Consider the following 48,085-nt stretch of genomic DNA (forward strand, 5'->3'; position numbering starts at 1 on the left):
CACCCGACCAGTGCTTGACCCGACATACCGAGCCAGCGGCCACGCCGTTGCCGGTGACGTGTTTGTCCACCTGTTCGAGTGGAAGTGGACCGACGTGGCACGCGAATGCGAGACCCAGCTGGCCCCCGCCGGCTACAAGGCGGTGCAGATCTCCCCGCCGCAGGAAGATATCCAGGGTACCGCCTGGTGGACCCGCTACCAGCCGGTCAGCTACAGCATTGCGCTCAGCCGCTCGGGTACCCAGGCAGAGTTCGTCGACATGGTCAACCGCTGCAAGGCCGTCGGTGTAGGCATCTATGCCGACGCCGTCATCAACCACATGACGGCCGGCAGCGGCACCGGTCGCAATGGCACCGTCTACAGCAAGTACAACTACCCTGGACTCTACGCCCAGAGCGACTTCCACAGCACCTGCAGCGTCAGCAACTACCAGGATGCTACCAATGTGCAAGACTGCGAGCTCTCTGGCCTGGCCGACCTCAATACCGGCTCGGCTACCGTGCAACAGAAGCTGGCGGACTATCTGCTGAGCCTCGCTCGGCTCGGCGTGGCCGGTTTCCGGCTGGATGCCGCCAAGCATATCCAGCCGGTAGAGTTGAACGCCATCCTCGCCAAGGTCAACCAGACGCTGACCAGCGAGGGCAGGGCACTGCCTTACTATTTCGCCGAGGTGATCGATCCGGGTACCGAGGCGGTCAAGGCGCGCGACTACTTCGGCCTGGGCTATGCCAGCGGTGGGGCGACCGATATCACCGAATTCAAGTACCGCGGCGTGGGCGACAAATTCCTGGGGGCCGGCGGCCAGAAGCTGGCCCAGCTCAACCCGACCGGCGCTACCGGCAGCCAGTTCTCAGAAGCTGCCTGGAACATCATGCCCAGCGACAAGGCGGTGGTTTTTCTCGAAAACCACGATACCCAGCGCCAAAGCGGTATTTCCTACCGCGACGGCATGAGCTACCGGCTGGCCAACGTCTGGATGCTGGCCACGCCCTATGGTTACCCCTCGGTCATGTCGAGCTATGCCTTTGACCGTAGCACCCAGCTAGGGCGGGATATGGGGCCGCCGCTGACCACCACCGGCTGCGCGGTGAATCTGGAGACCGCCAATGTGGGCCAATGGGTGTGCGAGCACCGCGATCCCTATATCGCCAGCATGGTAGCCTTCCGCCGCGAGGTGGCGGCTACCCCGGTGGCCAACTGGTGGGACAACGGTGGCAATGCCATCGCCTTCTCGCGCGGCAATCTGGGCTTTGTGGCGATCAACCGCGAAGTGACCGACGTGAACCGCAGCTTTGCCACCGGCCTGCCGGCGGGCGACTACTGCGACATCCTGACCGGCGGCAAGGTCGGCCCCGGTCTGTGTGGTGGGCGCCTGGTAAAGGTGGACGGCGCAGGTCAGGCCAGCCTGAGCCTGACCGGTAACAGTGCCGTGGCGCTGCGCGCCTCGGTCAAGCTATAGGGGGGTGTCTGCGGCCGCGCCGGTCATGGCGTAGCGTCGCAGCGCTTCCAGTTCCGCTTCTTCAAAGCCCGCCTTCAGGCGGGCTTCGACATTCAGTTCGCCAATATTACGGGGCGCGTCAAAGGCGTGCAGATACTGGCGGAAGGTGCTGACCGGCTCCAGGCCGCGCTGCGTGCACAGCCAGCGGAACCAGCGGTTGCCCACGGCCACATGGCCCACCTCGTCGCGGAAGATGATATCCAGTATGGCTACCGCTGCCGGGTCGCCAGCGGCCTGCAATCTGGCCTGCATGCCGGGCGTCACGTCCAGTCCGCGCGCCTCCAAGAGACGCGGTACCAAGGCCATACGGACCAAGACATCACCGGCGGTCTTCTCGGCCATGGCCCAGAGGCCGTTATGGGCCAGAAAGTCACCGTATTGGTAGCCCAGCGTGGCCAGATGGTCGGCCAACAGGCGGTAGTGGCCGGCCTCTTCGGCCGCCACACGCAGCCAGTCGGCGTAGTAGTCGTGCGGCATGCCGGCAAAGCGCCCTGCCGCATCCAGTGCCAGGTTGATGGCATTGAACTCGATATGGGCAATCGCATGGATCATGGCCGCGCGGCCCTCCAGGCTGCCCAGCTTGCGGTGCGGCACCTCGCTCGGCTGTACCAGCCGGGGCGAGGCTGGGCGGCCTGCTTGCAGGGCAGGGCCGTCGGCCGTGCCGGTGGGGGCCAGCTCGTCAGCCTGCCAGGCCTGCCACAGCGCGCGGGCGGCCTCGACCTTGGCGTCCGGCTCGCTCAAGGCCAGGGCTGCCTGCACGGCTGGGTAGAGCGGCCCCGTCATCAGCCGGCTTTCAAAGCTCGCCGTGCTGCCTTGGCAGCATTGACCATGGCTTGTGCCGCCTCACGGTCACCACGCTGGGCAGCTTCTACCGTCTCGGTACTCACCGGGCTGAAGCGCGCCTCGAACTCCTTGCGGTCGCGCACCCACAGGCCAGGCTCAAAGGGCCACAGGTGTTCGTAGATCACTACTTCGCGGTCGGTATCGGCCGACATGGCGTGCGCGACAAAGCGGTACAGGCCGCCATCCATATGGCGGTAGTGGACTTGGGACATGGGGTGATCCGAGGGTTGCGAGGGAAAGGATTTTACTTCGGCCTGGGGGCATGAAAAAAGCGGCCCGCGGGCCGCTCTTTCCCAGGCTACGTATCAGCGGGTCTGGTCGATCACCTGCAGGATCGGCAGCAGCACGCCGGCGCCAAGCTTCTTGGAGCGCTCGCCGCTCCAGCCGTACTCCTCGTCCGGCAGGTTGGCGTTGTCCTTGAACGGCATCTCGATGGTGTAGGAAAGGCAGCTGAACTGCTGGCCCACCCAGTTGGTAGCCAGGGTCAGGTTGGCCTGGCCCGGTTCGTCCTTCTCATAGCCATGTACGTCCTGGAAGTCCGGCGAGGTAGCAATCCAGGCCGCCTTGAAGGCTTCTTCCAGCTTGTGCAGGCGGTCGTTGTAGTTGGGGTTGCCTTCGCAGCCTGCCACGAAGTTATAGGGCCGTGCCTCATCGCCATGGGCGTCCAGGAAGAGGTCAACGCCGGTCTCCAGCATTTTCTGGCGGACCAGGTAGACCTCGGGGGAGCGCTCCAGCGTCGGGGTCTGCCATTCGCGGTTGAGGTTGGCGCCCGCCGCATTGGTGCGCAGATTGCCGCGGGCAGCACCGTCCGGGTTCATATTGGGCACCACGTGGAAAATGCACTTGTCGAGCAACACCCGGCTGATCGGGTCGTCGCCGTCCAGCAGGCGCTCCAGAAAGCCCTCGGCAAACCATTCCGCCATGGTTTCGCCCGGGTGCTGGCGGCCAATCAGCCAGACCTTCTTCTTGTGGCTCTCGGGCGTGGCGCTCTCCTGGTCGGTGATGCGCAGCAGGGTCATGTCGCGGCCATCCAGGGTGCTGCCCAGGTGCTCGACCTCGACCTTGTCCGATTCGCTGGCAAAGCCGATCAGGTCCAGGTGGCGCTCGTAGGAGTAGGGCTCGAAGTAGGCGAAGTAGAGGCTGTTGGTGAAGGGTGTCACCGAGGCGCTCATGACCTGGCCGTCGAATTCGGTCGGGATGCGGAACCAGTGCTGGCGGTCATAGCTCGCCACGACCCGGTAACCATTCCAGTCCGGGTAGGCGCTGCTGCCCGCGTTCAGGAAGCGGACGGTCACCGGCAGGCCGGCGGCGCCCTGCAGGCGGAAGTGGAACCACTGGGCAAACTCGCTGGCATTGTCCGGCTTGATCTTGAGCTGGATGTCGCGATGGTCGGCCAGGCTGACGACCTCGATGGAGCCGGAATCGAAGGAGGTGGAGATATGCAGTTTGGTCATGGGGGCACTCTGGGCAGGGCAGGCCACTAGAGGGCCTGCGCGGACTGTAGACCGGTCAATTCTAACCAAGCCCGCGCCTGCCTGCCGGGGAATCCATCATGGCGATGGCCTGACCGGCTTGCCGGGCAGCGTGGCGCCGCCCGGCAAGCATCTAGTCAAGCAGAGAAAAGGTCAGCGGCACCTGCACGCTGCGCGTCGAGCCCTGGCCGGCGCACTTTAGCTTGCGCAGGCTGGACAGCACGCTGCTCTCCATGGCTCGGCTGGCGTAAGCATTGCTGCTTTGGATGATATGCGGGCTGCTGATCTCGCCGGCGGCCCCCACGGTCAGCTCTGCCACCATGTCAAAACGCTGGATGCCGCGGGTGTCAAAATCCGCCCGCATCGCAATCAGGGGGAGTTTGTCTGCCAGCAGGTCACGTATCTCCAGGTAGTTGCTGCAAGCCGCACTGGCGGTCAGCGGCGTGGTCTGGGCAAGGGGAACGGCGGTGTTGCCTAGTCCTGCAGGTTCGCCGGCCGCTTCGGTCAGGTGGGGCGTTGCAGGGTCGAGAGAGGGCCTGTCGATCGGCGTATCCCTGCTGGTCGGCGTCGGTAGATCCACCGCCGGCATCGCCGGTGACTTGGTCTGTTTAGGCTCTAGCTTGGTGACCGGTGGCTCCGGGCGAGGAGGCTCCTTCACCGTGGTGACCGTCAGCGGCGGCGGGTCGGCCAGCTGGAGCTGACCGCTGTGCAGCCCATGCACGAGGCCATAGACAAGGGCGGCGTGCAGCAACACGACCAGAGCGACATTGCCGAGATGGCGCTGGGGTGCAGGGTTGGTGTTGGTGAATTCCATATCGTATTACCCTCCTGGCTTATTGCGCTTGATGCAGGCTCGGGGCGCTCGCCCCGGCCACTCGGCTGCCGGGCATGCCGCTTGCCACGGCAGTGATGTTCAAGCTAGCAAGCGACGGCGTGCTTGGCCATTGGCGGCGCATAGGGCTCTAAGTGGTCTGCCGGAGGTTTGCCACATAAGTGCGGTTAATTGACCATGCTGGCGGGCCATATGCTCACCGGCCGCTTTAAACCGGTTATAAATCGAGCTTGGCCATGTCCGCGTTGAACGACGGGCAGGCCGGAGGAGATGAATCATGGCTGCATCCTTGTCCATGGCGCTGCGTCGCGCCCTGACGGCCTGCCTGAGCTTGGCGCTCTGGCTGGGTCCACCCCTGGCCTGGGCCGACAGTGCACCGGCGCCGATCAAGTACGACCTTTCCTACGATATCTTCCACGCGGTCGAGGCCCGTCAGGGCATGGTGGTCTCGGAGCAGGCCATCGCCAGTCAGGTGGGCGTGGACATACTCAAGCGCGGTGGTAATGCGGTGGACGCGGCGGTGGCGGTCGGCTTTGCGCTGGCCGTGGTATTGCCGCAGGCCGGCAATCTGGCGGGGGGCGGCTTTATGCTGGTGCACGATGCCAGGACGGGCAAGACCGTCGCCGTGGATTTTCGCGAGATGGCGCCGCGCGCTGCCTATCGCGATATGTATCTCGATAGCCAGGGCAGGGTAGTGCCCGGCCGTTCGCTCTTCACTCACCTCGCCAGCGGCGTGCCCGGTACGGTGGCGGGTTTGGCGCAGACCCTGGATAAGTATGGCAGCCTCAAGCTCCCCGAGGTGATTGCACCGGCCATCAAACTGGCGCGCAACGGCTATATCGTCAGCCCCGAGCTCGCAGATCATTTGGCCGCGGCTTCCGAGCGGTTGGGTCGCTGGCCGGCCAGCCGTGCCGTCTTCTTCAAGGGTGATAAGCCATTGCAAGCAGGTGATCGCCTGGTGCAGAACGACCTGGCCCGTACCCTGGCGGAGCTGTCGCGGCATGGTGAGCAAGCCTTCTACAAGGGGACCATCTCCCGTCAGATCGTTGCCGAGATGGCGCGCCAAGGTGGGCTGATCACCGCTGACGACCTGGCAGGCTACAAGGTGGTGGAGCGTGAACCGGTGCATGGCAACTACCGCGGCTACGAGGTGCTGTCCATGCCGCCACCCAGCTCGGGCGGTGTGCATATCATCCAGATGCTCAATCTGCTGGAGCGCTACCCACTGCGCGAATATGGCTCAGGCAGTGCGCAGCTGCTGCATCTGGAAGCCGAGGCCATGAAGCTCGCCTATGCCGACCGCGCCGAGTACCTGGGTGACCCGGATTTCAGCAAGGTGCCGGTCCAGGGGCTCACCTCACGCGCCTACGCGGACGAACTGGCCAAGCGTATCGACCCCGACCATGCCATGCCCTCGGCGCAGATCAAGCCGGGCAAGCCCCAGCCCTACGAGAGCGAGCAGACCACCCACTACTCGGTGCTGGACAAGGACGGCAATGTGGTCAGCGTGACCTATACGCTCAATCTGCCATTCGGCAGTGGCATCGTGGTGCCGGGCACTGGCATGCTGCTCAATAACGAGATGGACGACTTCTCGGCCAAGCCCGGCGTACCGAATGCCTTTGGCCTGGTGGGTGGGGAGGCGAACGCCGTGGCGCCGCTCAAGCGGCCGCTGTCCTCCATGTCGCCTACTCTGGTGCTCAAGGATGGCAAGCCCTGGCTGGTGACCGGCAGCCCAGGCGGCAGTCGCATCATCACCACGGTCTTGCAGACCTTGATCAATACCATCGATTTCGACATGGGGCCGGCCGGCGCCGCTGCCACGCCACGCATCCATCACCAGTGGCTGCCGGACGAGCTGGGCGTCGAGCGCGGGGTGAGCCCGGACACCATCAAGCTCTTGCAACAGAAGGGGCACAAGGTGGTGGTGAAGCGCGCCTTTGGCCGCACCCAGACCATACAGGTGTTGCCGGAAGGCTTGTATGGCTATGCCGACCCACGCAACCCGGACGGGGGCGCGGCGGGTTACTGAACAGGACGGGCGGTTTGCATATCGCGCCGGTAGCGGACAAAGCCACGCTTGCGGTCACCCTGATAGCCCTGGGCGGCGAAAAAGCGGTGGGCATCGACGCGGCTGGCGTTGCTGAGCAGCATGATCTTGGAGCAATTCCGCGCCAGACAGCGCCGGTCTATCTCTTCGAACAGGTGTCTACCCAACCCCTGTCCGCGCGCCTCAGCGGCGACGACCACGTTCTCGACCAAGGCATAGGGCTGCTCGGCGTACATGGCGTCGCGGAAGAACAGCAGGTGGGCGGTGGCCAACAGCTCACCAGCCCGTTCCAGAACCAGCAGAGCATGGTCCGGGTGCGCCGCCAGCTCGGCCAGCCGTTCCGGCAGCACCCGGATAGCCGGGTCGTCCACCAGTTCGCGGTAGCGCTGCGTCAGCGAGTCCGCATCGGCCGGCAGGGCGATGCGAATGACGGTACCGATCATTCCTCGACCGCGCCATCCAGATAGACCCAGCGGCCCTTGAGCCGGACAAAGCGGCTCTTCTCGGTCAGCTTGGCGGCCTTGCCGCCGATCTTGTACTTGGCGACGAATTCCACCGTACCTTCATCATCATCAGGCCCGCCGGCCTCGTGACCCAGGATGGTCAGGCCTACCCATTTGGCCGAGTCGTCCTTGAGGTCCAGCTCGCTCGGGCGGGTATCCGGGTGCCAGCTATAGAGCAGGTAGTCCGCCTTCTTCATGACGTAGGCGGCATAGCGCGAACGCATCAGCGCCTCGGGCGTCTTGGGGTTTTCCTTCTCCATGTGCAGCATAAAGCAGCATTCTTTGTAGGGTTTGCCGCTGCCGCAGGGGCAGTCGCTGGGGAATTCATGTTTGGCCATGGTGTCTCGGGCTCGGGTAGGGCGGCGGCCTGGGCCGCTGCCATCAAGGGATCAAAGGTTACCGGGCTGCAGGTAGCCGTACTCGTAACAGATATGCAGGGCGGTCAGTACTTCGGGCGGGTATTTGCCGGGGGGCAGCTGCCGCTGGTTGGCCAACTGGCGCAGGGTAGGCCAGGCGGCGGGGTCGGCATCCAGCGTATCGCCGTTGATATAGAGCTGGCCTTCGTCGAACAGCATCACCGACTTCAGGTCCAGCATCACCCCCTCCTTGGCCACGGCGCGGCCAAAGGCGGCCTCGCTGAGCTCGTCCTCCGGGCTGTCATAGAAGACATGGGCCTTGGGTTCGCTGAAATAGCGGCCGATAAAGTCACGCACCGTTGCGTCGTCCCAACTGATGCCACGCAAGAGGCTGGCAACGCGGGCAACAAACTCATCCGGTACCCGGGCCGGGTCGCTTGCGAGCCGGAGGTCGGGGTCGGAATAGAGGCCGTCGAGCTCGATCCGGTCGCGCAGGAAGTCCAGGAAGGCGCCACCCAGCTCCTGGGCAGACGGAGCGCGGAAACCAATGGACCAGGTCTGGCCGGGCTCCAGTGCCACGCCCTCGTGGGCGTACTTGGGCGGCAGATAGAGCATGTCGCCATGCTCCAGCACCCATTCCTCTTCGGGTACGAAGCGCTCCAGTATCTTGAGCGGAGCATCCTCGACCAGGGCCAGATCGGTCTGCGAGGAGATGCGCCAGCGTTTTTTTCCCCCGACCTGCAACAGGAACACGTCATAGCTGTCGAAGTGGGGCCCAACGCCGCCACCGGCCGGGGCGTAGCTGATCATCAGGTCATCGAGCCGCACATGCGGGATAAAGTCGAAGCGGTACAGCAACTGGGCTGCAAAGGGGATGTGGTGGTTGACGTTCTGCACCAGCACGGTCCAGTCTCCTTCTGCCAGGCGCTTGAAGCGACTGGGGCGGAAGGGGCCGGATTCGCAGGACCAGTGGCCGTCCTGCAGTTCGATCAGGCGGGATTCGACGTCTTCCTGCTGGGCCAGCGCCTGCAGGTCGGCCAGTTGCGGCAACCAGTCGAATTGGGTGACGGCCTGACGGATCAGCAGTGGTTTTTTCTGCCAATATTCGGCTAGAAACTGCTCAGCGGTCAGATTCCCGAGTGGCGGATTAGGCATGTGAGCTATATAGGGAAAAAGTGTGTTGGGGCGGATTATCTCATCCAGCGCCCGGCCACGCAGCAGGAGGTGTTTCGCAGGAGGTGTTTCTATGCTGGATACCGGCGTGCCCGCGCCCGATTTCGAGCTGCCCGACGCCGCCATGGATATGGTGCGGCTTTCGGATTTCCGCGGCGAAAAACAGGTGGTGCTGTACTTCTATCATCGCGACGATGATCCCGGCTGCACGATAGAAGCAATCGAATTTTCCGACCTGGCGGAGCGCTTTGCCCGCCTGGGTGCTGTGGTATTGGGCGTCAGCCTGGACGATCCGCTCTGCCATGAGGCCTTCCGCGACAAGCATGGCCTTCTGGTCAGGTTGCTGTCGGACAGCGAGACGGAAGTTTCACGCAGTTACCATACTCTGCGGGAATCCGAGCGCAATGGCGTGGTAAAATTCGGCACCATCCGGTCGACTTTCATCGTCGACCGCACCGGCACCTTGCGCCACGCCCTGTACAACGTTGCACCGCGGGGCCATGCCGCGCAGGTGCTACAACTTATCCAGCAACTCGACGCCTAGGCGTCTCCCCCCAAGGAAATCCCTCATGGAAATCACCAAGAACTCGGTAGTCGCACTGCAGTACGAAATGTTCGATGCCGCTGGCGAACTGCTTGATCAGACCCAGGCCGATGAGCCCATGGTCTACCTGCATGGTGGCTATGATGGCATCTTCCCCGTGGTTGAAGAGGCACTGCACGGTAAGAAGGTGGGCGACAAGATCGATGTCACCATGGAGCCGGACGACGCTTTCGGCGAGTACGACGCCGAACTGGTGCGCATCGAGCCGCAGGATGTGTTCCCCGAGGAAATCGAAGTCGGCATGATGTTCGAGGCCGATGATCCGGAAAGCGGCGATGTGATGTTGTTCACTGTGACCGAGATTGCTGATGGCAAGGTTGTGGTGGATGGCAACCACCCGCTGGCCGGCAAGCGCCTGCGCTTTGTTGCCACCGTGGCCGAAGTGCGCGCCGCCAGCGCCGAAGAACTGGCCCATGGCCATGTGCACGGCCCGCACGGCCACCATCACTAAGAAAGTGCTGCGAGCGCGTACGCCCGTCACCGCAACTCACCGCCCGGCATGGCCGGGCGCTTGAGGTTCCGGCAGTTCACGTTCTCCCCAGAGCGAATCCGTTCCCCCGCCCTTGCTGATGCGAATGGGCGGATTCTTTTTGAGCTTGTGTGAATTGCCGGAATGCCAGACGGCGAGCTGCGGCTCGCCGTTCTGCATTCTTGGCACTGCGCTTCTCTTGACTAAGATAAGTGCAGGGCTGGAGGAGGGCGCAGCGGCCGGGTATGGATGGAGGCTGAGTGTTTGCAATTGCGTATCGTTCTCGAATTATATCGTTGATACGCCGCAAACCCAGTGCCCAGGCGGGCTGTCGAGTAATTGCTCGATTGCCCGGCTTGCCATCTGGACGGTAAAATGCTGCGTTGCAGCAGCTTTCGACTGACTTTTATCGCCAAACAAACAATAGGCGCCCGTCAGGCGTAGGAGTTTGTTTGACGCATATCAAAGAGGGTTGCCTGCGGGGATTGCACACTCCGCGGCTGAGTCGGTCCACCGACCTATCCCTCACTAAGCCAAGACCGGCGCGGAGAGAAAAATCACGGCGACACGTTTCGCCGTGCGAGCCTCGTTTCCGGTCGAACCGGATTTTTTGAGTACTTCGGAGACTTCCATGCAAGCCAATTCTGCGCTTGAACCCCAGGGTGGGACGGAGACCTTCAACTATCGCGTGGTGCGGCAGTTCAGCGTCATGACGGTAGTGTGGGGCATCGTCGGTATGTTGATGGGGGTGATTATCGCCGCCCAGTTGGCCTGGCCCGAGCTGAACTTCGGTCCTTACTTCCACTTCGGTCGCCTGCGCCCCCTGCATACCAGTGCCGTGATCTTTGCCTTCGGCGGTTGCGCACTGTTTGCCACCTCCTACTACGTGGTTCAGCGTACCTCCGGTGTGCGCCTGTTCTCCGACAAGCTGGCCGCCTTTACCTTCTGGGGTTGGCAGCTGATCATCCTCTCGGTTGCCATCACCTATCCGCTGGGCATTACCGCCGGTAAGGAATACGCCGAGATGGAATGGCCGATCGCGCTGGCGATCGCTGTCGTCTGGGTTGCCTATGCCGTGGTGTTCTTCGGTACCTTGGCCAAGCGCAAGATCAAGCACATCTACGTGGCCAACTGGTTCTACGGTGCCTTCATCCTGGCCGTGGCCCTCTTGCACATCGTCAACCACCTCGCCGTGCCGGCCTCGCTGTGGAAGTCCTACCCAATCTACTCGGGTGCTGTGGATGCCATGGTCCAGTGGTGGTATGGCCACAACGCCGTGGGCTTCTTCCTGACCGCTGCCTTCCTTGGCATGATGTACTACTTCGTGCCCAAGCAGGCAGGTCGTCCGGTTTACTCCTACCGCCTCTCGGTAGTGCACTTCTGGGCGCTGGTCTTTACCTATATGTGGGCTGGTCCTCACCACCTGCACTACACCGCGCTGCCTGACTGGACCCAGTCGCTGGGCATGGTGTTCTCCCTTATCCTGCTGGCCCCGAGCTGGGGCGGCATGATCAACGGCATCATGACCCTGTCGGGCGCTTGGCATAAGCTGCGTACCGACCCGATCCTGAAGTTCCTGATCACCGCGCTGTCCTTCTACGGCATGTCCACCTTCGAAGGCCCGATGATGGCCATTAAGACGGTGAACGCGCTGAGCCACTACACCGACTGGACCATTGGCCACGTGCACTCCGGTGCGCTGGGTTGGGTGGCCATGATCACCATCGGTTCGATCTACTACCTGATCCCGCGTCTGTTCGGCCGCGAGAAGATGTACTCGATCCCCTTGATCGAAGCCCACTTCTGGATCGCTACCCTTGGCGTCGTGCTCTACATCGCCGCCATGTGGGTGGCCGGTGTGACCCAGGGCCTGATGTGGCGTGCTACCAATGCCGACGGCACCCTGACCTACGCCTTCATCGACTCGGTCAAAGCCACTCACCCCTACTATGTGGTTCGCCTGATCGGCGGCGCGCTGTACCTCTCGGGCATGTTCCTGATGGCTTACAACGTCATCCGCACCATCATGCAAGGCAAGGCCGTGGATGCTCCCGTGCCCGCCCTGCAGCCGGCCCACGCCTAATCAGATCCAGGAATCGTCATGGAAAAGGTCCAGAAACTGATTGAAGAGCACGTCGGCGCGCTGATCGTGTTCACCATCCTGACCATCAGTGTGGCTATGTTTGTTGAAATCCTGCCGCTGATGTTCTCCAAGTCCACCACCCAGCCCATTCCGGGGGTGAAGCCCTACAACGCCCTGCAGATGGTTGGCCGCGACATCTACGTCCGCGAAGGCTGCTACAACTGCCACTCGCAAATGATCCGCCCCTTCCGCGCAGAGACCGAGCGCTACGGTCACTACTCTGTCGCTGGCGAGTCGGTCTACGACCACCCGTTCCAGTGGGGCTCCAAGCGTACCGGTCCGGATCTGGCCCGCGTTGGTGGCCGCTACTCCGACGAATGGCACTTCGTGCACCTGATGAACCCGCGCGATGTGGTGCCCGAGTCCATCATGCCTGCCTTCCCGTGGCTGGCCGGTGCCAAGATCGACCCGGCGACCACCCAGGCCAATATGCGTGCTCAGCGCAAGGTCGGCGTGCCGTATACCGATGCCGACATTGCCGAAGCACCCAAGCTGGTGGAAGGCAAGACTGAGATGGATGCGGTGATTGCCTACCTGCAGGGCCTGGGCCTGGCGCTCAAGGGCATCCGCTGATGACTGGCCGGCAGTCTCCTGGGGCTGCCGGTGGTTGAGCGAGGATTTTCGTTATGGACATCAATTTGATTCGTATCGTCGTGACGCTGGCAGGTCTGGCCTGCTTTGTTGCGATAGCTGTATGGGCCTGGGGCAAGCCTGCCAAGGGGCGCTTCGACGAGGCAGCCATGCAGCCGATCAATGACGACGACCTGCCGCACGAGCAGGCACGGAGTGAAAAATGAGCGATTTTGTCAGCGATTTCTGGGGCTACTACATCGCCGCCTTGGTGGTGCTGTCGCTGTTCTGGCTCGGCTATGTATTGTGGACCCAGAGTCACCTGAAGCTGCCCAAGGGCGAAAAGGCCCAGGTGACCGGCCACAAGTGGGATGGTGACCTCGAGGAATACAACAATCCCTTGCCGCGTTGGTGGATGGGCCTCTTCTACATCACCATCGTGTTTGCCGTTGGCTACCTGGTGCTGTACCCCGGCATGGGTGCTTTCGCCGGGACCAAGGGCTGGACCTCGCAAGGCCAGTACCAGGAAGAATCGGCCGCCAAGGAAGCCGCGATCAAGCCGCTGTACGACAAGTACGTCGCCATCGATATCCCGACCCTGTCCAAGGATGAAGAGGCTCGTAAGTCTGGCCAGAGCCTGTTCCTGACCTACTGCATGCAGTGTCACGGTTCGGATGCACGCGGCGCCAAGGGCTTCCCGAATCTGACCGACAACGACTGGCTGTACGGCGGTTCGCCAGAGAAGATCCTTGAGACCATCAATGGTGGTCGCGGTGGCCAGATGCCGGCCTTCGGTGCCGCCTTCGGTGAAGAGAAGGTCAAGGACGTGGCCAACTACGTATTGAAGATCGCCAGCAAGAACTACGATGCAGTACGTGCCGGCCGCGGCGAAGAGACCTTCAAGCAGGTTTGCGTGGCTTGCCACCAGGCCGACGGCAAGGGTAGCCAGACCATCGGCGCACCCAATCTGACCGACAAGGTCTGGCTGTACGGCGGTAGCGAGCACACCATCATCGAGACCATCACCAACGGCCGCAAGAACCGCATGCCGGCCTGGAAGGAAGCGCTCGGCGACGGCAAGGTGCACCTCCTGGCTGCCTATGTGTACGGCCTTTCGCACAAGGAAGGCGCCGACAGCGCTGCCCAGTAAGTAGCAGGATGCGCGGGGCTTGCCCCGCGCTGCCAACAGGACTGCGACCAATGGTCGCGGCCCCGTTGGCGATGGGTCGAGGATAATTGACCCTATGAGACTGCTTCCGACAGCGCCCTCGCTGTCGAAAACCGTTTCCCCAGGCTTCCCGCCATGCCGCAATCGTTCAAGAACATCCCCATCAAGGTCGTGCCTGCCACGCCGGCTGAAACACCAGTCGAGATTGAGGAGGTGCTTCTCTACGAAAAGCACAAGAAGGTCTACCCGCGCTGGATCACCGGCCGCTTCACACAGTGGCGCTGGTTCTGGCTGGTGGCCACGCAGCTGTTCTTCTACGGCATGCCCTGGCTGGAGCTGCATGATAGACAGATGTTGCTGTTCGATCTCGTGCACCGGAAGTTCTACATCCTCGGCTTTATCTTCCTGCCGCAGGACTTCATCTACCTGACCGCACTGCTCTTGATGAGCGCCTTCGGGCTTTTTGTCTGGACCTCCATTGGTGGCCGGCTATGGTGCGGCTACTCTTGCCCGCAGACCGTCTACACCGAGATCTTCCTGTGGGTGGAAAAGTGGGTGGAGGGTGACCGTCTGGCGCGTATGAAGCTCGACAACGGTCCCATGAACCTGCGCCGGCTGCGTATCAAGTACACCAAGCATGCGATCTGGATCGTGATCGCACTCTGGACCGGCTTTACCTTCGTTGGTTATTTCACCCCCATTCGCGAGCTGAGCCAGTCGGTGCTGAACTGGCGTACCGGTCCTTGGGAAACCTTCTGGATCCTGTTCTACGCCTTCGCCACCTATGGCAATGCCGGCTGGATGCGCGAACAGGTGTGTAAGTACATGTGCCCCTACGCGCGCTTCCAGAGCGCCATGTTCGATCAGGACACGCTCTTGATCAGCTACGACGCCGAGCGCGGTGAGCCGCGCGGTAGTCGTCGCAAGGGCGAGGACTACAAGGCGGAAGGCAAGGGCGATTGCATCGATTGCAAGCTGTGTGTGCAGGTCTGCCCGGTCGGCATCGATATCCGCGACGGTCTGCAGTACGAATGCATTGCCTGCGGTGCCTGCATCGATGCCTGCGACAGCATCATGGACAAGATGGACTACCCGCGTGGTCTGGTGCGTTACACCACCGAGAACGCGCTGGCGCATAAATACCCGGAAAGCCAGATCGCCAACCACATCATCCGCCCGCGGGTGGTGCTCTATAGTGCCGTGCTGCTGATCGTGGCGGTGGCGGTGGTGCTGTCGCTGGTATTCAAGTCGCCGATCAAGGTCAATGTCTCACGCGACCGTAACACTCTGGTGCGTGAGACTGACGAAGGGCTCCTGGAAAACAGCTACCAGCTGCAGCTGCAGAACACCGACGAGGCCTCGCACCGCTTTGTGATCCGGGCCGACGGTCTGCCGGAGATGAAGGTGCTATCCGACCAGGGTGACATTGTCGAGGTGCCGGGCAATGGCGCTGCCGTGGTTGGGGTGCGGGTGCAGGTGGAACCGCAGTATGCAACCCGTGGTTCCAAGAAGATCTATTTCGAAGTCCAGGCTACCGACGACCTGACTCTCAAGGTCAGGGAGAAGTCGAGCTTTATAGGCCAGTAAAAACCGACGTCCTGGCCGCCTGGCGCGGCCGGATGGCTTTTCGCGTGGTCCCGCTACGGGCGTGCCGCGCAATGTGTGGAATCCATGAATACCCCCCTGAACAACCGCTGGTACCAGCAACCCGTCGTCTGGCTTTTCCTTACCCTGCTGGGCGTGACCGTCATCGCGTGTATTGGCCTGATGATCGTTGCCATCAAGAGTGACGATGGCCTGGTGGCCGATGACTACTACCAGCGTGGCAACGAGATCGGCAAGGACATCCTGCGCGACCGGCAGGCTGCCAAGCTGGGCCTCTCGGCCAAGCTGATGATCTCTGATGACGGCAAGACGGCCCGGCTGCTGCTGATCCCCATGCCGGCCGACCCCAATACCTTGACCCTGACTTTGTCTCATCCGACCAAGGCAGGCCCGGATCTTACGCTGCCGCTACGGGCGGGTGAGGACGGTATGTATAAGGGCAAGCTCGACGTCGGCCTGACTGGCGAACGCCTCCTCATTCGGCTTGATGATCCGCACGGCGGCTGGCGTCTGCGTGGCGAGGCCGGGTTGGGGCAGGGGGCTGCCGTGGACCTGCGCCCGGCCGGCCAGTAAGCCCGAGGCTCGCTGGGTGGCCGCCTCGCATCCATGGTGAGACAGGGGGCCTGACCGCAGTGCGCTTCCGCCTGGGGGAATAGTCGAGTAAAATGCTCGGCCTTTCCCAACGCTTCCCAAGAGCCCCTAATGTTTGCGCGCCTACGTGAAAACATTGCCGTCGTGTTCGATCGCGACCCCGCCGCCCGCTCGACTTGGGAAGTACTGACCTGTTACCCCGGCCTGCACGCCTTGACCTTCCACCAGTTGGCCAACGCCTTCTGGCGCAATGGCTTCAAGTGGCTGGGCCGCTTTACCTCGCATTGCAGCCGTTTTTTCACCGGCATCGAGATCCATCCCGGCGCCACCATAGGCCGCCGGGTGTTCATCGACCACGGCATGGGCATCGTGATCGGTGAGACCGCCGTGATCGGCGACGATTGCACGCTCTACCACGGCGTAACCCTGGGTGGTACCAGCTGGAACAAGGGCAAGCGCCACCCCACGCTGGAGCGCGGCGTCATCATCGGCGCCGGAGCCAAGGTGCTGGGGCCCATTACCCTGTTTGCCGGTGCCAAGGTCGGTTCCAATGCCGTCGTGGTCAAGGATGTGCCGCCCAATGCCACGGCGGTGGGCATTCCAGCCCGTATCGTTGCCGACGACGTCGCCCAGGCCCGCGAGGCCAATGCCGAGAAGATGGGCTTCTCCGCCTATGCCATCTCTTCCAAGATGGACGACCCGGTGGTCAAGGCCATCCATGGCCTGGTGGACCACAGCGCCAATATCGACGCACGTATCGAGCTGATCCTGGGCCGCTTGGAGAAGCTCGGCGTGGACTGCGCCGAGGAACGTGCGACGGCCGACAAGTTCGATCCCAACTATCTGAACCGAATTGTTGATTAAATTACTAAGGTATAAAACTTGACCAAAAAAGTCAGGTATTTTATCCTTGGGGCACTAACCAAGTAGGTGGGTTTATGCGTCTGACAACCAAAGGCCGCTTTGCGGTGACCGCGATGCTTGACCTGGCGCTGCGTGAGCAGAAGGGCCCGGTGACGCTGTCCGGTATTTCCGAGCGTCAGAACATTTCGCTGTCCTACCTGGAGCAGCTGTTTGGCAAGTTGCGCCGCAACAGCCTGGTGGATAGCGTGCGTGGCCCTGGCGGCGGCTACTGCCTGGCCCGTGCGGTGGCCGACATCTCGGTCGCGGACATCATCACCGCGGTGGATGAGCCGCTCGATGCCACCCAGTGCGGCGGCAAGGAAAACTGCCTGGAGGACAACAAGCGCTGCATGACGCACGACTTGTGGTCGGACCTCAATCGCACCATTTATGAATACCTGGCCTCGGTCACGCTCGCCGAGCTGATCGAGAAGCAGCGGGCCAAGTGCCCCAGTACGCAGGCCAGCAACGAGTGCAGCGTGCTGCATGACAAACGCAAGCATCCGGCCCAGCAAGTACCGGCCTGATTAGACAGAACAAAGAACAGAAGTAGACCGCGCTAGCAGCCGCTAGCCAAACAGAGGCCACGAGGCCCGCCTGATCCGTACCGGGCGTAGATGCATCGCATGGAGCGTAGTGAATGAAACTGCCGATTTACCTCGACTATTCCGCCACCACCCCGGTGGACCCACGTGTTGCCGAGCAGATGATCCCCTGGTTGACCGAGCAGTTCGGTAACCCGGCCAGCCGCTCGCACCCCTTTGGTTGGGCGGCGGAAGAGGCAGTGGAAAATGCGCGTGAGGAAGTGGCCAAGCTGGTCAACTGCGATGCCAAGGAAATCGTCTGGACCTCGGGTGCGACCGAATCGAACAACCTGGCCATCAAGGGTGCGGCCCACTTCTACAAGGATAAGGGCAAGCACCTGATCACCATGAAGACCGAGCACAAGGCTGTGCTCGACACCATGCGTGAGCTGGAGCGTGAGGGTTTCGAGGTCACCTACCTCAGCCCGCTGGAAAACGGTCTCGTAGATATGGAAGTGTTCAAGGCCTCGCTGCGCGAAGACACCATCCTTGTCTCCATCATGGCCGTGAACAACGAGATCGGCGTGGTGCAACCCATTGCCGAGATCGGCGAACTGCTGCGCGAGCGTGGCATCCTGTTCCACGTCGACGCCGCTCAGGCTACCGGCAAGATCGCCATCGACCTCGCCAGCCTCAAGGTCGACTTGATGAGCTTCTCGGCCCACAAGACCTATGGCCCCAAGGGTATCGGCGCACTGTACGTCCGCCGCAAGCCGCGTGTGCGGCTGGAAGCCCAGATGCACGGTGGCGGCCACGAGCGCGGTATGCGTTCCGGCACCCTGGCTACCCACCAGATCGTCGGTATGGGCGCCGCCTTCAAGATCGCCCGCGAAGAAATGGCTACCGAACTTGAGCGCATCCGTATGCTGCGTGACCGCCTCTGGAACGGCGTCTCCGGTATGGAGGAGGTCTACCTCAACGGCGACATGGACGCCCGTGTGCCGCACAACCTCAACGTGAGCTTCAACTACGTTGAGGGTGAGTCGCTGATCATGGCACTGAAGGACCTGGCCGTTTCGTCCGGCTCTGCCTGTACCTCGGCTTCACTGGAACCTTCCTATGTGCTGCGCGCCCTGGGCCGCAACGACGAGCTGGCTCACTCCTCGATCCGCTTCACCATCGGCCGTTTCACCACCGTGGAAGACATCGACTACGCCGTGAAGCTGATCCACGAAAAGATCGGCAAGCTGCGTGAACTGAGCCCCTTGTGGGACATGTTCAAAGAGGGCATCGACCTCAATACCGTGCAGTGGGCTGCACACTGAGCCGGCTGTAAGCCGGACCGTGCCCAGACCGGGCACCCTGAATTCAAAAGACGGAACATCTGGGGTTCCGCTAAGGAGTTAGAAAATGGCATACAGCGACAAGGTCATCGACCACTACGAAAATCCGCGTAACGTGGGTTCCTTTGAAAAAGGCGACGACACGGTAGGTACCGGTATGGTGGGTGCGCCCGCCTGCGGCGACGTGATGAAGCTGCAGATCAAGGTGGGCGCCGGCGGCGTGATCGAAGACGCCAAGTTCAAGACCTACGGCTGCGGCTCGGCCATTGCATCGAGCTCGCTGATCACTGAATGGGTCAAGGGCAAGACGCTGGACGAGGCGATGTCGATCAAGAACACCCAAATCGCCGAAGAACTGGCGCTGCCGCCGGTGAAGATCCACTGCTCCATCCTGGCCGAGGACGCCATCAAGGCGGCCGTGGCTGACTACAAGGCCAAGCACGAGGGCTGACCATGGCACTCTCTCTGTCGGAAAAAGCCGCCAAGCACGTCTCCAACTTCATTGCCAAGCGTGGCAAGGGTGTGGGCGTGCGCTTGGCGGTGCGTACCTCGGGTTGCTCGGGCATGGCCTACAAGCTGGAGTTCGTCGATGAAGTATCGACCGACGATCTGGCCTTCGAGAGCTTTGGCGTCAAGATCTTTACCGATGCCAAGAGCCTGCCCTATATCGACGGCACCGAGCTCGACTTCGTCAAGGAAGGCCTGAACGAGGGGTTCAAGTTCAACAACCCCAACGTCAAGGACGAGTGCGGTTGCGGCGAGAGCTTCAACACCTGATAGGTCGGCTGGGCTTACCTTAGCCGAAATGCGCGCCGCCCTCGTAGCGGCGCTGCTTTTTGTGGGAGTGGGCCGTCAGGCCCCGATCAAGATGGCATTCGACTTTACGCAGGACCACTTCGCGCTGTTTGGCCTGCCGCGCGCCTTCAGGCTCGATGCGGCAGCGCTGGAAAACGCCTACCGGGCCTTGCAGAGCCAGTATCATCCTGACCGCGCAGCCAGCCTGCCGGATGCCGACAAGCGTCTTGCCCTGCAGGCTGCTACCCGGGTGAATGAAGCCTTCCAGGTACTGAAATCCCCGCTGGCCAGAGCGCGCTACCTGCTGCAGCTCGCCGGGGTGGATACCCAGGAAGAAACCAATACCAGCATGCCGGCAGCCTTCCTGATGCAGCAGATGGAATGGCGCGAGGCGGTGGCGGATGCCCGGTCTGAAGGCCGCGTCGAGGCGCTCGACGCCCTGGCGGATGAGCTGCGTGCCGAGACCCGACGGCTGGAGGGCGATCTTGCCCGTGGCCTGGACGATCAGCCCGACCATGCGCTGGTGGCGCTGACGGTGCGCAAGCTGCGTTTTCTGGAAAAGCTGGACCAGGAAATCGGCGACGCGGTCGAGTTGCTGCTGGACTGAATGCCTGCCCTGGCCTCGCCGGGTGCAACAGGCAGGCCGCTGGCCTGTACGAGTAACAAGTATCGGCGGGGGAGTGCAACCCTACGCCCAGGACAAGCAAAGTCATGGCCCTATTCCAAATCGCCGAGCCCGGCCAAGCTGCAGAGCCACACAAGCACCGCCTGGCGGTGGGTATCGACCTGGGTACCACCAACTCCCTGGTCGCCACGGTCAAGAGTGGCTCTGCTACCGTGCTGGCGGACGAAGCCGGCCGCAATCTGCTGCCCTCGGTCGTCAACTACGGTACCGATGGCAAGCTGCTGGTCGGTCATGCAGCCCAGGCCAAGCAAAGCGAAGATCCGCGCAATACCATCGTCTCGGTCAAGCGATTCATGGGCCGCGGTGTCAAGGATCTGCCCGATTCGGCCGCCACGCCGTACCGCTTTGTCGATGCGCCGGGCATGCTCAAGATCAAGACCGTGGCCGGTGAGAAGAGCCCGGTGGAAGTCTCGGCCGACATCCTGCGCACCTTGCGTGACCGTGCCGAAGCCAGCCTGGGTGGTGAGCTGACCGGTGCCGTCATCACCGTGCCGGCCTATTTCGACGACGCCCAGCGCCAGGCCACCAAGGATGCGGCCCGCCTCGCCGGCCTCAATGTGCTGCGGCTCCTGAACGAGCCGACCGCAGCCGCCGTTGCCTACGGCCTCGATAATGCGGTCGAGGGTATCTACGTGGTCTATGACCTTGGTGGCGGTACCTTCGATGTCTCCATCCTCAAGCTGACTCGCGGTGTCTTCGAGGTACTGGCCACCTCGGGCGATTCCGCCCTGGGCGGCGATGATTTCGATCAGCGCATCTTCTGTTGGCTGGCCGAGCAAGCCGGCCTGTCGCTCCTGAACGACCACGACACCCGCTTGCTGCTGACCCGTGCCCGTGAGGCCAAGGAGGCCTTGACCGAGCATGCCACTACCCGTGTGACTGCGCGCCTGTCGGATGGCGAAGTCATCGATCTGGCGCTGAGCGCAGAGACTTTCCAGCAGATCACCGCCAACCTGGTGCAAAAGACCATCACCCCGGTACGCAAGGCCATGCGCGACGCCAAGCTCGGCCTGGAGGACGTGCGTGGCGTGGTCATGGTCGGTGGCGCTACCCGCATGCCGCATGTGCGCCGCGCGGTGGCCGACTACTTCGGTCGCGAGCCGCTGACCAATCTGGACCCCGACAAGGTCGTTGCCTTGGGGGCGGCCATGCAGGCCAATGCCCTGGCTGGCAACAAGGGTGACGACGAATGGCTGCTGCTCGATGTGATCCCACTTTCTCTGGGTCTGGAGACCATGGGTGGTCTGGCCGAGAAGGTCATTCCCCGCAACAGCACCATCCCCACCGCCCGCGCGCAGGATTTCACCACCTACAAGGATGGCCAGACCGCCATGGCGATCCATGTGGTGCAGGGCGAGCGTGAGCTGGTGGCAGACTGCCGCAGCCTGGCGCGCTTCGAGCTGCGCGGTATCCCGCCAATGGCGGCGGGTGCGGCGCGTATCCGCGTGACCTTCCAGGTCGATGCCGACGGCCTCTTGTCGGTATCGGCCCGAGAGCAGTCTTCCGGCATCGAGGCCAGCATTGCGGTCAAGCCATCCTATGGCCTGGGCGACGACGAGATCGCCCGCATGCTGCAGGACTCCATGGCACACGCCGGGGCCGATATGCAGGCCCGTAGCCTGGCCGAGGCGCGGGTCGAGGCTGAGGGCCTGATCCAGGCCACAGAAGTGGCGCTGGAGATCGATGGCGAACTGCTGGATGCGACTGAACGCGCTGAGGTCGTAGCGGCCGTCGCCACCTTGCGCACCGCCGTGGCCGGCGATGACGCTGCGGTGATACGCCAGACCACCGACGCGCTCAACCACGCCACCACCGAATTTGCCGGCCGGCGCATGGATGCGGCCGTGAAGCGCGGCCTGACCGGCCACACCCTGAACGAATTGAGCTGAACCCGACGGCGCCTGAGGCGCCGGACACCCCGGAACGAGAGGCAACAATGCCCAAGATCACCGTACTGCCCCATGCCCAGCTCTGCCCCAAGGGCGCGAGCTTCGATGTCGAACCCGGCGTCAGCATCTGCGATGCCTTGCTGGATCAACATATCGACATCGAGCATGCCTGCGAGAAGTCCTGCGCCTGCACCACTTGCCATGTGATCGTGAAGCAGGGTTTCAACAGCCTGGCGCCGAGCGAAGAGGAAGAAGACGACCTGCTGGACAAGGCCTGGGGCCTGACCAGTGTATCGCGCCTGTCTTGCCAGGCACTGGTTGCGCAAGCCGATCTGACGGTGGAAATTCCCAAGTACACCATCAACCACGCGCGCGAGCACTACGACAAGGATTGGGATATCTGATCCGCTTACCCCTTGTATCCGCGGGGCAAGCCGGCACAATGAAGGCTGATTCCCCGTCTTGGGAGTGCCTATGAGTACCGTCCTGACCAGCCAGCAGCGCGTTGAGGCAGCGCTTGCAGCCGCCGGCGTCGCCATCGAGATCAAGACCTTCCCGGTTGGTACCCGCACTGCGGCTGACGCGGCGGCGGCCATAGGCTGTAGCGTGGCCGAGATTGCCAAGTCCATCGTGCTGCGCGCTGTGGAGAGCGATCGTGTCGTGGTGGTGGTCACCAGCGGCAGCAACCGGGTGGACGAGCGCAAGGTGGCGGGCCTGTTGGGGCAGGCCGTGGTCCGTGCCGATGCCGATTTCGTGCGTAGCAAGACCGGCTTTGCCATCGGTGGCGTTGCCCCGGTCGGCCATCTGGAAGCGCCACTGGTGCTGATGGATCGTGACCTGCAGCAGTACGGTCAGGTCTGGGCGGCCGGTGGTACTGGTGACAGTGTGTTCCGTATTACCCCGAGCGAGCTGCAGACGCTGACGCAGGCGCCACTGGCCGATATCAAACAGGAGTAGCAAACATGAAGTGGACCGATTCGCGCGAGATTGCGATTGCGCTGGCCGATAAATTCCCCGATACCGACCCCAAGGCGGTGCGTTTCACCGATCTGATGACCTGGGTGCTGGAGCTCGATGGCTTTGACGACGATCCCAAGCATTGCGGCGAAAAAATCCTCGAAGCCATCCAGCTTTGCTGGATGGATGAGGCGGAGTAAAGGCGATTAAAAGCCGACAATGCAGCAAGACCAGGGCGCAGCAATGCGCCCTTTGCTTTTTAGGAAGGGCCTGGCGCGGTAGCATAGCGGTATTACCATAATGATAAGGAGCCCGCCCGTGCTGATGCAGACCGATCAATGCACGCTGCTCGTCGTCGACGTGCAGGAGAAGCTGGTCCCGGCCATCCATGATGCCCCGCGTACTGTCGCGGCCATCAAGTGGCTGTTGGACGCCGCCCGTCTCAATGGCGTACCCGCAGTCTTTTCCGAACAGTACCCGCAAGGCCTGGGCAAGACCCTGGCCTGCCTGAGTACTGCCTACCCCGATGCGCCTGCGGTGGAGAAGACCAGCTTTTCCTGTGTCGCCGCCGAATGCCTCAAGGGTACCGCTGCCGAGAGCCGACCCCAGGTCGTGCTGTGCGGTATCGAGGCCCATGTTTGCGTCCTGCAGACGGCGCTGGAGCTGCAGTCGCAAGGCAAGCAGGTATTTCTGGTGGCCGATGCCATCGGTTCGCGCAGCGAGCGCGACAAGGCTACCGCACTGAGCCGTATTGCCGCCGCCGGTGTGACTATCGTGACCCGTGAGATGGCGCTGTTCGAATGGATGCGTGACAGCCGCGTGCCGCAGTTCCGCGAAGCCAGTAAACGGTTGTTGCAGGCCGAGCCCAGTTTGAGCTTTCAGGAAGTGTTGGCCGTGCTGCCACGCGTGGATCATCTGGGCAGCATGCAGCTGTGGCGTGAGGGCAAGCTCGAAGCCATCATCGAGAACCGTCCTGGCCAGGCCGGCTCGCTGGCGGTCTACAACGCACTGTTCCGCGACTTTGGCGCCATCACGCCCAAGGCGGCACGGCTGGGCCAATGGCTCTATGCCGAGCACGCCGAGGATGCCCGCAAGCACCCGGGCAAGCACCCCAATATCGACCGCCTGTTCGGACTGGAGGTGATGGGGGGCGGTTATGGTGTACGTTTGCTCCCCAACACCTGAGTTGAGTGAGCAAAACAACAAGGCCGGCATATGCCGGCCTTGTGCTTGAAACGGGGCTCAGATTAGGCGAGGAGGGCGGTCAGCCGATGGCGATTCCACTTCGTCCATATCGGCCATGTCGCGACGCTGGCAGCCTGGGTGGCCTTCGAACAGATCAAACAGCGGGCCGAAGTAGCCGGTACGCGCCGGTTGCCCCACGCAGGGCGGCGGGCACTTGGTGTCGCAGCGTTTGGCGGGATCGACCCGCGCAGCCTTGCCCTCTTGCTTGGCTGCCGGCGGCAGTGGCTTGCCGCTGCTGTCCAGCCCTTGTCCCCCAGCGCCGGACTGGGTGATCGCATCCATTTTGGCCTGCGGTGCCCGGCGGGTCTCGGCCATGGCAGGCACGAGCAGACCCAGCGTCAGCAGGCTGCCGATGAAAATCTGCGAGTACAGGCGTGAATGGCGGGACATGTTTCGAGTTTATCTGACTCCACCCGGTCGCGGCCAGTCCGCGCGGCGGCTAGGCTGATAGCAAACAAGGACTTGTCCAGGGCAAGCCCGATATAGCAGGGCTTGGCAGGGTGAGGCTATCTGCCAGGCCGGTGGCGAGCGTGGCATTTAACCGACAGAAGGCTGCCCAGGCCAGACTGTCTGCCGGGTCGCCTAGCCTGCTGGGCTCATGGCACACTGGTGCCAACAACAGGAGTAACCATGTCACAGACCGCGCTTCCGCCACCCAAACCGCGCCAGCCGGGGCTACATCGCAAGGTGGCCGGCAAAGTGCTGCCCGAACCGCTGCGCGCCCGCATCGGGGCGATCTCCTGGCGCGACATGGCGGTCACGGTCGGCCCCTTCGTTCTTGTCTGCATCGTGCTCTTCGGTGCGGCCATCTGGTTCCTCAATCCTGCCCCGCCGCGGGTGATCACGATCTCCAGCGGACCGGAAGGGAGCGTCTTTGATCGAAATGCCGAGCGCTATCGGCAGATTCTGGCGCGCAACGGCATCAAGCTGGTGATCCAGCCCTCGGAAGGCTCGTTGGAAAACCTCAGCCGGCTGAGCGACCCGAACAGCAAGGTAGATGTCGCCTTCGTCGTGGATGGCGTCTCGCCGGAAGCGGGGCGTGACGGCCTGGTATCGCTGGGCAGCATCTCGCGCCAGCCTATCTTCATGTTCTACCGCGGCGAGCAGTCGCCGCGCACCCTCACCGCATTCGAGAACAAGCGAGTCGCCATCGGTCGCATTGGTAGTGCTGCTCGGGTCTTGGCAACGGACCTGTTCAAGGCCAATGGCATCGAGCACGGCCACAATGCCCAGCTGCGTGGGCTGGAGGCGGACGACGCGGTCGACGATCTGCTGGTTGGCCAGATCGATGCCATCTTCCTGACCGGTGACTCGGCCCGGCTCGACACCATACGCAAGTTGATGTTCGTCCCCGACGTGCACCTGCTCGACCTGGAGCAGGCAGATGCCTATACCCGCCGCTTCTCCTATCTCAGCAAGCTGCGCCTGCCCATGGGCGCGGTGGATCTGGCGCAGAATATTCCGGCTAATGACACCAGCCTATTGGCGACCAATGTCGAACTGGTCGCGCGCGAGAGCCTGCATCCGGCATTGTCAGACTTGCTGATCGATGCGGCCCGTGAGGTGCATGGTCGCCGCGGTCTGATGCAGGAAGCAGGCGAATTTCCCAAGGCGCAGGCCGGTGATTTCCCGCTCAGTGCCGACGCCGACCGGTACTACAAGTACGGCAAGGGGTTTTTCTATCGCAATCTGCCGTTCTGGTTGGCCAGCCTGCTCGACCGCATCGTGATCGTATTGCTGCCTATCGCCGTGCTGCTGATCCCGGCGCTGCGGATACTGCCCTGGCTTTATCGCTGGCGCATCCATTCGCGCATCTACCCCTGGTATGGCGCCCTCATGGCACTGGAGCGAGGCTTGATGAACCACCCGCGTGGCGAGGACCGCAGTGCGCTGTCGGCCAGGCTCGATGAGATCGAGCAGGCAGTGAACAAGCTCAATGTGCCGCTGGCCTTCATCGATCAGCTCTATGTGCTACGTGAGCACATCGCCTTTGTGCGCGCCCGGCTGGCAGAACGACCAGAGGCGGAGGCACCGGAGCCGGCCTGATATACATAAGACCGTAATGATATTCCGTCATCATTTCGTTCGTTGGGGTTACTGCCCCCATCAGTCGTGATCTCCATGCGGCTTCGGCCGTCATTGCTGCGCCCTCGAGTTCCTTGAGGGCGCTTTTCTCCCGCCATGACCGGGACGACCCGGCCCTGCCTGTCACAAGTGCATCACATTTCTCTCATAGAGTAGCCGTGGACAGACCTCGGATAGGTGCACCATGGCAGCAAGCTATTTCAAGACCGACAAAGGCCGCGCAGAGATCGATGCCCGCCAGGCCGGGCTATCTGCCAAGGCGCGGCGCCTGCTGATCTTGGTCGATGGCCGCAAGGCTGCGGCGGAATTGCTCCAGCTCAGCGGTGCGGGCGAGGAGTTTGATGCCTTGCTACAGCAGTTGCAGACCCTGGAGCTGATCGGCTTGGAGGCAAGCGCAAAGGTCGAGGCTGGCGGCACGGTGCCGGCTGCGCCGTTGGCAGCCCCCGCCGTGCGCCCGCCAGAGCCTGTCGTGCCCATTGCCGCGCCCGAGGTCAGCTTGGCGCGCGTCGTGCCGGCGGCCGAACTGACGGCAGTGCGTGATCTGATGCTCAGCAGCGCCAGGGAGTATCTGGGTTTGATGGGGGCGGAGCTGATCCGCAGCCTGGAAACCGCCGAGGATGAACGTAGCGTACGCGCCTGTGCTAGCCGCTGGCACCTGGCGATGCGCGAATCCCGTCGTGGCAAGGATGCCGCCGGCAGCCTGTTTGCTGTCGTGCGGCAGGTATTGCACGCTGAGTCTGCCTAGCCCAAGTTGTGAGCGGCAGGCCCGACCTGATCAGGTGCGGGCCAGGGCGATACCCCGCCGATACAGGTAGTAGCGCTCGTTACGGTCGCCGGGGCGGCCTCCTCGCCAGGTTTCCACCCAGCCGTCCGGCGCAGACAGCGTCTCGTCGCCACCTTGCCGCAACAGCCAGTTGCATTGGCTATTGGGGTTGAGCTCGCGCCGTTCGGTCAGCACGCCCAGGTAGTAGTGCAGTACTGCGCGTTGGCTGGGGTGCAGGTTCTCGCTGGCGATGCAGCCTTGCTTGGGCAGGGCGGGGGCGATGGCGGAGGCGAAGTCCCGGTAGCTGGTGCGGGCATCCACCCAGCCGCTGGCAATCGCGATTGCCAAGCCCCAGCAAAGGGTGATACCGGCTGCCCAGTTGGTCACTGCCTGCCTGCCCATAGGGCGCCGGCGTGAGACGGCCCATAGCCAGGCAGCAGTAAACCCGACAGCCAAGAGCAGCGCGCCCAAGCTGAAGTGGTACGTGAAGCTGGGGGCCAGCTCGTGGATACGGATATTGAGCCTGCTCGGCACACCGAACTGCATGGCAAACCAGCAGGTCCAGAGTGCCAGAGCCAGAATGCCAAAGGTCATGACCCCGAACCAGTTGACGAAGGCTGAAGCGCCGCGTCGCAGCACATCGAGGCCGACTGCACCGATCAGCGCCAGCGGTGGCAGCAGCAGCAGGGCATAACCCGCACGGCCGCTGTTGGAGAGCACCATGCAGGTAAGGGTCAGCACGCCGGCCAACAGGGGCAGTTGAAAGCGTGGCTGCATCAGACGCTCACGCTGCATCCAGAGCGTGGCGCCGGCCAGGAACCAGGCGGGCCAGGCAAACCAAGGCAGGAGTTGCAGATAGAAGCCAAAGGGATGCAGTGCCTGCAATTGATTGAAACCGCCGAAGAAACCCAGCGCATAGGCGTCGTACCAGAGCTGGTAGGCGGCCGGGGCGATCTTGCGCAGCGCCAGCGGCCAGGCGGCGATCAGGGGCAGGGAGATGGCCAGCGCAATGATCAGGATCAGGCTGTAACGCGGAAAGCGCCAGACAGGGAAGGGCGCCAGTAGCAGGGCCAGTGCGAACAACAATGCCGGCTCCGCCAAGCTGCCCCCCAGGCCGCAGACGGCCATGGCGGCGCCCAGCAGGGGGGCTGCCTTGAGTTGTAAGCGGGGCGCCAATGCCAGGGCATAGATCCCCCAACACCAACCAGCCAACACTACCAGGTCACCATTCAGGAAGTGGCCTGTCAGCAAGAGTCCGGCGCAGCCGATCAGGATCAGTACCGCGCTGCGGCCGTGGCGGCGACCAATCAGCTCGCGGCCGGACAGGCCGGTACCCCACAACGCCAACGCCATGAAGGCACCGCTGGCGAGCCGGGCGCCATCGTGGATGGCCAGACCCAGCCATTGGCCCAGCCAGGCAAAGCCTGCCGCAACCCAGTAGAAGAGTGGCGCCCGCTCCAGCCAGGGTTCTCCGGCTACGCGGGGTAGCGCCAGGCTGCCACCATCAAGCAATTGACGGACGATGTCGGCCACGATGGTTTCGTCCGGCTTGAGCGGCTGGCGCCAGAGCAGGCCTGGCAACAGCCAGGCCAGGCACAACAGGAGCAGGGCCCAGGGCTTCTCGGTGGCCGGCGGCAGGTCCTGTTCATGGGGCGGGGTGTAGGTCAGCATGGCAAACGAAGCTCTAGGGATGCGCGCAGTCTAGCAGGGGTGGGCCGGCACGTAGCCAGCCGGCGGAGGCGGGGAATGAAAAAAGGCAGCCGAGGCTGCCTTTTTCGAACGCAAGCGCCAGCTTACTTCTTGGCGTACATCGCGAACTTGTTGTTGAACTTCTCGATACGGCCAGCGGTGTCGACGATCTTTTGCTTGCCGGTGTAGAAGGGGTGCGACTCGGACGACACGTCCAGACGGACGACCGGGTATTCCTTGCCATCGGTCCACTTCATGGTCTCGTTGCTACGCGACTTCATGGTGGTGCGGGTCAGGAATTTGAAGTCAACGCTTGCGTCGAAGAAGATGACTTCGTTGTATTCGGGGTGAATGCCAGCTTTCATTTCGGGGGTCCCTTTAGCTAAAGGTGGGCCTGGGTTGTGCAGTGCCCGGTCTTACGTAGAAAAGTTCGCGATTATGCGCGATATGCCCTTGATCGGGCAAGAGAAATCAATGTGCCAGTGCGGATGTAATAAGGGGTGGCACTATCGTATTGACACAAAGAGCAAAAAAACGGCACCTCACATGCAAGATGCGGGTGCCGGTTTTGCGCTCTCCGAATCAAGCCAGGCCCCGGACGGGATGCTGGTGAGCGTCAGCGAGGCTCCCTCGCTAGCGGCGAGGGCGGGGGGAGTGGGGTGTATAAAAGCAAAGCGCCGTTGCTATTTCACTGCCGTTTAGCGCCCGGCTTTGCCGGGCGGTGAACTGGCGGTTCCAGTTGCAACGGTCGCTGAGCCTCCTCAACGGCGCATCGAGTCGAAGAAGTCGTTGTTGTTCTTGGTCTGCTTGACCTTGCCCAGCAGGAAGTCCATCGCCTCAAGCTCGTCCATCGGGTAGAGCAGCTTGCGCAGCACCCAGATCTTTTGCAGCTGTTCCTGCGGGATCAGCAGCTCTTCACGGCGGGTGCCGGAGCGGTTGACGTTGATCGCCGGGTAGATGCGCTTCTCGGCCATGCGGCGGTCGAGATGCAGCTCCATGTTGCCGGTACCCTTGAATTCTTCGTAGATCACATCGTCCATACGGCTGCCGGTATCGGTCAGTGCGGTGGCGATGATGGTCAACGAGCCGCCTTCCTCGATATTGCGGGCGGCACCGAAGAAGCGCTTGGGCTTTTGCAGGGCGTTGGCGTCCACACCACCAGTCAGCACCTTGCCCGAAGCCGGGATCACGGTGTTGTAGGCGCGGGCCAGGCGGGTGATCGAGTCGAGCAGGATCACGACGTCCTTCTTGTGTTCGACCAGGCGCTTGGCCTTCTCGATCACCATTTCGGCAACCTGCACATGGCGGGTGGGCGGCTCGTCGAAGGTGGAGGCGACCACTTCACCGCGTACGGTACGGGTCATCTCGGTCACTTCTTCAGGGCGTTCGTCGATCAGCAGCACGATCATGATCACGTCCGGGTGGTTGGCCGTGATGGCATGCGCGATATGGGTCAGCATCACCGTCTTGCCCGACTTGGGCGGGGCGACCAGCAGGCCGCGCTGGCCCTTGCCGATCGGGGCGATCAGGTCGATTACCCGGCCGGTGATGTTCTCGTCGGCCTTGATGTCGCGTTCCAGCGTAATGCGCTCGGTCGGGAACAGTGGCGTCAGGTTTTCGAACAGGATCTTGTTCTTGGTGGCTTCGGGCGTGTCGTTGTTGACACGGTCTACCTTGACCAGCGCGAAGTAACGCTCGCCGTCCTTGGGGGTGCGAATCTCGCCCTCGATGGTATCGCCAGTGTGCAGATTGAAGCGGCGAATCTGGCTGGGGCTGACGTAGATATCGTCAGGGCCCGCCAGGTAGCTGGTATCGGGGCTGCGCAGAAAGCCAAAGCCATCGGGCAGCACTTCCAGGGTGCCGTCGCCAAAGATGCTCTCGCCTTTTTTTGCCTGGCTCTTCAACAGCGCGAAGATCAGGTCCTGCTTGCGCATCCGGTTTGCACCGTCAATATCGGTGGCCATGTCGACCAACTCGGATACGTGCTTGTGCTTGAGATCGGACAAATGCATGTGCGGATAGACTTTCCAGTCTTGGTGGAGGGAGGGTGTTTTACGGAGGAAGTGAGAATCGGCTGGGTGCCGGAACCGCCGGAATGGATTCGTCGGCGATTGGAACAGGTTTGCTTGCAGCTTAGATGCGGCTCTGGCTGCTGTCAACGGACAAAATAAAACGCCGGTTGCTTGTGGTCAAACAAGCAACCGGCGCGGAACGGTCTGCGGCTGGGGCTTACAGATTGCCGTCGATGAAGGCGGTCAGCTGCGACTTGGACAGGGCGCCCACCTTGGTGGCGACCACGTTGCCGTCCTTGAAGATCATCAGGGTCGGGATGCCGCGGATGCCGTACTTGGGCGGGGTAGCCTGGTTCTCGTCGATGTTGAGCTTGCTGACCTTCAGGCGGCCGTTGTACTCGCTCGCCACTTCATCAAGGATGGGGGCGATCATCTTGCAAGGGCCGCACCATTCAGCCCAGTAGTCGACCAGCACAGGGCCGGCGGCTTGCAGCACGTCGGCTTCGAAACTGGTGTCGGACACGTGGTGGATCAGCTCGCTGCTCATGGATGTTCTCCGGTAAGTGGGTGGGTGCCGTCTGGTTAGGCAATACGTGGTCAGAATGCTAACCCATCGGGGAGGCAAACGAAAAGCAAACGGCGATTGAATCTTTAGATGGCGTCGATAGCGCCAGGCCCGGCGATAGCCAGGGCCTTGTGCGCACGTGCCGAACGATCAGACCGGCGGGCCGACCCACTGCACCACAGAGAGGTAGTCGGTCGGCTTGGCGGCCACCAGTGCGCTCAGGTTGGCTTCCTGCAGCGCCTTCTTGCCACTGTCGCTCTTGGCGAGGTTGATCAGGGCGCTGCGCAGCTTGTCGGCGTCTTCGCTGCGGACATTGGGGGCAGCCAGGAAGGCCCAGTTGGGCAGGGTGCGGCTGCGTACCGCCACGGTGCCGCCCTTCTTGGACCAGTCCTTGGCGGCCTTGGAGTTGGAAGTCAGCACGCCCACATCGCTCAGCTGCTGGTCCACGCCAAAGATGATGGCTTCCTGCAGATTGGTGTTCTGCACCTGCAGGTCGGCCGGCTTCATGCCGGCGTCGCGCAGCATGGCGTTGGCGACCATGGTCAGGTCGCTCTGCGGCTCGGGCATGGCCACCCGCTTGCCACGCAGGTCCTTGATCGAGGCGTAGCGATCGCCGTTGCGGGCGATAAAGACCACTTCCTTGTTGCCCTCGTTGGCTGCGAGCAGGCTGTAGTGCTGGTCGCGCAGGGCCCAGCCGGCGATATAACTGGTACGGGTGTAGACAACTTCGCAGTCGCCTTGGCGAACGGTCTGCAGCAGGACGTTGAAGTTCAGTACCTTGATCTTGACCGGACGGCCCACGGCCTGGCCCAGCTCGTCGGCCAGCGAGCGGTATTTATCGCGCACGGCGGAAACATCGGCCTGGCCGGAGCTGCCTTCAGCCACGGCCAAGCACATCGGGGTTTTATCGGCAGCGAGCGCGGGCAGGGTGACGGACAGGGCCAGGAGGCTGCTGCCCAGGAATAAGGCGCAATTCTTCAACGACATACAGAGGATCACTTCAAAAGCGTAATGATCCCATTTGTCATATGACATAGCTGCTGGGGCTATCCCTGTGTGGGATAACCACATCGCCAAACTACGGATGAGCCGTAGCGCGGGTGCAATGAAAAAGGCCTGCCGATTAACGCCGGCAGGCCTTTGACCATTCCCGCTATGCAATCAGAACTGGAAGCGTTGCAGGGCGACCTGACGGCCGTTAGGCAGCGTCAGCGTGGCACTGGTCGTACTGCTGAAGTTGATGGTCATTGCACCTACATTGGCATTGGTCAAGCTGGCCTGGCGGTACAGGCCGCCCAGGGTCTGGCCGCCCTGGTACTGTCCCCAGCTACCCTTCAATGTCTGCAGATTGTTGCTCAGTGGGGCGAGGCTGACATACCAGACCGGCTTGCCGTCGGGCGAGTACATATAGCCGGCGATATAGACGTTGCCATTCTGGACCTCCAGGAAGTAGCCCCGGCCGCCCTCGCTGCTGTTCCACCACCAGCCAGATTCCGGTTGGCCGGCCTGCTTGGGCGCACTCAGGCCGTTGGCCACGATATTGAAGCGCTCGATCAGGGTCGCGAAGCTGAGAGTGCGGCCACTGCCGGTAAAGGTCAGGAGGGCGTTGCTGGCCGACGAAAACTTCAGCTTGGCCTGGCCGACGCCAGTGGTCGTGGCGGGCGATTTGTAGCTGCCGTTCAGGGTTTGGCCGCCAGCGTAGTAGGTCAGCGTACCTTCATAGGTGTTGGCGTCGGTCAAAGTGAGGGTGCCGACATACCAAACCGCTGCGCCCGCCTCGTCGTACATGTAGGCGGCGAAGAAGATGTTGTTGCCGCTCTTCTCCAGCGAGTAGCCGCGGCCACCTTCACCCGGGTTCCACCACCAGCCGGTCTGTGGGGTGAGCGGCCGGTTGTCGGCCTCCAGCCACGCCTTGGCGGCGCGATAAGCAATGCCAAAATTGGAATAGAAGCTTTGTTGCCGGCCACAGGTGCTGCCGATGGCGGAGCCAAACAAGCCGCCGCGCAGGGCACACTCGGTGGTGCCGCAGGTGAAAAGGCCGGAGCCACTGCTGCCGCTTTGCGTGCCACCCATGGTCCACCTGACGGTAGTCAGTGCCGGATGGGAGACCATGGACTCGCTGTCATACACATCGGTTTTGGTCGGGCTGTCGATCAGGCCGATGGCCTTCTTCTTCACATCACCCTTGGGGTGATGGATGCCCAGCACCGAGGTCATGAGGCCCAGATCGGTACTGTCCCAGCCGACATACATCACGCCATCGGGTGGCGTACTGTTGAGGCGCAGCAGGCTATGGTCGTTCGACACATCAGTGTTCAACAGGGTGGCACCGCCGCTGAGACGGGTCGTCGTGGCAGGCACCTGATTGTTGCTGACGCAGCTGGCATCCTCGAAGAACCAGTAGGTTTCCAGCGTGCTGGCAACAGTCTGGTTAGGGATGCAATGGTTGGCCGTGTAGAAATAGGGCGTGTTGCTGCTGTAGCGGTCGTTCAAGAGGGTGCCGGTGCAGACATAGCTGGACCCAAGTACGACGAATTCCATCTCGGCCACGCCGTTGCCGGTCGTGCGCTGCGCATTGGTCAAGTTGCAGGCGAAGTTGGTATGGCAAGCCCAGGTGCCCGGCACGATGTCCGCGCTGACCGGGGGGCGCTTGTTATCGGACTGCTTGTCAGGCATATGGGAGAGCTGCTGGACCTTGGCGACCCAGGTTGGGATGGCGGCGCCCTCAGGCAGCGAGAATTCCACCACCACCGTGTCGTCCTCGACGGTTGGCGACCAGAAGGTGGGCTGACCAACCCAGGCGGCACGCAGCACGGTGTCGCTGACCTTGGTACCGAGCTGGTTGGCGAAGCGGATCTCACCAATAAACTCGGGGTTGATGTTCATGCCCAGTCGCAGGCGGCTGGCGCCAGGCGAGGTAATGGCCCACTGTGCAGTCTGCTTGCCGCTCTTCTGGGTGCGCCAGGTCAGCTTGCTGGCGTCCAGCAGTTGGGCGTTGGCAGGCAACTCACGGGCGAAACCGATGGGCAACGCTTGGCGGCTGCGTTGCAGGGCATGCCGCTGCTGCTCGCGGAATTGTGTCAGCTGGGCCTGGCTGGGCTGGGTCAGCGCAACCGTCGTGCCACCCGCCTTGAGGGCCTCAAAGTTGACCGGCTGGTCCATGCGGCGAACGACCTGGGCTTGTGCCTGGGCGCCGCTCGGGGTCTTGATATGAGAGCCAACCGATTCAGCCTGGGCGGCGGGCAGGCTCAGTGCGCCGATCAATATGGCCAAGGAGAGCCGGAAAGGGCTCCGGATAAGACGAGAAAACATAGGTTTCCACCTAGTGACAAATTGTGTTTTTGTATGTGAACCGAACATTATATTCCAAAGCGATAAGCTTTCCTTGGGTAATACTTGGCTCGCCCCCTGCCGGGCACCAGGTGTGGGTCTTAGGGCCTAGGCCTCCCGCAGTGCGGCAACGGCCTGGTCCAGGCGATCCACTGCGATCACCTTCATCCCGGCGATGGCGGCCTTGGGCGCATTGGCCTTGGGAATGATGGCGCGGGTAAAGCCGAGCTTGGCGGCTTCCTTGAGCCGCTCCTGACCACGTTGCACCGGCCGCACCTCGCCGGCCAGCCCCACTTCGCCAAATACCACCAGCTTCTCAGGCAAGGCTCGGTTCCGCAGCGAAGAGACAATCGCCAGCAGTACCGCCAAGTCGGCCGCCGGTTCGGCAATACGTACGCCGCCGACCGCGTTGACGAACACATCCTGGTCAAAACACGCCACACCGGCGTGACGGTGCAGCACTGCCAGCAAGAGCCCCAGCCGGTTCTGTTCCAGGCCCACGGCCAGCCGCTTGGTATTGGGGGCATGGGCCTCGTCGACCAATGCCTGTATCTCCACCAGCAAGGGGCGGGTACCTTCCTGGGTGACCAGTACGCAGGCGCCGGGTACCGGTTCGGCGTGCTGCGAGAGGAATAGTGCAGACGGGTTGGTGACGCCGCGCAGACCCTTCTCGGTCATGGCGAACACGCCCAGCTCGTTGACCGCGCCAAAGCGGTTCTTCTGCGCCCGGATCAGACGGAAGCTCGAATGGGTGTCGCCCTCAAAGTACAGCACCGCATCGACGATATGCTCCAGTACGCGCGGCCCGGCCAGGGCGCCATCCTTGGTAACGTGACCCACCAGCAACACGGTGGTGCCGGAAGTCTTGGCGTAGCGCGTCAGCTGGGCCGAGCACTCGCGTACCTGTGCGACCGAGCCGGGGGCGGACTGCAACTGCTCGCTGTAGACGGTCTGGATGGAGTCCACCACCACGATCTCGGGCCGCTCGGCCGCGAGGGTGGCGAGGATGGTCTCCATATTGATCTCGGCCAAGAGCCGTACCGGCCCGGCCTCAACCGCCAGCCGGCGCGCGCGCAGTGCGATCTGCTGCGCCGACTCCTCGCCCGAGATATAGAGCACCCTGCGGTCGCGCCCCAGATGTGCCAAAGCTTGCAGCAGCAGGGTGGACTTGCCTATGCCCGGGTCGCCGCCGATCAGTACCACGGCGCCTGCGACCAGACCACCGCCCAGCACGCGGTCGAGCTCCTCGCTACCGGTGGGGGTGCGTGGCGCCTCGGCAGTTTCGACGTCCAGCAAGGACTGCACGCCGCCACCTGCGGCCAGCGAGCGAAAACGCGCCGCGCCCGCCTTGGGCTCGGCCACGATGGTTTCAGAGAGGGTATTCCAGGCCCCGCAGTGCGGGCATTGGCCCTGCCACTTGGGGTTGACGCCGCCGCAATCGGAACAGCTATAGACAGTTTTGGGTTTGGCCATAGGGTGGCAAGGTTCAGATCTCGTCGAAGGCTTCGGCTTCGAGATGGGCAATATCGCCCCATTGTTCGACATGGTAGCGGCCGCCGCGGAAGCGGACGCGGTTGATGCTGGCATTGTGCAGGCTATGCTCGCGACGGGCACTCAGCGGTTGGCCGGTAGCGGCCCGGTAGGCGCAGTCCAGTACGCCACCGTGCGCCACGACCAAGACCTGCTGGCCTGGGTGGGCCTCGGCGATCTCGGTCAGGGTATCCATTACCCGGGCATTGAAGCCTCGCAGGCTCTCGCCCTCGGGTAGCACATAGTCGGGGTTGCGCACCTGCCACTGGGCGTAGGCTTCGGGGTGGCGTGCCGCCATCTCTTCCGGGGTCAGCGCCGAGAGCACTCCGTAGTGACGTTCGCGCAGGCCGCTATGGATCTGCAGCGTCAGGCCACAAGCCTGTGCGGCGGCGGCGGCTGTCTCACGTGCCCGCCCCAGGTCGCTGCTATAGATGGCGGTGAAGGCATCGTCCAGATGGTCTTCCTTCAAGCGCTCCGCCAGGCGCTTGGCCTGGCCGCGGCCAGTGGCATTGAGCGGCACATCGGTATGGCCCTGGAAGCGGCGTTCGGCATTCCAGCTGGTTTCGCCATGGCGGATCAGCCAGAGGGTGGTATTGGGCATGGTGGGGTTCAGCTTGAAATAGGGTGGTGGCACCAGTGCCAGGGCTCGAAGGCAATGCCGTTCGGGTTGTCGCGCGGGTAGCTCAGGCTAAAGCCGAATTCGCTGCCATGCCGCTGCAGCCAGGCATAGGCAGGGCTCTGCTCGAAATCCTCTTCCAGCAGGGCGTAACCCGGCGTGGTGATATCCAGCGCCCGGCCGGTATGGTGCTCGCTATAGCCGGGGGCGGCGCTGACTGTGAGGATGTTGGCGATATTGAGGCCGGTAGCCAGCTTCTTGCGGATCAGATTGGCCTGGTAGGCCACGCTGCGAAAGGCCGAGACCAGTTGCAGCTCTATCTGGTCCGCGGCAGCAGCGGCCTGCATGGCATGCCAGGCGGCGGCGGCGGCGGCCGTGGCGAACTGGTCGCGGCCCAGACAGTCCAGCCCCAGGGGCACCAGTGTGCCGGCCTCTGCGCAGTGCTGCAGCTGGCGTACAGCGGCATAGTCGGCAGGAATGCCGAGTTCTGCATGCAGCTCGGCCAGGGCTGGGGTGGGGTTCATGCGGCAGCAGTGTAACCCCTGCCAAGCTCGCTGGTGCGATTGTTTTCAGCACGCATGTGCAGTATTGCGGATGGCCTATAAACAGGGCTGGTCGCCTGGTACGGTTTGCTGGACAATGCTTGGACAGTTACCGGACAGTTGTCCGTGTGCTGGGTGCGCCAGGCGGGGTGTCTGGTGTCGGGATTGAGCTTGTGGAGCGCGCATGCAGCCTTTCATCGTCGATCATGCCCATGATCAGCCGCTGGTCGAGCAAATCGTAGAGCAGTTCATCGTCCGCATAGGCGACAAAAGCCTGCGTGCCGGCAGTCGCCTGCCCTCCATCCGCAGCTTTGCGGCTGACTACCGCGTCTCCAAGTTCACCGTGGTGGAAGCTTACGACCGCCTGGTCGCGCTGGGCTATGTGCAGTCCCGGCGCGGGGCGGGCTTCTACGTCACCTCGCGGGTCGAGGCCCATGCCAATGCGCCGGTCCGCCGCGAACCGCCGCTGAGTCGTTGCGTAGATAGCCTGTGGCTGCTGCGGCACGACGCACTGGCATCTGACAGCCCCGTCCTCAAGCCTGGCTGCGGCTGGCTGCCGGCAAGCTGGATGCCGCAGGCCGAGTTGGAAAAGGCGCTGCGCGACCTGACCCGACGGCCCAATGCTCGGCTGACCTCCTACGGCGAACCCTTTGGTTACCGCCCGCTGCGCCAGCAACTCACGGTACGGCTGGCCGAGCTCGAGATCGAGGCCGAGCCCGAGCAGATCGTGCTCACCCACGGCGCCATGCAGGCGCTGGACCTGATCGCCCGCTACTTTGTGGACGAGGGTGACGCCGTGCTGGTGGACGACCCGGGCTTCTTCAATGTCTTCGCCAACCAGAAACTCAACGGCGCGCGGCTCTATGGCGTACCGCGAACCGCCAACGGGCCGGACGTGGTCGTGCTGGAGCGCCTGCTGGCCGAACACAAGCCCAAGCTCTTCATCACCAACAGCGTGCTGCATAACCCGACCGGCACCAGCCTCAACCGCGCCACCGCACATCGCTGCCTGCAACTGGCCGAGAAGTACGACCTGACCATTGTCGAGGACGATATCTACAGCGACTTCCAGACCGGCCCGGGCGAACGGCTGGCGGCGCTGGACCAGCTCAACCGGGTGATCTATGTCGGTAGCTTCTCCAAGACGCTGTCGGCCAATCTGCGGGTAGGTTTTATCGCTGCCTCCCCGGCAAGGGCCCAAGATCTCTGCAATCTCAAGCTGCTGACCGGGCTTTCGACCTCGGAGGCGGCCGAGCGGGTAATCCATGCCATGCTGACCGAAGGTGCCTATCGCAAGCATATGGAACGGATCAAGGCGCGTCTCAAGCAGACGGCGGATGCCAGCCTGCCGCGGCTGGAATCGCTGGGCTTCGAGCTATGGGCGCAACCCGGCGGGGGCATGTTCAGTTTTGCCCGCCTGCCGTGCGTCGCCGATACTGCGCCGATCGCGCAAGCCGCGCTGGAGCAGGAGATCATGCTGGCGCCGGGGGTACTGTTCAGCCCACAGGTGGGGCCTACACCCTGGCTGCGGTTCAATGTGGCGCATATGCAGGATGAACGGATCTGGCGCTGGCTGGAACATGTGGCGGCAGGAGAGCCCGCTCGCGCGCTATAATCCCTACTGACAACACATGAAAACAGGACGGCGGTGTGATGCACCGCCGTTCGACTTTGGAGTACCGAAACATGGCGCCGCCCCGTAAACCCTCCTCGCAATCCGCTGCTCCCACCTCCGCCCCCCGTGGTGGCCGTGGCCGCACTTCGACCGGCGAGGCCGCCCAAGGCCGCGGTGGACAAGGTCAGGGCCGCGATAGCGCTGGCAAGGGCGGCGGCTATGGCGAATCCCGTGCGCCGCGCGGTGCAGCACAAGGTCGCGATGGCGCCCCGCGCAGCGGCCAGGGTCGTTCCACGGTTGGGGAGCAGGGCTACGGCGAAGGTCGTGCCGGTCGCGGTCCGCGCCCGGGCGGTGAAGCCGCGCAAGGTCGCGACGGTGGGCCACGCACTGGCCAAGCCCCGCGGCAGGGTCGCACGGCAGCCGGGGAGCAAGGCTATGGTGAGGGCCGCACTGGCCGAGGCCCCCGCACTGGCGGCGATGCAGGCTACGGCCGTGATGGTGCACCGCGCGCCGGTCAGGCGCCGCGGCAGGGCCGTTCGGCGGGGGCTGAGCAAGGCTACGGCGAAGGGCGCGGCAACCGCAGTCCGCGCGTAGGGGCACCCGCAGCCGATGCCGGCCAAGGTCGCGGCAAGCGCCAGGGTAATCTGCAGGGCCGTGGTTACGACAGCATCGAGCAGCAGCGCCGCACGCCCAACAAACCGTACAGCAGTGCCGAATACCAGGCCATGGACGCCGACGCCCGCCGCGAAGCACGCCGTAGCGCCAGCCGCGAGGCGCCGGTCAACGTTGCCGATCTACCGGTTGCACCGGCCAAGAAGCTACGGCAACGCCACGGCAGCGAGAAGCACGAGCAGCAGGCAGCCGAGCTGCGCGAGAAGCGGGTGGATGCCAAATACATTGGTGATCTGCGCATCCAGAAGGCCCTGGCGCTGTCTGGCGTCGGTTCGCGCCGCGATTGTGACGCCTGGGTGGCCGAAGGCCGCGTCAGCATCAATGGCCAGATCTGCCAGCCGGGTGCAAGGGTGGTGTTTGGCGACAAGGTGATGGTGGATGGCAAGCCGGTGGTGATCAAATGGCCGGATCGCCTGCCGCGCGTGGTGCTCTACCACAAGCAGGAGGGCGAACTGGTCAGCCGTGACGACCCGGAGGGCCGCACCACGGTGTTCGAGCGGTTGCCCAAGGTACAGAGTTCGGCCTGGGTGGCGGTTGGCCGCCTGGACTTCAATACCTCGGGTCTGTTGATCTTCACGACCTCTGGTGACCTGGCCAACCGGCTGATGCACCCACGTTTTGAAGTACAGCGCGAGTACGCCGTGCGGGTGTTGGGCCAGCTGACCGACGAGCAGAAGAAGGAGTTGGTCGCCGGTATCGAGCTGGAAGACGGCCGTGCCCGCTTCGAGGTGCTGGAAGACCAGGGCGGCGAGGGTATGAACCACTGGTACCGCGTCATCCTCAAGGAAGGCCGCAACCGTGAGGTGCGCCGCATGTTCGAGCACTACGGCTTGACCGTGTCGCGGCTGATGCGTGTGCGCTTTGGCATGCTGACCCTGCCTTCGCGTCTCAAGCGTGGCCAATACTATGAGCTTGACGAGACCGAGGTTCTGGCCGTGCTCAAATGGGCGGGTCTGGGCCTGACTGGCCGGGTGTCGACGCGCTGACCCTGGGTCGGTGTCATGGAATTAGGCATGAACAAGGCATTCACCAAGGAAGCGGAAGGCGACGAGGACGAGGCGCTACCAGAGCACCTGCAGTTGCCCGCCGCGACCAAGAACTATATGACCCCGGGCGGTTGGAACCGCATGCGGGTTGAACTGCATGAGCTCGTGACCAAGGAGCGGCCGGCCCTGACCCAGATGATCAACTGGGCGGCAGGCAATGGCGATCGGTCCGAGAACGGTGACTATATCTACGGCAAGAAGCGCCTGCGCGAGATCGATCGGCGCATCCGCTTTCTGACCAAGCGGCTGGAAAACGCCGAGGTGGTCGATCCCTCCACCCGCGAAGCCACCGACCAAGTGTTCTTCTCTGCCACGGTCACGGTCTTGCGTGGCAATGGCGATGAGCAGACGGTCAGCATCGTCGGCGTGGATGAGCTGGACCTCGACAAGGGCCATATCAGCTGGATCTCGCCCCTGGCGCGCTGCCTGTTGAAGGCTCGCGAGGGAGACACCGTGGTGCTGCGTGGGCCGGCGGGTGCCGAGGATATCGAGATCCTTGAGGTGCGCTACCAGGCACTGGAGTAGGCGTAGCAAGACGACCATAAAAAAGGTGGACCATGCGGCCCGCCTTTTTTCATGCGCTAACCCCGCTGCTCAGGGCTGGTCGGCGCTCAGGCCGCGTTTCTCCAGCAGTGGTGCTATGCCTGGCTCGCCGCCGCGGAAGGTGCGGAACAGGCTCATCGCGTCGGCGCTGTTACCGCGTGACAGGATGTGCTGGCGGAACCAGTCGCCATTGGCGCGCGTCAGGCCGCCATGTTGGCGGAACCATAGGCTGCTGTCGGCAGCCAGCACGTCGCTCCACAGATAGGCGTAGTAACCCGCCGCATAGCCGCCGGCAAAGGTGTGCAGAAAGTAGGTGCTGCGGTAACGCGGTGGGATGGGGGCAAAAGCCACGCCGGCGGCCTTCAGGGCCTCGGACTCAAAAGCCAGCACGTCGGTAGGTACCTGCTCTGGCGTCAGGGCATGCCAGCGCTGGTCCAGGAGGGCGGCGGCCACATACTCGGTGGTGGCAAAGCCCTTGTTGAACTTGCGCACCGCCAAGGCCTTGTCCATCAGGGGCTGCGGCATATCGGCGCCGGTCTGGTAGTGCTTGGCGTAGTGGCGCAGCACCTCCGGCCAGAAGGCCCACATCTCATTGAACTGCGAGGGGTACTCGACAAAGTCGCGCGGCACATTGGCACCGGAGAGCGAGGGGTAGCGTACCTTGGAGAACATGCCGTGCAGGCCGTGACCGAATTCATGGAACAAGGTCTCGACTTCTTCGCTGGTCAGCAGGGTGGGCTGGCCTGCCGCGGGCTTCTGGATGTTCAGATGGTTGGCCACCACCGGACGGGTGCCGTACAGGCCCGACTGATCCACATAGTTGTTCATCCAGGCGCCGCCCTGCTTGTGGGCGCTGGCGTAGAAGTCGAACAGGATCAACGCCAGAGGCTGGCCATCGGCTTCCGATACTTCGAACACCCGCACGTCCGGCTGGTAGACAGGCAGATCGCGGCGCTCCTTGAAGGTGATGCCGTAGAGCTGGGTGGCGGCATAGAAGAGGCCGTCCTGCAGCACCCGGTTCAGCTCAAAATAGGGGCGTAGCTCGCTCTCGCTGTAATCGTAGTGGGCTTTGCGGACCTTCTCGGTGTAATAACCCCAGTCCCAGGGTGCCAGCTGGAAGTCCTTACCGTCGGCCGTGATCATGGCCTGCAGGCTGCGGGCATCCTGCTGTGCGCTCTTCACCGCGGCAGCGGCAACCCGCTCCAGCAACTGGTTGGCGGCGGCTGGTGTGCTGGCCATCTGGTTGGCCAGGGCGTAGCTGGCGAAGTCTGGGTAACCCAGCAGGCGCGCGCGTTCGGCGCGCAGCTTGGCGATGCGCAGCACGATGCTACGGTTGTCGAAGTCGCCACCGTGGCTGCCGCGGTTGACCGAAGCTTCATACAAGCGCTGTCGCAGGGCGCGGTTGTCCAGTTCATCTTCCTGCGGCTGGCCGGTGGTATTGGTCAGCGCCAGCAGGTATTTGCCCGGCTCGCCCTTGGCTTTGGCGGCTGCCGCTGCCGTGGCGATATCCTGTTCCGAGAGGCCGGCCAGCTCGCTGCGGTCTTCCACTAGCACGGCGCCGGCGTTGCTGTCTTTCTGCACATTGAGACTGAAGCCGTTTTGCAGCACGGCCAGTTCGGCGTTGAGCCGTTTGAGCTTAGCCTTGTCGGCATCCGACAGGCGGGCACCGGCCAGCACGAAGTTCTGGTGGTAATAATCCAGCAGGCGTAACGATTCGGCATCCAGGCCCAAATGCTCGCGCTGCGCATGGAGCTTGGCTATGCGGGCGTACAAGCGGCTGTTCAGCAAGGTGGCGTCGCTATTGGCCGCCAGTCGCGGGATCAGCGCCTTGTGCAGCGCGTCCATCTCGTCGCTGCCCCAGGTGGCGCTGAGATTGTCGAAGATCTGCTTGGTGCGCTTGAGCAGCACGCCGGAGCGCTCCAGCGCCAGGATGGTGTTGTCGAAGGTTGGCGTCGCCGGGTTGCCTGCAATGCGGGCGATGTCGGCCTGCTGCTCGCGCATGCCTTCAAGATAGGCGGGGCGGAAGTGCTCGGTCCGGATCCGGTCAAAGGCCGGCAATTGGTAGGGCAGGGTGCTGGGGTACAGCAGCGGGTTGTCTGCCGTGCCGAGGGGGGCGGCATGTGGGGCAGTACCGGCCAGCAGCATGGCGCCGGCAAGCAGCAGGGACAGCGTACGGGACATCAAGGGCTCCGGAACGAAGGGAAGATGCGGTAGTGGCAGTGGGTCAAACAGTGCCGCCGCATGATAATCGAGCAACCGCGCCTTGCCACGCGGCGTGCGACGGGCTGTACTGGACGCCGACATGGAATTCATCCCACTTCGCCAGGTCCAAACTGTCTGGGGGCTTGCCCAGGGAGCTTCCGCCATGTCTGCGCGGGTATCGCGAAACCGTTTGTATGCCCCGAATAGCGATAAGATGTCGCCAGGAGAGCTTTTGCCCATGTTGCCCATTGATCTACACGCCCATTCCAATGTGTCCGACGGCATGCTGCCGCCGCGCGAGGTGGTGGCGCGGGCACACGGCCGGGGCTGCAAGCTGTTTGCCCTGACCGACCACGACGATGTACGCGGTCTGGCGGACGCGGCGGACGAAGCAGCCAAGCTCGGTATGGGCTTTGTGACCGGGGTGGAGATCTCGGTCAGCTGGCGCAAGCACACGTTGCATATCATCGGCCTAGGCTTCGACCCGGCGAACGCCGGCCTGCTGGCGGGCCTTGCCAGCGTGCGGCACGGGCGCGACGAGCGCGCGGTGCGCATGGATGAAGCGCTGGCAGCGGTGGGCGTGAGCGGCGTGCTGGCCGGTGCCCGCAAGTTTGCCGACAACCCCGAGATGATCGGTCGGGCGCATTTTGCCCGGCACCTGATCGAACGCGGCCTCGCCAAGGATATGAAGGGCGTGTTCAAGAAATACCTGGCGCGTGGCAAGCCGGGTTACGTGAGTCACCAGTGGGCGACCCTCGCCGACGCAGTAGGCTGGATACGTGACGCTGGCGGGGTAGCGGTCATCGCCCACCCTGGCCGCTACGAGTTCGGCAAGCAGACGCTGGGCGAACTGATCGAGGAATTCAAGGCACTGGGTGGCGAGGGTATCGAGGTCGTTTCGGGCAGCCACAATCCAGCCGACTTCGAGCGCTTTGCCCGGGTGGCCGAGGTCAATGGCCTTTTGGCCTCGCTGGGCACCGACTACCACGCCACCGGCGAGGGCGCCCGCGAACCTGGGCTCTTGCCCGACATGCCGCCCGGTCCCACGCCGATCTGGCGGCGTTGGGTGGATGACGCTGCACTTGTTCTTGCCACCGCCTGACCCCATCTATCAGGTAGCAGCCGGCTATAGTGCAAGCATCGGCCCAGCGGGCCTGTCTATCGAATCGACCTCATGGCGCTTTACCTGTCCATCCATCCCGACAACCCACAAGCCCGCCTGATCAAACAGGCGGTCGACATCATCCGCGACGGTGGCGTGATCGCCTACCCGACCGAGTCCTGCTATGCGCTGGGCTGCCACCTGGGCGACAAGGACGCGCTGGAACGCATCCGCCGCATCCGCCAGGTGGACGACAAGCACCACTTCACCCTGGTTTGCCGTGACCTCTCTGAGCTCGCCACCTATGCACGGGTGGACAACCGGCAATACCGCTACCTCAAGAGCGCCATGCCGGGCCCCTATACCGTCATTCTGCAGGCCACCCGTGAGGTACCGCGCCGGGTGATGCAGGCCAAGCGTTCCACTATCGGCCTGAGGGTGCCGGAACATAAGGTGGTGCGCGCCCTGTTGGACGAACTGGGCGAGCCGCTGCTGTCTTCCACGCTGCTGCTACCCGGCGAGGACTTTGCACCCACGGACGGCTGGGAGATCAGCCAGCAGCTTGAACACCAGCTGGATGCCGTGATCGATGGTGGCGCCTGTGGTACCTGTGTGACCACGGTGATCGACCTGACCGAATCCGACCCGGTGCTGGTGCGCCAGGGGGCGGGTGACGTGGCCGTATTCGGCCTGTGAGGGCTCGTTTGCGGGCTGTTGCTACAAGGCTGGACCACGCCTGCCGACGTTGGGCCGCACAGCCCTTCTGGGTCTTTGTATTCGCTACCTATAGTGTCTCCTTGGTGGCCAAAATCGCCCTGATGTTGCTGATAGGGGAATCTGCCGCTGCGGTGGGCCAACCCCTGCCCCAATACCAGGGCGACGCTTTGCGCAGCCTGCCGCATCTGTTTCTGGGCGCCGTGCTGTTGGCGCCCTGGATAGAGACCTTGCTCAACCAGCAGTTGCCGCTATGGTTGGCCGGCAAACTGACTCAGCGGCCGCTATGGCCGGTACTGCTGAGCGCCTTGGTGTTCGGCCTCTTGCACTACCAGCGGCTGCTGGAGGGCATTGTGCTCGGCACGCTCTTGGGCATTCTGTTCGGTGCCGCCTACTGGTATCGTGCGCGCGTTGCCCGTGGCCATGCTTTTCTGGCGGTGGCCTGCATCCATACCCTGCATAATCTGCTGGCCTGGGGCGCGCACTGGTTGCAACGTAGCGGCCTTGTCGCGGTCAATTAGTCTGTACGGCGCCATGCTAAACGTGGCGCCTGGTCGTCAATGAGAGGAAAGCTGTTTTGGACGATTGGAATCTGATCCAGAAGATCACGATCTATGCCTTGCCGGTGTTGTTTGCCATTACCGTGCATGAGGCTGCGCATGGCTATGCGGCCAAGCATTTTGGCGACCGGACTGCAGAGATGATGGGACGTTTATCCCTGAACCCCATCCGCCATATCGACCCTTTCGGCACGATCTTGGTACCGGCATTGGCGCTGCTGCTGGGTGGTTTCCTGTTCGGTTGGGCCAAGCCCGTACCGGTGGACTTCCGTAACCTGCGCAACCCCAAGCAGGACATGCTGTGGGTGGCCTTGGCAGGCCCTGCTTCCAATCTTGCCATGGCAGTGGCTTGGGGGCTTTTGCTCAAGCTCGCCGGGACACTGGACGGCAGCAGCCTGCAAATGCCGCTGGCCTATATGTCGCAGGCGGGCATACAGATCAATGTGGTGCTCATGGTGCTCAACCTGCTGCCATTGCCACCCTTGGATGGCGGTCGCGTGCTGGTTTCCCTGCTGCCGCATCGGGCGGCCTATGCCGTGTCGCGCATTGAGCCCTACGGCATGTATATCCTGATCGCGCTGATCTTCACCGGTACGCTGTCTGCGATCATGAACCCCTTTATCAACCTGACCTACCATATGCTGGATTGGGTGATCTAGGTTCAGCAGCAACAAAAAGCCCCGACCAAGGTCGGGGCTTTTTGTTGTCACCGTCGGATGCTTACTCGGCCGCCAAAGCTGCCAGCGCTTGCGCCACCTCGTCCTGGCTCACGCCTTCACCCAGGCTGACCGGTGCCTCGGCCAGCACGCTGGCGCCAGTCTGCTTGAGCTTGCCCACCCACTGGCCAGCTTCCTTGCCCTGCTCAAAGCCCCGGCTTTGCAGCAGTACGCGGCCATCGTGGGCGCTGAGCTTGAAGTAGAAGCGGCCGTCCTGCTCGCGGTATTGCTTGAACACCGGCAGCTGCGGCTTGGCGCTCTCCACCTTGGCGGCCGCCTGCGGAATAGCCTGGAAGGAACGCAGGCCCACCGAGGCGCGCAGCTCGGCCAGGAAGGGCATGGCCTGGGCTCGGGCCTTGGCGGCGCCTTCCTGCAGTGCGGCTTCGATCAGCTCGGGCTTGGCCATCAGTTCCACATAGCGCTCGCGCATGGGAGCGATCTGGCCGTCGATCAGTTCAAACAAGCGCTGCTTGGCATCGCCCCAGCCCAGGCCGGCCAGCAGGTCGGCACGGAAGGTGGCGGTGTCAGCTGCACTGGCAAAGGCCTGGTACAGGGTGTACAGATGGCTGTTGTCCGGGTCCTTGGGCTCACCGGGCAGGCGCGAATCGGTCACGATGCGCGCGATCGCCTCCTTGAGGCCCTTGGCGCCGCCTTCGAACAGCGGAATGGTGTTGTCGTAGCTCTTGGACATCTTGCGGCCATCCAGGCCCGGCAAGGTGGCAACCTGTTCCTCGATATGTGCCTCGGGCAGCACAAAGAGCTCACGCCCCTTGCCGAACAGGTGGTTGAAGCGCTGCGCTACGTCGCGCGCCATCTCGATATGCTGGATCTGGTCGCGGCCGACCGGCACCTTGTTCGCATTGAACATCAGAATGTCGGCGGCCATCAGGATGGGGTAGCTGAAGAGCCCCATGGTCACGCCGGCATCGGGCTCCTCACCGGCTGCCTCGTTGGCGTCTGTACTGGCCTTGTAGGCATGGGCGCGGTTCATCAGCCCCTTGGCGGTCACACAGGTCAGGAGCCAGGTCAGCTCGGGAATCTCGGGGATATCGCTCTGGCGGTAGAAGGTCACGCGCGAGGTATCGAGCCCGGCCGCCAGCCAGGTGGCCGCGATCTCCAGCCGCGAGCGCTCGATCCGGGCCGGATCGTCGCACTTGATCAGCGCGTGGTAGTCCGCCAGAAAGAAGAAACTCTCGGTACCCGGCTGCAGGCTGGCCTGGATGGCCGGCCGGATGGCGCCGACATAGTTGCCGAGGTGGGGAGTGCCGGTGGTGGTGATGCCGGTCAGAACGCGGTGGCTGGGGCGGGTCATGGTACTGGAATCCTAAGACTGCAAATGGGCCTTCATCGGCTACGGCCCCACCTGAGCGGCGGACCAGAACCTGAGCCTTTGATTGGACTGGCTAGTATATCGACCCCAGCCCAATTGGGAACGCCCCAAGTACACGCTCGACCGCCAATTTTTTAGGCAAACCAACAAGCCGCCTTGTAAATCCGGCACTAAGCGCGCCCATACACAGCTATCCACGGACTTACCCACAGCACTTGTGGGTAGAAGTTCCCTT

49 protein-coding genes are annotated in these 48,085 nt (G+C 63.0%); 30 read left to right on the plus strand and 19 right to left on the minus strand.

All coding sequences use genetic code 11. The features are described 5' to 3' along the window. Nucleotides 1-1,459 (plus strand): alpha-amylase family protein (locus VIM95_RS12395; RefSeq protein ID WP_331986110.1); only part of this gene is annotated, 1,459 nt, incomplete at its 5' end. Here VIM95_RS12395 and VIM95_RS12400 read toward each other — a convergent pair. The 4 genes from VIM95_RS12400 to VIM95_RS12415 form a co-directional block, all read right to left on the minus strand. Then, nucleotides 1,454-2,281, minus strand: a complete 828-nt coding sequence (locus VIM95_RS12400; protein ID WP_331986112.1) for a ferritin-like domain-containing protein — start codon at nucleotides 2,279-2,281, stop codon at nucleotides 1,454-1,456. The two genes, VIM95_RS12395 and VIM95_RS12400, sit on opposite strands and share 6 nt — an antisense overlap. Then, nucleotides 2,281-2,553 (minus strand): DUF1653 domain-containing protein, encoded by a 273-nt coding sequence (locus VIM95_RS12405; RefSeq protein WP_331986114.1) that lies wholly within the window; start codon nucleotides 2,551-2,553, stop codon nucleotides 2,281-2,283. The genes VIM95_RS12400 and VIM95_RS12405 overlap by 1 nt, the downstream gene beginning before the upstream one ends. A 93-nt stretch (nucleotides 2,554-2,646) precedes the next feature. Continuing rightward, nucleotides 2,647-3,795 carry a M14 family metallopeptidase gene (locus VIM95_RS12410; RefSeq protein WP_331986116.1) on the minus strand — a complete coding sequence of 383 codons (1,149 nt, stop codon included), beginning with the start codon at nucleotides 3,793-3,795 and terminating at the stop codon, nucleotides 2,647-2,649. A gap of 151 nt (nucleotides 3,796-3,946) precedes the next feature. Then, nucleotides 3,947-4,627 carry a hypothetical protein gene (locus VIM95_RS12415; protein WP_331986117.1) on the minus strand — a complete coding sequence of 227 codons (681 nt, stop codon included), beginning with the start codon at nucleotides 4,625-4,627 and terminating at the stop codon, nucleotides 3,947-3,949. Between the two features lie 295 nt (nucleotides 4,628-4,922). On the opposite strand from VIM95_RS12415, the gene ggt reads away from it, so the two are divergent. Continuing rightward, nucleotides 4,923-6,677: a gamma-glutamyltransferase gene (ggt, locus tag VIM95_RS12420; protein WP_331986118.1), complete on the plus strand. Its 1,755-nt coding sequence runs from the start codon at nucleotides 4,923-4,925 to the stop codon at nucleotides 6,675-6,677. Here ggt and VIM95_RS12425 read toward each other — a convergent pair. From VIM95_RS12425 to VIM95_RS12435, 3 genes are read right to left on the minus strand one after another with little or no spacing between them, the layout of a single operon-like run. Continuing rightward, on the minus strand, nucleotides 6,671-7,138 hold the full coding sequence (locus VIM95_RS12425; RefSeq protein WP_331986119.1) for a GNAT family N-acetyltransferase: 468 nt from the start codon (nucleotides 7,136-7,138) through the stop codon (nucleotides 6,671-6,673). The genes ggt and VIM95_RS12425 overlap by 7 nt on opposite strands. Then, nucleotides 7,135-7,536 carry a YchJ family protein gene (locus VIM95_RS12430; RefSeq protein WP_331986120.1) on the minus strand — a complete coding sequence of 134 codons (402 nt, stop codon included), beginning with the start codon at nucleotides 7,534-7,536 and terminating at the stop codon, nucleotides 7,135-7,137. Before VIM95_RS12430 ends, VIM95_RS12425 begins: the two co-directional genes overlap by 4 nt. Before the next feature lie 51 nt (nucleotides 7,537-7,587). Beyond that, a complete protein-coding gene (locus VIM95_RS12435; RefSeq protein WP_331986121.1) occupies nucleotides 7,588-8,709 on the minus strand; it encodes a cupin domain-containing protein in 1,122 nt (373 codons plus the stop codon). A gap of 91 nt (nucleotides 8,710-8,800) precedes the next feature. On the opposite strand from VIM95_RS12435, the gene VIM95_RS12440 reads away from it, so the two are divergent. The 19 genes from VIM95_RS12440 to VIM95_RS12530 all read left to right on the plus strand — a co-directional run bounded on the left by VIM95_RS12440 (nucleotide 8,801) and on the right by VIM95_RS12530 (nucleotide 24,158). Beyond that, nucleotides 8,801-9,271, plus strand: a complete 471-nt coding sequence (locus VIM95_RS12440; protein ID WP_331986122.1) for a peroxiredoxin — start codon at nucleotides 8,801-8,803, stop codon at nucleotides 9,269-9,271. Between the two features lie 25 nt (nucleotides 9,272-9,296). Next, complete coding sequence (locus tag VIM95_RS12445; RefSeq protein WP_331986123.1) at nucleotides 9,297-9,782, plus strand: peptidylprolyl isomerase; 486 nt, start codon at nucleotides 9,297-9,299, stop codon at nucleotides 9,780-9,782. Between the two features lie 649 nt (nucleotides 9,783-10,431). After that, nucleotides 10,432-11,883: a cytochrome-c oxidase, cbb3-type subunit I gene (gene ccoN, locus VIM95_RS12450; RefSeq protein ID WP_331986124.1), complete on the plus strand. Its 1,452-nt coding sequence runs from the start codon at nucleotides 10,432-10,434 to the stop codon at nucleotides 11,881-11,883. Nucleotides 11,884-11,901: 18 nt separating this feature from the next. After that, a complete protein-coding gene (gene ccoO / locus VIM95_RS12455) occupies nucleotides 11,902-12,516 on the plus strand; it encodes a cytochrome-c oxidase, cbb3-type subunit II (RefSeq protein WP_331986125.1) in 615 nt (204 codons plus the stop codon). Between the two features lie 53 nt (nucleotides 12,517-12,569). Further along, nucleotides 12,570-12,740, plus strand: coding sequence for a CcoQ/FixQ family Cbb3-type cytochrome c oxidase assembly chaperone (locus VIM95_RS12460; protein ID WP_331986126.1), 171 nt, complete (start codon nucleotides 12,570-12,572; stop codon nucleotides 12,738-12,740). Continuing rightward, a complete protein-coding gene (ccoP, locus tag VIM95_RS12465) occupies nucleotides 12,737-13,663 on the plus strand; it encodes a cytochrome-c oxidase, cbb3-type subunit III (RefSeq protein ID WP_331986127.1) in 927 nt (308 codons plus the stop codon). Before VIM95_RS12460 ends, ccoP begins: the two co-directional genes overlap by 4 nt. Before the next feature lie 153 nt (nucleotides 13,664-13,816). After that, nucleotides 13,817-15,268, plus strand: a complete 1,452-nt coding sequence (gene ccoG, locus VIM95_RS12470) for a cytochrome c oxidase accessory protein CcoG (protein WP_331986128.1) — start codon at nucleotides 13,817-13,819, stop codon at nucleotides 15,266-15,268. Nucleotides 15,269-15,352: 84 nt separating this feature from the next. After that, nucleotides 15,353-15,859 (plus strand): FixH family protein, encoded by a 507-nt coding sequence (locus tag VIM95_RS12475; protein ID WP_331986129.1) that lies wholly within the window; start codon nucleotides 15,353-15,355, stop codon nucleotides 15,857-15,859. 129 nt (nucleotides 15,860-15,988) lie between these two features. After that, entirely contained in the window at nucleotides 15,989-16,741 is a 753-nt protein-coding gene (gene cysE / locus VIM95_RS12480) for a serine O-acetyltransferase (RefSeq protein ID WP_331986130.1), read from the plus strand. Nucleotides 16,742-16,815: 74 nt separating this feature from the next. Next, the gene (gene iscR / locus VIM95_RS12485; protein WP_331986131.1) at nucleotides 16,816-17,307 is read left to right on the plus strand and encodes a Fe-S cluster assembly transcriptional regulator IscR; all 492 of its coding nucleotides are present in this window, start codon (nucleotides 16,816-16,818) and stop codon (nucleotides 17,305-17,307) included. 113 nt (nucleotides 17,308-17,420) lie between these two features. Further along, nucleotides 17,421-18,629 carry an IscS subfamily cysteine desulfurase gene (locus tag VIM95_RS12490; RefSeq protein ID WP_331986132.1) on the plus strand — a complete coding sequence of 403 codons (1,209 nt, stop codon included), beginning with the start codon at nucleotides 17,421-17,423 and terminating at the stop codon, nucleotides 18,627-18,629. Between the two features lie 85 nt (nucleotides 18,630-18,714). Next, the gene (iscU, locus tag VIM95_RS12495; protein WP_331986133.1) at nucleotides 18,715-19,098 is read left to right on the plus strand and encodes a Fe-S cluster assembly scaffold IscU; all 384 of its coding nucleotides are present in this window, start codon (nucleotides 18,715-18,717) and stop codon (nucleotides 19,096-19,098) included. Between the two features lie 2 nt (nucleotides 19,099-19,100). Next, entirely contained in the window at nucleotides 19,101-19,424 is a 324-nt protein-coding gene (gene iscA, locus VIM95_RS12500) for an iron-sulfur cluster assembly protein IscA (RefSeq protein WP_331986134.1), read from the plus strand. Between the two features lie 91 nt (nucleotides 19,425-19,515). Further along, complete coding sequence (hscB, locus tag VIM95_RS12505; protein WP_331986135.1) at nucleotides 19,516-20,049, plus strand: Fe-S protein assembly co-chaperone HscB; 534 nt, start codon at nucleotides 19,516-19,518, stop codon at nucleotides 20,047-20,049. A gap of 104 nt (nucleotides 20,050-20,153) precedes the next feature. Continuing rightward, complete coding sequence (hscA, locus tag VIM95_RS12510) at nucleotides 20,154-22,016, plus strand: Fe-S protein assembly chaperone HscA (RefSeq protein ID WP_331986136.1); 1,863 nt, start codon at nucleotides 20,154-20,156, stop codon at nucleotides 22,014-22,016. Between the two features lie 47 nt (nucleotides 22,017-22,063). Beyond that, the gene (gene fdx, locus VIM95_RS12515) at nucleotides 22,064-22,420 is read left to right on the plus strand and encodes an ISC system 2Fe-2S type ferredoxin (protein WP_331986137.1); all 357 of its coding nucleotides are present in this window, start codon (nucleotides 22,064-22,066) and stop codon (nucleotides 22,418-22,420) included. 70 nt (nucleotides 22,421-22,490) lie between these two features. Continuing rightward, nucleotides 22,491-22,973: a YbaK/EbsC family protein gene (locus VIM95_RS12520; RefSeq protein WP_331986138.1), complete on the plus strand. Its 483-nt coding sequence runs from the start codon at nucleotides 22,491-22,493 to the stop codon at nucleotides 22,971-22,973. A 5-nt stretch (nucleotides 22,974-22,978) separates the two neighbouring features. Beyond that, nucleotides 22,979-23,173, plus strand: coding sequence for a Fe-S cluster assembly protein IscX (gene iscX / locus VIM95_RS12525; protein ID WP_331986140.1), 195 nt, complete (start codon nucleotides 22,979-22,981; stop codon nucleotides 23,171-23,173). A gap of 124 nt (nucleotides 23,174-23,297) precedes the next feature. Continuing rightward, nucleotides 23,298-24,158: an isochorismatase family protein gene (locus tag VIM95_RS12530; protein WP_331986142.1), complete on the plus strand. Its 861-nt coding sequence runs from the start codon at nucleotides 23,298-23,300 to the stop codon at nucleotides 24,156-24,158. A gap of 57 nt (nucleotides 24,159-24,215) precedes the next feature. Here VIM95_RS12530 and VIM95_RS12535 read toward each other — a convergent pair whose 3' ends face one another. Continuing rightward, nucleotides 24,216-24,608, minus strand: a complete 393-nt coding sequence (locus tag VIM95_RS12535) for a hypothetical protein (RefSeq protein ID WP_331986144.1) — start codon at nucleotides 24,606-24,608, stop codon at nucleotides 24,216-24,218. A 240-nt stretch (nucleotides 24,609-24,848) separates the two neighbouring features. On the opposite strand from VIM95_RS12535, the gene VIM95_RS12540 reads away from it, so the two are divergent. Both VIM95_RS12540 and VIM95_RS12545 read left to right on the plus strand, forming a co-directional pair. Next, complete coding sequence (locus VIM95_RS12540; RefSeq protein ID WP_331986145.1) at nucleotides 24,849-26,264, plus strand: TAXI family TRAP transporter solute-binding subunit; 1,416 nt, start codon at nucleotides 24,849-24,851, stop codon at nucleotides 26,262-26,264. Between the two features lie 223 nt (nucleotides 26,265-26,487). Further along, nucleotides 26,488-27,048, plus strand: a complete 561-nt coding sequence (locus tag VIM95_RS12545; protein ID WP_331986146.1) for a hypothetical protein — start codon at nucleotides 26,488-26,490, stop codon at nucleotides 27,046-27,048. Between the two features lie 30 nt (nucleotides 27,049-27,078). Here VIM95_RS12545 and VIM95_RS12550 read toward each other — a convergent pair whose 3' ends face one another. From VIM95_RS12550 to VIM95_RS12590, 9 genes are all read right to left on the minus strand, one after another. Continuing rightward, complete coding sequence (locus VIM95_RS12550; RefSeq protein ID WP_331986147.1) at nucleotides 27,079-28,737, minus strand: hypothetical protein; 1,659 nt, start codon at nucleotides 28,735-28,737, stop codon at nucleotides 27,079-27,081. A 122-nt stretch (nucleotides 28,738-28,859) separates the two neighbouring features. Then, nucleotides 28,860-29,120, minus strand: coding sequence for a type B 50S ribosomal protein L31 (locus VIM95_RS12555; protein ID WP_331986148.1), 261 nt, complete (start codon nucleotides 29,118-29,120; stop codon nucleotides 28,860-28,862). Between the two features lie 396 nt (nucleotides 29,121-29,516). Further along, nucleotides 29,517-30,767, minus strand: coding sequence for a transcription termination factor Rho (rho, locus tag VIM95_RS12560; RefSeq protein ID WP_331986149.1), 1,251 nt, complete (start codon nucleotides 30,765-30,767; stop codon nucleotides 29,517-29,519). A 217-nt stretch (nucleotides 30,768-30,984) separates the two neighbouring features. Continuing rightward, a complete protein-coding gene (trxA, locus tag VIM95_RS12565) occupies nucleotides 30,985-31,314 on the minus strand; it encodes a thioredoxin TrxA (RefSeq protein ID WP_331986150.1) in 330 nt (109 codons plus the stop codon). 168 nt (nucleotides 31,315-31,482) lie between these two features. Continuing rightward, complete coding sequence (locus tag VIM95_RS12570) at nucleotides 31,483-32,319, minus strand: phosphate/phosphite/phosphonate ABC transporter substrate-binding protein (RefSeq protein WP_331986151.1); 837 nt, start codon at nucleotides 32,317-32,319, stop codon at nucleotides 31,483-31,485. Nucleotides 32,320-32,493: 174 nt separating this feature from the next. Continuing rightward, nucleotides 32,494-34,644 carry a hypothetical protein gene (locus VIM95_RS12575; RefSeq protein ID WP_331986153.1) on the minus strand — a complete coding sequence of 717 codons (2,151 nt, stop codon included), beginning with the start codon at nucleotides 34,642-34,644 and terminating at the stop codon, nucleotides 32,494-32,496. Between the two features lie 126 nt (nucleotides 34,645-34,770). Continuing rightward, complete coding sequence (gene radA / locus VIM95_RS12580) at nucleotides 34,771-36,135, minus strand: DNA repair protein RadA (RefSeq protein WP_331986155.1); 1,365 nt, start codon at nucleotides 36,133-36,135, stop codon at nucleotides 34,771-34,773. Between the two features lie 13 nt (nucleotides 36,136-36,148). After that, a complete protein-coding gene (locus VIM95_RS12585; RefSeq protein ID WP_331986157.1) occupies nucleotides 36,149-36,793 on the minus strand; it encodes a histidine phosphatase family protein in 645 nt (214 codons plus the stop codon). Between the two features lie 8 nt (nucleotides 36,794-36,801). Continuing rightward, a complete protein-coding gene (locus VIM95_RS12590) occupies nucleotides 36,802-37,332 on the minus strand; it encodes a M15 family metallopeptidase (protein WP_331986159.1) in 531 nt (176 codons plus the stop codon). Between the two features lie 202 nt (nucleotides 37,333-37,534). On the opposite strand from VIM95_RS12590, the gene VIM95_RS12595 reads away from it, so the two are divergent. From VIM95_RS12595 to greB, 3 genes are all read left to right on the plus strand, one after another. Next, entirely contained in the window at nucleotides 37,535-38,965 is a 1,431-nt protein-coding gene (locus VIM95_RS12595; RefSeq protein ID WP_331986160.1) for a PLP-dependent aminotransferase family protein, read from the plus strand. 71 nt (nucleotides 38,966-39,036) lie between these two features. After that, nucleotides 39,037-40,623 (plus strand): pseudouridine synthase, encoded by a 1,587-nt coding sequence (locus VIM95_RS12600; RefSeq protein ID WP_331986161.1) that lies wholly within the window; start codon nucleotides 39,037-39,039, stop codon nucleotides 40,621-40,623. A gap of 27 nt (nucleotides 40,624-40,650) precedes the next feature. After that, nucleotides 40,651-41,208 carry a transcription elongation factor GreB gene (greB, locus tag VIM95_RS12605; RefSeq protein ID WP_331986162.1) on the plus strand — a complete coding sequence of 186 codons (558 nt, stop codon included), beginning with the start codon at nucleotides 40,651-40,653 and terminating at the stop codon, nucleotides 41,206-41,208. A 69-nt stretch (nucleotides 41,209-41,277) separates the two neighbouring features. On the opposite strand, the gene VIM95_RS12610 is transcribed toward greB, so the two are convergent. Beyond that, nucleotides 41,278-43,407 (minus strand): M3 family metallopeptidase, encoded by a 2,130-nt coding sequence (locus VIM95_RS12610; protein ID WP_331986163.1) that lies wholly within the window; start codon nucleotides 43,405-43,407, stop codon nucleotides 41,278-41,280. Nucleotides 43,408-43,666: 259 nt separating this feature from the next. Between VIM95_RS12610 and VIM95_RS12615 the strand changes: the two genes are divergently transcribed. From VIM95_RS12615 to VIM95_RS12630, 4 genes are all read left to right on the plus strand, one after another. After that, nucleotides 43,667-44,530: a 3',5'-nucleoside bisphosphate phosphatase gene (locus VIM95_RS12615; RefSeq protein ID WP_331986164.1), complete on the plus strand. Its 864-nt coding sequence runs from the start codon at nucleotides 43,667-43,669 to the stop codon at nucleotides 44,528-44,530. Nucleotides 44,531-44,602: 72 nt separating this feature from the next. Further along, nucleotides 44,603-45,226 carry an L-threonylcarbamoyladenylate synthase gene (locus VIM95_RS12620; protein WP_331986166.1) on the plus strand — a complete coding sequence of 208 codons (624 nt, stop codon included), beginning with the start codon at nucleotides 44,603-44,605 and terminating at the stop codon, nucleotides 45,224-45,226. Between the two features lie 104 nt (nucleotides 45,227-45,330). Next, a complete protein-coding gene (locus VIM95_RS12625) occupies nucleotides 45,331-45,765 on the plus strand; it encodes a CPBP family intramembrane glutamic endopeptidase (protein WP_331986167.1) in 435 nt (144 codons plus the stop codon). A 56-nt stretch (nucleotides 45,766-45,821) separates the two neighbouring features. Further along, on the plus strand, nucleotides 45,822-46,463 hold the full coding sequence (locus tag VIM95_RS12630; RefSeq protein WP_331986168.1) for a site-2 protease family protein: 642 nt from the start codon (nucleotides 45,822-45,824) through the stop codon (nucleotides 46,461-46,463). Nucleotides 46,464-46,524: 61 nt separating this feature from the next. On the opposite strand, the gene VIM95_RS12635 is transcribed toward VIM95_RS12630, so the two are convergent. After that, a complete protein-coding gene (locus tag VIM95_RS12635) occupies nucleotides 46,525-47,832 on the minus strand; it encodes a tryptophan--tRNA ligase (protein ID WP_331986169.1) in 1,308 nt (435 codons plus the stop codon). Nucleotides 47,833-48,085 lie beyond the last annotated feature (253 nt).

The sequence above is a fragment of the Chitinimonas sp. genome, assembly GCF_036568685.1.
In the GTDB taxonomy this organism is placed as follows: domain Bacteria; phylum Pseudomonadota; class Gammaproteobacteria; order Burkholderiales; family Chitinimonadaceae; genus Chitinimonas.

Bases quoted from the DNA above. Each gene is read 5' to 3' on its own strand.
- VIM95_RS12540 (WP_331986145.1), top strand. From the start codon at position 24,849: ATGTCACAGACCGCGCTTCCGCCACCCAAACCGCGCCAGCCGGGGCTA.
- VIM95_RS12460 (WP_331986126.1), top strand. From the start codon at position 12,570: ATGGACATCAATTTGATTCGTATCGTCGTGACGCTGGCAGGTCTGGCC.
- VIM95_RS12635 (WP_331986169.1), bottom strand. From the start codon at position 47,832: ATGACCCGCCCCAGCCACCGCGTTCTGACCGGCATCACCACCACCGGC.
- VIM95_RS12620 (WP_331986166.1), top strand. From the start codon at position 44,603: ATGGCGCTTTACCTGTCCATCCATCCCGACAACCCACAAGCCCGCCTG.
- VIM95_RS12555 (WP_331986148.1), bottom strand. From the start codon at position 29,120: ATGAAAGCTGGCATTCACCCCGAATACAACGAAGTCATCTTCTTCGAC.
- VIM95_RS12570 (WP_331986151.1), bottom strand. From the start codon at position 32,319: ATGTCGTTGAAGAATTGCGCCTTATTCCTGGGCAGCAGCCTCCTGGCC.
- VIM95_RS12615 (WP_331986164.1), top strand. From the start codon at position 43,667: ATGTTGCCCATTGATCTACACGCCCATTCCAATGTGTCCGACGGCATG.
- VIM95_RS12490 (WP_331986132.1), top strand. From the start codon at position 17,421: ATGAAACTGCCGATTTACCTCGACTATTCCGCCACCACCCCGGTGGAC.
- VIM95_RS12445 (WP_331986123.1), top strand. From the start codon at position 9,297: ATGGAAATCACCAAGAACTCGGTAGTCGCACTGCAGTACGAAATGTTC.
- VIM95_RS12590 (WP_331986159.1), bottom strand. From the start codon at position 37,332: ATGAACCCCACCCCAGCCCTGGCCGAGCTGCATGCAGAACTCGGCATT.
- VIM95_RS12425 (WP_331986119.1), bottom strand. From the start codon at position 7,138: ATGATCGGTACCGTCATTCGCATCGCCCTGCCGGCCGATGCGGACTCG.
- ggt (WP_331986118.1), top strand. From the start codon at position 4,923: ATGGCTGCATCCTTGTCCATGGCGCTGCGTCGCGCCCTGACGGCCTGC.
- VIM95_RS12595 (WP_331986160.1), top strand. From the start codon at position 37,535: ATGCAGCCTTTCATCGTCGATCATGCCCATGATCAGCCGCTGGTCGAG.
- VIM95_RS12405 (WP_331986114.1), bottom strand. From the start codon at position 2,553: ATGTCCCAAGTCCACTACCGCCATATGGATGGCGGCCTGTACCGCTTT.
- VIM95_RS12600 (WP_331986161.1), top strand. From the start codon at position 39,037: ATGGCGCCGCCCCGTAAACCCTCCTCGCAATCCGCTGCTCCCACCTCC.
- VIM95_RS12585 (WP_331986157.1), bottom strand. From the start codon at position 36,793: ATGCCCAATACCACCCTCTGGCTGATCCGCCATGGCGAAACCAGCTGG.
- VIM95_RS12400 (WP_331986112.1), bottom strand. From the start codon at position 2,281: ATGACGGGGCCGCTCTACCCAGCCGTGCAGGCAGCCCTGGCCTTGAGC.
- iscX (WP_331986140.1), top strand. From the start codon at position 22,979: ATGAAGTGGACCGATTCGCGCGAGATTGCGATTGCGCTGGCCGATAAA.
- iscA (WP_331986134.1), top strand. From the start codon at position 19,101: ATGGCACTCTCTCTGTCGGAAAAAGCCGCCAAGCACGTCTCCAACTTC.
- VIM95_RS12410 (WP_331986116.1), bottom strand. From the start codon at position 3,795: ATGACCAAACTGCATATCTCCACCTCCTTCGATTCCGGCTCCATCGAG.
- trxA (WP_331986150.1), bottom strand. From the start codon at position 31,314: ATGAGCAGCGAGCTGATCCACCACGTGTCCGACACCAGTTTCGAAGCC.
- hscA (WP_331986136.1), top strand. From the start codon at position 20,154: ATGGCCCTATTCCAAATCGCCGAGCCCGGCCAAGCTGCAGAGCCACAC.
- cysE (WP_331986130.1), top strand. From the start codon at position 15,989: ATGTTTGCGCGCCTACGTGAAAACATTGCCGTCGTGTTCGATCGCGAC.
- ccoN (WP_331986124.1), top strand. From the start codon at position 10,432: ATGCAAGCCAATTCTGCGCTTGAACCCCAGGGTGGGACGGAGACCTTC.
- ccoG (WP_331986128.1), top strand. From the start codon at position 13,817: ATGCCGCAATCGTTCAAGAACATCCCCATCAAGGTCGTGCCTGCCACG.
- rho (WP_331986149.1), bottom strand. From the start codon at position 30,767: ATGCATTTGTCCGATCTCAAGCACAAGCACGTATCCGAGTTGGTCGAC.
- VIM95_RS12550 (WP_331986147.1), bottom strand. From the start codon at position 28,737: ATGCTGACCTACACCCCGCCCCATGAACAGGACCTGCCGCCGGCCACC.
- VIM95_RS12545 (WP_331986146.1), top strand. From the start codon at position 26,488: ATGGCAGCAAGCTATTTCAAGACCGACAAAGGCCGCGCAGAGATCGAT.
- radA (WP_331986155.1), bottom strand. From the start codon at position 36,135: ATGGCCAAACCCAAAACTGTCTATAGCTGTTCCGATTGCGGCGGCGTC.
- ccoO (WP_331986125.1), top strand. From the start codon at position 11,902: ATGGAAAAGGTCCAGAAACTGATTGAAGAGCACGTCGGCGCGCTGATC.
- fdx (WP_331986137.1), top strand. From the start codon at position 22,064: ATGCCCAAGATCACCGTACTGCCCCATGCCCAGCTCTGCCCCAAGGGC.
- iscR (WP_331986131.1), top strand. From the start codon at position 16,816: ATGCGTCTGACAACCAAAGGCCGCTTTGCGGTGACCGCGATGCTTGAC.
- VIM95_RS12575 (WP_331986153.1), bottom strand. From the start codon at position 34,644: ATGTTTTCTCGTCTTATCCGGAGCCCTTTCCGGCTCTCCTTGGCCATA.
- VIM95_RS12535 (WP_331986144.1), bottom strand. From the start codon at position 24,608: ATGTCCCGCCATTCACGCCTGTACTCGCAGATTTTCATCGGCAGCCTG.
- greB (WP_331986162.1), top strand. From the start codon at position 40,651: ATGAACAAGGCATTCACCAAGGAAGCGGAAGGCGACGAGGACGAGGCG.
- VIM95_RS12475 (WP_331986129.1), top strand. From the start codon at position 15,353: ATGAATACCCCCCTGAACAACCGCTGGTACCAGCAACCCGTCGTCTGG.
- ccoP (WP_331986127.1), top strand. From the start codon at position 12,737: ATGAGCGATTTTGTCAGCGATTTCTGGGGCTACTACATCGCCGCCTTG.
- hscB (WP_331986135.1), top strand. From the start codon at position 19,516: ATGGCATTCGACTTTACGCAGGACCACTTCGCGCTGTTTGGCCTGCCG.
- VIM95_RS12610 (WP_331986163.1), bottom strand. From the start codon at position 43,407: ATGTCCCGTACGCTGTCCCTGCTGCTTGCCGGCGCCATGCTGCTGGCC.
- VIM95_RS12435 (WP_331986121.1), bottom strand. From the start codon at position 8,709: ATGCCTAATCCGCCACTCGGGAATCTGACCGCTGAGCAGTTTCTAGCC.
- VIM95_RS12440 (WP_331986122.1), top strand. From the start codon at position 8,801: ATGCTGGATACCGGCGTGCCCGCGCCCGATTTCGAGCTGCCCGACGCC.
- iscU (WP_331986133.1), top strand. From the start codon at position 18,715: ATGGCATACAGCGACAAGGTCATCGACCACTACGAAAATCCGCGTAAC.
- VIM95_RS12520 (WP_331986138.1), top strand. From the start codon at position 22,491: ATGAGTACCGTCCTGACCAGCCAGCAGCGCGTTGAGGCAGCGCTTGCA.
- VIM95_RS12530 (WP_331986142.1), top strand. From the start codon at position 23,298: ATGCAGACCGATCAATGCACGCTGCTCGTCGTCGACGTGCAGGAGAAG.
- VIM95_RS12415 (WP_331986117.1), bottom strand. From the start codon at position 4,627: ATGGAATTCACCAACACCAACCCTGCACCCCAGCGCCATCTCGGCAAT.
- VIM95_RS12430 (WP_331986120.1), bottom strand. From the start codon at position 7,536: ATGGCCAAACATGAATTCCCCAGCGACTGCCCCTGCGGCAGCGGCAAA.